This window comes from Paenibacillus liaoningensis (genome assembly GCF_059609455.1).
In genome coordinates this window covers 1-57671 of the sequence record NZ_JCAALU010000008.1, presented here as the reverse complement: position 1 = coordinate 57671, position 57671 = coordinate 1, and the positions used below count along the sequence as shown (strand labels likewise).

Here is a 57671-nt window from a genome sequence, read left to right as displayed (position 1 = left end):
TGCCATCGGCATTTGCTGTATATTCCGGCATATCAAAGCTGACATGCACATGGCTCATCGCCGCCAAATTATAAATTTCATCCGGCTGAATGTCCTGTACCAGCCGTACCAAGTTTGTCGAATCCGTCAAATCGCCATAATGCAAATGCAATCGCTGCTCTACGCGATTCGCTTGCTCCACAATACGGTCGATCCGCCCTGTATTCGCCAGCGAGCTGCGCCGTCTCAAACCGTGAACAATGTAACCTTTAGTCAGCAGCAGTTCGGTTAAATACATGCCGTCTTGTCCTGTCACACCTGTAATGAAGGCGACCTTATTCATGGCTCCCTCCGCATTCTCTCATATTTGGATAATGGCTATCCTATTCCACTATCTTATGAATAAGGGTGGAAGGTCGGCATCAGGCAAAACACCATTTTTCACAAAAAAGTATATTAACCAACAAAGGCGCGACGCCTTCGCAAAATGCGAAGGCGTCGCGCCTTGTTTACTTCTCTATATTTCGAGTTATCCTGCTTTAATTATTTGCACGCCCCACGGTGCAAGCGTAAGCTGCTCGCCACTGCCGACCGGACGGCCCTCCAGCAATTCATGTCCCGCTGCATGCGGATAAACGAAGGATACCGGCTCAGCAGAGTAGTTGAAATAGTAGCGCAGCTGCGCTCCCTGCCCATTAACCCCATGCTTCACGATGATCGGGAAGCTGACCTGCTGATCTTCACCCCATAGTCCCGCCTCTTGAACGGTGCCCTTCAGCACCTCATGGGCAGAAGCTCCATCCGTCAGGCAGCCAATGTATGTCGCCGTACCTTTGCCGTAGCGGTTGCGGGTAATGGCCGCATATTCGCCCCACTGCGGATGGTCATAATGCGCCAGCACCTCAACTTCGCCGGTAAGCGGCGTCAGCAGCTCCATCCAGCTCGTAACCGTGCCTGGCGCTGCATCCAGCCCTGCACCTTTCAGCCCGACATTTTTCGGATCGATAAACAGGCTGTAGCCGACGCCGCACGCTTTTCCAATAATGCCCGGCTGCTGCGAGGTCCGTACTTTTATCCGCTCGTCGGCAAAGCCGCTTTTGAACGAATATACGGCATGCCCGCCCTGCTCGACAAAAGCATTTAGCCGCTCAAGCGTCAGATCCGGTACGGCATACAAAGCCGGAACAATGACGACCTTGTAATCATCCAGCTTCTCGCAAGCTGGCGTAATAAAATCGCAGCCGATGTTCATTTTGTACAGCTCGTCATACAACCAGCGCACAACATCATTGTACAATTTGCCATCCGGCAGCTTGAACCACTCCATCGCTGTCAGCGCTTCGTTGCTCACCATAACGGCAACGTTGTTTTGCTTGCGCAAATGCACCAGTTCATCGCTCAGGCGGGCAAAATCCCGTCCGATCGTCCCTGCTTCGTTATAAACCGGATTAGGCAGAAAATCGTGGCTGAGCAGCCCTTTCCAATACGTCTCGAACGAATTATGGATCGAGTGCCAGTGCCAATAAGCAACCATATCAGCGCCAGATGCCACATGGCTGAACGCCTGCAGCCGCAGCTGCCCCGGATATGGCGTCCAGTGCGGGAATGCCTGCGCCTGGGTTTCCAGCACCAAATAGTTGCTGCCCTTCAGTGAACGCGTCATGTCGCCGCCAAATGAAATTTCAATGCCCGTCAGCTCATCCTGTGACGGATGATAGATGTCTACACCAGCAATATCGAATGGCACCGCCGCTTCGAAATGGTTGACCGACGGCTGAACGCCAAAGGAATAACCGCGCCATTCAAAATCGAAGTTTTGCGTCACGAACTGCCCTGGCTGCTTGTATTCATTGACAAGGCCTACCTGCCATGCAAGAAACTCATTAACCAGCCCGCGTTGGAATTTGGCAAATTCTGCGCCTAAGCTGCCATTGATGGTTCCGACAACGGACGGAAAGTCCTCCCAGCTGTTAATGCGGTTGCTCCAATAATCGAGGCCGAATAGCTCATTGACCTGGTCCAGCGTCTCGTAAGTATCGCGCATATATTTGACGAAGCGCAGCTGTACATTCGGCCCAGCCGTGCCGTAGTGTTTTGTCTCATTGTCCGTCTGATAGCCGATTACCGCCGGATGCTTGCTGACGCGCTCGATCAGCTTGCGAATGATCCGCTCAGCATGGAACAAATACACCGGATGCGTAATATCCATAATTTGGCGCGCGCCATATTTGCCAGGTCCGGCTGCTGTTATAGCAAGCACATCCGGGTGCTCCTTGACCATCCAGGTCGGTATCGCATAAGTTGGCGTTCCCACGATAACATGGATACCTGCTTCATGCATCGCATCCAGCACGCGGTCTACCGAGCTGAAATCAAATACGCCATTTTGCGGCTCATGCGTGCTCCAAGTAGATTCGGCAATACGGACTACGTTAATGCCCGCTTCCTTCATCATGCGGATATCTTCACTCAGCCTCTCATAAGGCATATATTCATCGTAATAAGCAACGCCGTATAATAATTTATCCATTAGCCCTTCACTGCTCCTTCTGTAATGCCCTCCATAATAAAGCGCTGGAAGAAGGCGTAAATAATAATAACCGGAATCGCCGTCAGTACAAGCGAAGCGAGGATGAGTGTCCACTCTTTGTTGTATTCGCCAAACAATGTGTTCGTGGACAAAATAAGCGTATAATGATCCGAATCCGTCAGCATCAGCATCGGCAGCAGGAAGTCATTCCAGATCCATAGGAAATCGAGAATGGCAATCGTCACCGTAATCGGCAGCAGCAGCGGAAAAATAATCCGGAAAAACGTCTGGAACTCGCCGCAGCCGTCCATATGAGCCGCTTCCTCCAGCTCGCGCGGAATCGATTTTACGAAACCATGATAGAGAAATACGGCCATATTGACGCCTAGTCCAATGTAAATAAGTGCCAAGCCATAAGTACTGCCCTGTACGGACAAGCCGTTCGCCATGCGAGTAAGCGGAATCATAATCGAGTGAAAGGGCACGAGCATCGAAGCGACGAATAGGAAAAAGATGGCCGCGCTCGCCTTGCCTGGTGTCCTAGACAGCTTATAGCCCGCTAGAGCGGCGCAGAACACGATGCCGCCAATGCCCAGCACCGATACGATTACCGAATTTATCGTGCTGTTAAGCATATTGATTTTGTGAAAAGCCTGCACGTAGTTGTCAAAGGTTGGCGCAGACGGCAAAGCCACGAACGATTGAAACATTTCTCCTTGCGTTTTAAACGAGTTGGCAATGGCCATATAAATCGGGAAGAAGGAAATGGCGGCGCCGATCGAAAGAAACAGCGTAATAAATAACGAGCTCGCGCTTCTGTTTCTCATGCCTCCACCTCTTTTCTTTTCATGACTGCAATCTGAATGAGTGTGAAAATCAAGACGATAATGAATAAAATGACCGATTTCGCGCTGGCATAGCCGTAGCGGAAGTTGTTCGAGAAGGCCTCTTCATAAATATTCATCGTAATAACCTGCGTCGACCGGCCCGGACCTCCGCCCGTAAATCCATATACGACCTCGAACACTTTAAAAGCGCCGTTCAGCGTCAAGAAGAAGCAAATCGTAATGGCATGTGTAATCATCGGCAGCGTAACCTTCATAAAGCGCTGCAGCGGATTCGCACCATCGATAATAGCCGCTTCCATCAAGCTTTGCGGCACCCCTTGCAAGCCGGCCAAATAAATAATCATCATGTAGCCGACGCCATTCCAGAGCGAGATAACCAAAATCGCATAGAAGGAAAACTTCGGATCGCCAACCCAGGATTGATCCAGGAAGGTGAACATTGTTTTTTCCGCCAGCTGCGGCAGCACTTGTGTAAACACGAATGTCCACATAAAAGCGCTAATAATAATACTGATCATGTTTGGCATGAAAAATATCGTGCGGAAAAATCCTTTGCTTTTGCTCCGCGATTCAATGAGAACGGCAAGCAGCAGTGCGATTACATTTTGCAGCACAAGCATATACAGCACATATTTTAATGTGAACAGCAGCGAGTGGACAAAATCCGGGTCGTCCTTCAGCGCCTCCACAAAATTGTCGAGACCAATAAATTGATAGTTGGTGTTCAGTCCATTCCAGTCTGTAAAGCTGTAATACATACCGCCAATAGTCGGAATCAGCAGAAAAATGGCGTACAAAATAAATGCAGGCGCGACGAAGGCCAGCAGCGATACATATCTTTTTAAAACACCCTTCATTGGCACGGTTGCTCACCTCTCCTAAGATGATGATGGGAAGGCTCTGCAGGGTGGGAAGCCTCTCGCTCTATCCCGCCCTGCTCGCCATTCCTTCTTTATTTATTTACTTTGTTAAACGATTTCCATGCCTTGTCGAGTGCCGCTATAACACCATCCTGCGACAGTTGTCCAGCGTAATACGATTGCAGCGCTTTGCCTGACTCATCCTTAACCGCTTGCGGGATGGAAGGATCCAAATACGATTTGCCTTCTTTAACGTAAGTCATTGCATCTTCTACCCAAGGATAAGTGGTGAACGAATGATTTTTGGCAACCGGATTAAATTTGAGCTCTTCGTAAAAAGCATTAGAGTCTTTGTCATCCAGCACGTAGTTGACGAAGTCCAGTGCCACTTCCTTGTTCGCACTGTTTTTTGATACAACGAGTGAAGTAGATGTACTCAGGTTGATCATCGTTGCATTAGGATCATCATTAATCGGCAGCGGAGCTACGCCAAAATCCATATCGGCATTTGCTTTTAGAATCGATTCTGCAAACCATGGTCCTTGGATCCACATAGCCGCTTTGCCTGTAGCGAAAGCTGCTGATCCATCGTCGCCGCCTACCTCCATCGCTTTATCCGTACCATTCTGGTTGACCAGATCGATCACTTCGAACATCGCTTTCATTTCGTTGAAGGAGCCTTCGTCCTTGTTCATTCTTTCCACAAAATCTTTATCTGTCGTATTTGAGATAGCTCCTACTGCCAGCGGCAGGAACAGCTGCGGAATCCATGATTCCTTGTAGGACAGCAGGAATGGCGTTATTTTATTTTCCTTCAGCTTCGCGATAACCGCTTTCATTTCTGTCAAAGTAGTTGGCGGCGTCAAGCCGAGGTCTTTGAAAATCTTTTTGTTATAAACGTATCCCCATGACAGCGTTTCCATAGGTACGGCAACGATTTTACCGTCTGTTGTCGTAACGGAAGGCTTCACGCTGTCCAGTAGCTTGTCGACAAATGGCTGTCCGGACAAATCCTCCAAATAGCCTGCTTTGTAAAACGAAGGAATTTCATTGATCGCATGAACGGCGAACACGTCCGGGGCATCATTGGAAGCCAGTCTTGTTTTCAAAATTTGCGGAGCCGTGTCTGCTGTCGGCATTTCAAGTTGAACTTGAACATCAATGTTTTTCTCTGCTTTTTCCTTCGCTACAAATTGAGCAATGTATTTATCGTAGCTTTCTTTGAGCCTTGGCTGAGCGATAAACATTTTGAGCTTGACCGTTTTCGCGCCGCCTTCGCCTGTCTCTGTGCCATTATTGGTTGCCGTACCGCTGTTCGAGCCGCAGCCTGCCAGCAGTGTTGTAATTAATGCTGCGCTTAGCGCTGATTTCCAAAGCTTCTTTTTCATCTGTAATGACCTCCCGTAAGCTTGTTTGTTTACGCTTTCATTGTATCTGATTTATGAAAGCGTTTAATTGGACAGAATTAGACTGTTCACTTGGACATTTTTAAACCAAGTTAAAGATTGTCCAATCTGTCCAACCTGTCCACTTAATCGCATTAATTCTCGCTGCCACGACGCATTTCTCCTGGGGCAATGCCGAAATGCTTTTTAAACACGCGATAAAAATACGTTACATCTTCATAGCCTGCCATTTCCGCGACTGTTTTAATCGGCAATTTTTCATCAAGCAGCCACTCCCGCGCCTTATCCATGCGAAGCTGCAAAATATAATCGGTCATATTGCAGCCATATTCCTGCTTAAACGTTTTACTCAAGTACTCCTTGCTAACGAAAAAAGCGCGAGCTACCTGCTCCAGGGAAATCGGCTCGGCAAACCGCGCCTCCATATACTGCCTAACCTCGTCCAAATTAAGCCGTTTCTTGAATTTCCGCTGCTGAATCAGCTGCTCCAGCGCCTCCTCATAGCGGGCAGTCAGAAAAGCGGCTGCATTCGCGCTTGAGGCGAGCTCCGCCCCGTCTCTTGCGCCATCCATCGCATTTGCCTCCAATGAATTAGCCAGCAGCAGCTCCTTCAGCATGAGCAGCAGCTCTTGGATAATGCGCTCCAGCAGCTGCGGCTTGCCAGCACCACTGCTATCCATCTCTCTCTCCAGCTCCCCGAACAGCTCCTGCATGCCTTCGCGGTCCAGCTCATTGAACCGGGCACGCAGCCGCTGCTTCATCGATGTCAGCGACAGCAGCCATTCGAGATCCAGCGTCAGCATGCGCCGGCTCTCCGCCGCCGCCGCGATCCCCGCTGCACATTTTGAGAGCACTGCGTTCAGCTCTTTCGGATCAATCGGCTTCAGCAAATAATCTACAGCCTGGCAGCGAATCGCATGCTGCATGTATTTGAAGTCATCATAGCCGCTAATGACGACAATTTGAATATGAGGCAGGCGTTCATGCAGCTCATTCAGCAGCTTCACACCATCCATGCCCGGCATCCGCATATCGGTAATGATGAGCTGTGGCATATGCTTCTCAGCGAGCCGCAGCGCCTCTTCGCCATCCTCCGCCTCGGCGACAATTTCCATCTCATATTCCGGCCAGCGGCCGAATGTGCGAACGATGTCTCGTCCCCAGCTTTCATCATCGACCAGCATTACTTTAATCATGCAGTTCTCCCCCTTGCCTCTCACCAGGAATATGAATGGTTATGCGCGTGCCAACCCCGACTTCACTGTCGATCGCCAAGCCATACGCTTTGCCAAAATGCATTTGCAGCCTTGAGGCCACATTGCCCAGCCCAATCCGCTCCCCGTGTGTCCAAACCTGCCCATCCGCATAGCTGAGCCTTTGGCGAACTTCCCTCAGCCGCTCAGCGCCAATCCCTACTCCATTGTCACTGATTGTAATGGTTACTCCTGCTAATGCTAATGCCCCAACTCCGCCTTCCGCTTCTGCGATGCTGGCTTGAGCTACCTTTACGCTCAGCTCCCAGCCTCCAGCCTGCGAATCGAGTCCGTGCATAAATGCATTTTCCACGATGGGCTGCAGCGTCAGCTTCGGAATGCGGCTTTGCAGCAGCCGCTCATCCACCTCTAGGCTGTATTGCAGCCGCGACTGAAACCGCTGCTGCTGGATGACCATGTAATTGTTCATATGCTCCAGCTCCTGCTTCAGCGTAGCAAGGTCATCTGGCTCGCGAATGACATAACGGAACATTTCGCTTAGCGAGCGAATCGTTTCATAGCTTTCAGCAGGCTTTTTGGAAAAGAGCATGCTGCCGATCATTTGCAGCGTATTTTGCAAAAAATGCGGATTGATCTGCGCCTGCAGCGCCTTGAGCTCCGCTGTCTTTTTTTCCAAATTCATGCTGTATTCGCTCTTAATATGCTCCCTAATTCGATGAGACATATTGTAAAGCTTCGTCTCCAGCAAGCCAATTTCATCCATGCGTCCACTTAGCGGCTTATCTCCCTGTCTGATAAGGTTCAGCCCTTGCATGGAGCGCGCAAGCAGCACAATCGGCGTTGCTGTACGCCAGGCAAGCAGCACGGCAATTAAAATCGCGGCGGCAACCGTTATCGTGCCAATCAATATCCCATAATGCATCGTCGCTTGCGCGCTTTGGTTAATCGCGCTCAGTGGAATAATTTTAATGAGCTTTAGCTTCATCGGATCAATCGTATTGTAAAATACATATTCATCCCCCTGTCGCTCATAGCCAGGCTCTGTACCGCCCTTCACGATTTTCGCAACCTGCTCGGCCGAAAGGGCGTCGCTGCCCATTTGGTACAAAATTTCTCCATCCGGTCCTGCAATAATCACGGTTTGGTCATTGGCCGGATTAAGCAGCGACAGCGTCTGGTCGAGAATGGCCCAGCGCACCTCCAACGTAATCCCGCCAAGAATTTCACGGTTTTCAAACCGGTTAATGCTCCGTATCAGTTGAAAACGGTCGCCTTCCGGACTGTTTTGAATCATAAAATCCTTGCGCTGATTAAACAGTTCATTATAAGGCACAGGTACGCGGTCTAGCGTTTTAATTTGATTTTGAGACGCATTCATCGTGAACAGCTTGCCGCTTCTTTTCAAATAAAGCTCAATGCCCGATATATAATGATTACCCGAATAAAAAAGCGAGGCCATTGCATCCTCAATGTTGCGCTGTGCCGAAAACTGGCTGGACAGGCCCGATTCCTCCTCGCTGGCAATGTATTCATTCAGGTTCGGGTTAATGAGGACGGAATATAACACGCTGTTCATTTGCGAAAACTGCTCCCCGAGATAAATGCTCGTCCACTTCATATTGGACACATTCGTCCCAATAAGCTCGGTCTCCATCGACTGGCGGTTATTGTCCACAGCAAGCGCAGTTACCGCTATAATCGGCAGCACCGACACAACCACCATAATGAAAATCAGCTTATTGCGAATGCTGCGCCGGAACGGGTGCAAAATCGCCCGATATATTTTAGACAACAGCCTCATTGCTCTTCCCTCCCTGCTTTTTACTTTCAATAACGACAAAACAAACGCCATGCTTAAGCGCAAAGGCGTTTGTTCATTGATTTTATATTATATACTAAGACAGCACAATCGTATGGAAAGATTCCGGCTCCAGCTCGAATACATGCTCCGCTTCGCCATCGAACAGCCTAAGCTCTCTTGTATCGGTATACGGATTCGTAATTACTACGACCCGCGAGCCGTCTTCGCGCTTGAAAGCAATGGAATGGCCGCTCCACGGGCCTTCCAGCCCGATACGCTTCGAGCCCGGTGCCACAAAATGGCTGAAATGCTTCATCACGTAATATTCCGGATTGTTCATAGCCCGCTTCGTATCCGGCTCTATTGTAATCATGGCATTTTGCTCCCAGCCCCATGTGCTGCGCCCTTTCGGCTCCAGCGCCATATTCCAATAAATGTAGCTGTTCACGCCGTTGCTGAAATAATGCTGGTACAGATGAAACACATATTTGGCATACGCCCACGTGTTTTTGCCATCCCCGCATTCATTCTCCGTCTGCATATAACGCAGCTCCGGATAGCTCTGCGACGTCCGGGCTATCGCATATTTGCCTGCCCACTGATAGCCGACGCCTTTAATATATTTATAAGCTTCGGGGTCGCTCAGCACAAGACCCGCATAAGCGTCATAATCGTTCGTTGTCCCTTTCATCAGCTCCAGCCATGGATCGGGCGCATTGATCGTTCCAAGCCAAATTTCCGTATCCAGCCCATGCTGTTCAAAAGTAGGTCCTAAATAATCGCGGATGAACTCCTTAAGCTGCTCGCCCGTCCATACGCAGGAAGGAAACTTCTGATCGGCTACGACTTCATTTTGCACATGGACCTGATGAATCGTAATGCCTTCCTCTTGGTAGGCCTGAACGAATTTGACGAAATACAGCGCATAGGCTTCGAGAATTTCCTTCTCCCAGCGCAGCGTTCCGTAATTATAAGCCTTCGGCGTCTTCATCCACGTCGGCGGGCTCCATGGCGAAGCGAACAGCTTCAGCTCCGGATTAAGCGCCAATGCTTCTTTTATATAAGGAATCAAATACTTGCGGTCGCGTTCAATGGAAAAATGCGCCATCGCCACGTCGCCTTCCGTTTCGTTCAAGCTGTACCACTCCAGCGCATAGTCGCTGGCGCCGATAGGCAGGCGGCAAATGCTGAAGCGCTGCTCGCCTTCCGGGTGGAACAGCTCGTGCATGACTGCCGCGCGTTCTTCCTCCGTTAAGTGGCTCAGTGCAGTAAAGCCCAGCTCATTGAAGCAGCCGCCAAAGCCCTCTACTGTTTGGTATGCGCTTTCAGTTATTGCCAAGTTAGATAGAGCAGGTGAAAAGGTGCGTGTTTGTGTGCTTTTCTCCGTCCAGCTCGCTGTTTGTGTGCTTGAAAACCATTTTGCCGTTTGTCCCATATCGACACACCCCTATCGTTTCATCACTTTTGCTTATTGCTTTAGCTTGCCCTCTTAGTATAAATTAAATAGAATAAATCGCCGATTGTCCAAACAACGTGAAATTTACCCAAATCAAAGGTGGTTCTGCCTAATGGATCATGAAGTGACACTTTCGCCGTGGATTCAAAATGTGCGCTTTCTGCCCGCTATCGACTGGAACATTAAGTTTTTTGGCGCGCATGAACAGCGTGTAGACAAGCATTGGCAGATGCCGCTGGAATCCCATATCGGCTTTGAAATGATTTTTATTCAGGAGGGCGCGCAGGAGACGGTCATTGGCGAAAGCAAATATCAGCTGGGCGCCGGCGACTTTCTGCTTATTCCGCCCGGCTTTAAGCATAAGAGCCGCTGCATTTCGGAGGAAGGCATGGCTTATTTTTGCGCCCACTTTAATGTGGACGATCCGGCTTTTCGCCAAGAAATGATTCGGAGTGGCCGCCTGCTGTTCCCTGCCGGAAGCGCGGATCATGAGCGGCTGCTGCCTATTTTGAAGCAATGGATTGCGATGCTTAGGCGGGGAGGCGGCTATACGACGGCGGATCGCTTTCGGCTGCAGGCGGATTTGTTTGAGTTGTTTGGGCTATTAGTGGGCACGATCTGTTTGCCGGAGGAGGAGATGGCAGCTATGCCGCCAGCGTCGGTGCAATATGCCAAAGCGATTGCCGAGGCGATCAAGGGGAATTTTGACCCGCATAAGCTTCCAGGCGAGCCTGCGGCGGAGAGCGCTTTTTCTATTGAAGAGATTATGCGCTCACTCGGCATCAGCCCGGGCTATGGGCTTGAGGTGTTTCGCAAAGTGTATGGCCTGTCGCCACGTCAGTTTTTATCTGAGCTCAAGCTGCAGGAGGCTAAGGTGCTCATTCGCCAGCCGGAGCTGTCGCTGAAGGAAATCGCTGTGCGTCTGGGCTACTCCCAGCTGTCGCATTTCAGCAGGCAATTCAAACGCTGGACCGGGATGAGCCCGCTCCATTACCGCCAGCAGCATTTTCAGCTGTAAAGGTTCACCCTCGAAAATGCGATTAGCCTACGTGTTTTGCCAGCGCGGATAGGCTCTCTAATAGGACCTCTCCTTTTTGGAGGACTGAGGTTCCGCTATTTTAGCTTTTTTTGTGATTTAAGTATGTAGGCGGACAGGAGATCCTTTATTGGTCTCATTATCTCGGCAAAATAGTGATTGGGGGACCATTAGCGGCTTCTGTGTCCGCGAGGCATCTCCATGACCGTTTACTTGAGTAAATAGCGGATTTGGTGTCCGCCAAAATAGGGGCCATCGAATCAACGCTCGAAGAGCCTAGAATATGAAATAAGGCGCAAAATTTTCGCTGCTGCGAAAATCCTGCGCCTTATTTATTTTTCTTAATTGATTACAATTGTACAAAGCTCCTTAGATGTATTCTTGCAGCTCTTGCAGCTTTTGCAGTTCTTGCAGTTCTTGCAGCTCTTGCAGCTCTTGCAGTTCTTGCAGCTCTTGCAGCTCTTGCAGCTCTTGCAGCTCTTGCAGCTCTTGCAGCTCTTGCAGCTCTTGCAGCTCTTGCAGCTCTTGCAGCTCTTGCAGCTCTTGCAGCTCTTTCAGCTCTTGCAGTTCTTGCAGCTCTTGCAGCTCTTGCACTTGCAAGCTCTACCCGTTCTACCCTAGCAGTCCTTCCTGAAAGGCAACAACCTGATTATTCTTTGCCGACTCGTACGCGCCATCCAGCAATGAAACCGTATGCAAATTGTCAAACGCGCTATTTTCGGCTTCTACTCCCGTTTCCAGCCAGACGAGCAGCTGATTGAGGCCGTCAAATATCGCCTCCTCTATCGGCAGCGCATGCTCCCATGTCTGCACAGGCTGCGGGTTCCAGTTCGGCTCCCCGCTCGGTTCGCGGCGATACAGCCCGATCGTATTGGACGTCGTGCTGAGCACGCCTTCACTGCCAAGCACAACGAGATCATTTTTATGAAACGGACTGGAGAAGCTTTGGGTAAAATGGGCGCGCACGCCGTTCTCAAACGTCATCAGCACGGTCGCATCCGTCTCCCCTAAACAATCGACCGCCTCCGAGGAGTAGGCGCTGCAGTAAATGGAAGCCGCCTTGGCACCCGCGATTCGGCGCATACCGTCAAACCAATGAATCGCCATGACGGACAAGGCGTGACGCTCCGTGTGTACTCGCCAGCCTGCATCCTGCCGATAAAACAAGGAATCAAATTGAATCGACTCCAGCTTGCCGATTGCGCCTGACTTGACCAAATCGCGAATAAAATCAAATTGATGATGCTTGCGAAAATTTTGATTAATGCATACCGGAACGTTCAGCTGCTTTGCAAGCTCCGCTATTTGCTGGGCCTCGGCAAACGTGTCGGCGAAAGGCTTTTCCAGAAATACCGGAATGCCTGCTTCCAGCAGCGGACGCATAATGCTTCCGCGTATCGTCGAAGGTGTACAGACTACTGCGGCATCTAGCCCGCTATGCGCCAGCATTTCCGCAAGGTCCGTGTATCTCCCCGCAATGCCGAACTCATCCGCCCGCTCCTGAGCGGCCGCTTCGCTTGGGTCGCAAATCGCAACGACTTCCACGCTATCCTGATGGTTGGCATAGCCTCTCAAATGCAGCCGTGTGACAGCCCCCGCGCCGACAAATCCAATTTTATATTTTTTCATTCCGCCACTCTCCCAACACCTGATTTCATGAACGGCAAGCATTGCTGCATGCCCGTCACTATCTCACCGCCGCTTTCCTCATCCGCCGACATCCAGCCCGCATAGCCTATCCGCTTCACTTCCGCCATAATCGGCTGAAAATCAATCGAGCCCTCTCCTAATATCCGATATTCGCCAGCCGCAAAATCCTTCATATGAAAATTATTGATAAATGGCGCAAAGCTGCGAATGACCTCCGCCACATCGGAAATGCCCGACTTCACCAGATGCGCCGTATCGACCGTCAGTCCAACCCCGTCCTCCGGCCGCAGCTCGCTGAAAAATATATCAAAGTCCGCCCGGTGCATCACCGGCTGATCATAATGATGATGCAGCGACAGCTTGAGTCCGCTGTCTTGCGCCTCCTTGCCCAGCTCCGCGAACAGACGCGCAAAGCCAGCAATAGCTTCCTTTTCCAGCCCCGTCCTTGGGACGCTGTGGCAGTAGACAATTAGCTCCGTGCCCACCTGCTTCCCAAAGCGGAAAATACGGCGCAGCTCCTCCTTGCTATCGTCGCTAAGCAGCGTACCTCCCGTAATAAGCGCGGATGCGAGGCCCGGCGGCTGTCCCCAGCGTTCCATAAACCGCTCCGGCTCCTGCACGTGAGGCATATATTGATTCCATTTGAGCTGCAAACCCTCGTAGCCTGCCGCCTGATAGCCATGAATTAATGCCTTCTCTTCCTCTGCCCCTGCCGTTGGCCGGGAAAAAGCATACCGGATTCCCACTTATCGTCCTCCCTGCTTATACTAGGTCGCCCAACGCTCGAATGGCCGCCCTATTCGCCCACCGTCTGCCGATCGACTGCGGAATACGCAATGATCATCCGGCACGGCTCCCAGCCGGTTACCTTGGCATGATGCAACACATTTTGCGGAATGCGCAGTGCCATGCCTGGCTTCAGATGATACGTTTCATCCCCCAGCGAATGCTCGCATTCGCCCGACAGCACAAAAATAATTTCCTCGCAGTTCGGGTGCCGATGGCGTCCATTTTCCTGGCCTGCATTAATGTAAACCTGCCCAAATGTCATTTGGCCCGCAGGATCAATTTCTTGGCCGTACAACCACGATATTTTGCCCCAGCCCATATCCAGCACATGCTGCTCCTCATTCAAATCCGCCGCCTTGACCATTTTGTCCCTCCCTGTTTCGTCTATCCTTCAATGCTTCAAGCACTTAGCTTAAGATGATTGCAGGTTTATTTTAATTCAACTAAGTTGAATTATCAACAACTTTATTGAATCGTTTTCAACTCGGTCCTTTTATGATACGATAGAAAACAAGTATGACAAATAAAGGTGTGTGACTGATGAGCCTCGGCAAAAGAATCCGGCTGATCCGCATGGAACAGAAGCGGACGCAGGAAGAAATCGCAAAACAGTGCGGCTTTACGAAGAGTCTCCTGTCCAAAATTGAAAACGATCTATCCGCTCCTCCGGTTGCGACACTGATGAAAATTGCCGGAGCTTTAGGCGTCCGCGTGTCCGACCTGATTGAAGAGCAGAGCGCCAATGCGACCGTGTTCAATTCTAGCCTGCAGTACAGCGATAAAGACAGCTGGCTCCGGACAGACAGAGGGTATTCCTTCTACGCGTTTGCCAGCGAGCGCAGAGACAAGCTCGTCCAGCCTTATTTGATTACGGCCCGCAAAGGCGAGGTCAAGCCGCACGGCTTCTCCCATGAGGGCGAGGAATTTATTTATATGATCAGCGGCGAGATGACGTATAAGGTTGGTGCGACTGAATATTCGCTGCATCCGGGGGATACGCTTTATTTCAATTCGCTGGAGGAGCATCTCCTCTGCCCCGTATCGGACGAAGTGACGTACATGGCTATCTTTACGCAAAAATCACTGGAGCAATAACGGCTGCGGCCAGAGATGAGCATTTACTTTTTCAACGAAAGCGGAGGAATCAGGGTATGAAATACAGACGCATCGGTTCAAGCGGCATTAAAGTAAGCGAAATCGGTCTTGGAAGCTGGCTCACTTATGGAACAGCTACCGAGCAGCAAGCGGCTGACGCTTGCATTCAGCAAGCCTTTGAAAGCGGAATCAATTTCTTCGACACTTCCAATGCCTATAACCGCGGCGAAGGCGAGCGGGCGCTTGGTTCTGCCCTGCGGCCATTCGAGCGCGCAAGCTACGTGCTTTCGACGAAGGTCTTTTTCAATATGGGTGACGGCCCCAATGACGGCGGCTTATCGCGCAAGCATATTATGGAGCAGTGCGATGCCAGCTTGAAACGTCTGGGCACAGACTATATTGATATTTATTTTTGCCATCGCTATGATCAAAATGCTCCGCTGGAAGAGACGCTGCGGGCGCTGGACGATTTGACCGCGCAGGGCAAAATTTTGTATTCCGCTGTCTCCGAATGGAGCGCCGCTCAAATCGCCGATGCGACTGGCATTGCGAAGCGGCTGAATTTGCGCCCACTTATTTCCAACCAGCCGATCTACAATATGTTTGAGCGATATATTGAGCAAGAGGTCATCCCTGTCAGCGAGCGGGAAGGCATCGGCCAGATCGTCTTTTCGCCGCTGGCGCAAGGCATCCTGACCGGAAAATATAGAAAAGGCCAGCAACTGCCTACAGATAGCCGCGCTGCCAATGATTCGATCAACCATGTGCTGAAAAGCTATTTGCGCGACGATGTGCTTGACTGCGTAGAACAGCTTGACGGGCTGGCTAGCCAGCTTGGCGTCTCCATTTCCCAGCTGGCGCTGGCTTGGGTACTGCGCTTGCCGGGCATCAGCTCCGCGCTGATTGGCGCGAGCCGTCCGCAGCAAATCGTCGAAAACGTCAAAGCTGTCGAGCTTGAGCTTTCCGCAGATGTGATTCAGGAAATCGAAGGCATTTTGGAGCAAGTGAAGCATTTCGCGCCGCTTAGGTAGTAGCTGCGGGTGCTAAATTCTGCATCTTGCTGTCTATTTTCAATGAAAGAACCCCTCTCCTTGATCGAGCAGCGTTCGGCTTGCCGGAACTGCTATAGCTCAGGAGAGGGGCTTTTTTTCGCCTAAAAGCTAGAAAATATCGTGTTTGATCCTCATTCTAGCCCCGCCGCAAGCTTCGGCGCTTAACGGTCAGGATCGATTCCTTTTGTTTCTTTACCTAGGAAAGCAACCGCCAGCGCACCGCATACGATCGCCACAAAGAAAATGATGAACACCGTTTGAATCGATGTGCCGCCCGCCACGAGCATCCCTACCATGTAAGGGCCGATGATGCCGCCGATCCGGCCGAAGGAGGCAGCAAAACCTGCTCCCGTTGCCCGAACCGCCGTCGGATATTGCTCCGGCGTGTAAGCGTACATCGCTCCCCAAGCGCCAAGGTTGAAGAAGGACAGGCAAGCTCCGGCAGCAAGCAGCATGCCTTCTGTCGTCGCGCTGCCGAACCAGATGGCACTTACCGCCGTCAGCAGCAAATAGGTGACCAGCACAAATTTGCGTCCCAGCTTCTCGATGAAATAGGCCGCCGTAAAATAGCCCGGAAGCTGCGCAAGTGTAATGAGCAGCACATATTGAAAGCTTTTGACCAGTCCGAAGCCTTTCAGCACCATGACGGTCGGCAGCCACAGAAACATGCCGTAATATGAGAAGACGACCGTCAGCCATAGCAGCCACAGCATAATGGTCGAGCGGCGATGCTTCGGTGACCAAATCGCCGCAAGCCGCTGGCGCAGCGGCAAAACGTTCCCCTTTTGCGCCACATAACGCGGTGAATCCTCAATGGCTCTGCGCAAATACAGCGCGTACAGCGCCGGAACTGCTCCAATAATAAACGCCGCTCGCCAGCCATAGGCCGGTATAACAAAATACGAGACGAGCGCAGCGACAATCCAGCCGCCTGCCCAGAAGCTTTCCAGCAGCACGATCGCTCTGCCTCTATCCTTCACGGGAACCGACTCGGATACGAGCGTCGAAGCGACGGGCAGCTCGCCGCCAAGTCCAAAGCCGCCAGCGAAACGCAGCAGGCACAGCACGGTAAAGGTGCCCGCCAGCGCCGACAAGCCGCTTGCTGCCGAGAAAATGAGCAGCGTCCATAGCAAAATCGTCCGGCGTCCGTAGCGGTCCGCAAGCGCACCCGCCGCTGCCGCGCCCACCGCCATGCCAATGGAATTAATTGCAGTCAGCTGTCCGATCTGCTCGGTGCCAAGCCCCCATTCTACGCTTAGCGCAGCCACGATAAAGGACAGCATGCCGACGTCCATCGCGTCAAACATCCAGCTGAGCCCAGCGCTGAACAGCAATTTGCGTTGTTTTTTGTCTTGCAGCAGTGATGCCTGTTTCATTTTGTTCTAACTCCTTATGTAAGCATGTGATTTATTTATCATCGCATCTTCTGACCTTTTGGACAAGCTTCATTAATTATAACCGCCCCCGCAAAACGCTAGCCTCCTGCCCCTTTCCGAAGCAAAGCCTAAGCTGGTCGAAATTACCTGTTCAAGAAACCTTGCATAGAGAACATACATTCGGTATATAATACAGAATACGAATAAACGTTCGCGTCATGGTGGTGTAGCTATGAGTGTCCATTCAATCATCGAAACGGAAGAGGATCTGCAAATTATTAAAAAGTTTACCTTGCTGCCGATTCTTCTCGATATGCTAGCTAGAGACATCAACGAATTAAAAATGCATCGAAATAAAATCATTTATAACCATATCCTTTTTTATCTCAATGAAATGGAGCAAAGCATCTATCTTGAACTGCAAAGCATTAAGAAAAAGATGAGACAGCGGAACATTAAAGCGTTAAACACCGAGATGAATGCACGGGGGGTCCATGTTGAATATAAAGTTCGCGGTTATATCCACCATTTCACCATGCTGAGAAGCTTAGTGAAAGCCGAGCTAATGACCATGCTGATGAATATGCGGAGGCGGTTGGAATGAGGGAAACAGCTGAAAGAGTTATATTGCTCGCAGATTGTCAAAGTTTTTACGCAAGTATTGAAAAAGCCAGTCATCCGGAGTGTAAAAATAAACCCGTTGTTGTAGCCGGCTCTGTTGAGCGCCGCTCAGGCATTATTTTAGCGGCTTGCCCCATTGCCAAGCAATACGGCATCACGACAGCCGAACGGCTTGGAATCGCGTTAAATAAATGCCCGGAGCTCGTCGTCCTGCGTCCCCGCATGCAGCATTATATCGATGCCTCCCTGATGATTACGGGCATTTATGAGGAGTTTACGAATCTGGTTGAAATCTTTAGCATTGATGAGCAGTTTCTGGACATTACGGCAAGCCTCCCTCTTTTCGGAGACCCTGTTACGATAGCTAAAGCCCTTCAACAGAAGGTTCTCCTGCAAACAGGCGTATGGATAAGGGTAGGCATAAGCTCCAATAAAATGCTCGCTAAAATGGCGACTGACATCTGGGCAAAAAAGAATGAGGACGGCATCTTTACGCTGCCTAAAGCAGAACTCGAAGCTTTGCTGTGGCCGCAGCCGGTCCATAAAATGTTTGGGGTCGGCTCACGCATGACCACCCATTTCACCCGTCTTGGCATGCATACAATAGGCGATATTGCCAAAACGCCTCTGCCGCGTCTTAAGGACCAGTTTCGCTTTCGCTTTGGCAAGCAATCCGATATTCATGCCGAGGTGCTGTGGCGAACGGCCAACGGCATCGATGATAGCCCGGTTACGCCTGGAACATTCAACAACCCGCCAAAATCGGTTGGCCATATGATGACTTTGCCAAGAGATTATATGGAGCCATGGGAGGTAGATACCGTTTTATTAGAGCTGACCGAGGAGGTTTGCCGCGATTGCCGCCGCAAAAAATATATGGGCCATGTCGTTACGGTCAACTGCATGTGCAGCCCCTACGAAGCGCCCACCGGATTTTCGCGCCAAATGAAGCTGCTGGACCCCACTAACCATACCAAAACGGTTTTTGAAGCGGTGAAGCAGCTGTTTTATAAATTTTGGGATGGCATGCCTGTGCGCCGGGTCGGTGTGACCATCAGCCAGCTCATGGACGATCAAAACTATCAGCTCACCCTCTTTGAAGATCAGATTAAGCTTAGAGCGCTGGAGAAAGTGACAGACGGCATCAAAAATCGATACGGAAGCACCGCAATTGTAAGAGCTTCATCCCTTACTGCCGCAGGGCAAGCAGCAGATAGGTCTATAAAAATCGGGGGGCACTACAAATGAGTAAAAAACTTGAAAAGAACGGGCTCTGGGAATCTAGCCGAATGATGCTTCCGCAGCATAAGGAGGCTTTTCAGAACAGGTTCCAAAAGCAAGCACTTCAGCCTGTTCGTCCAACAGCGGAAGAAATCCATATGATGAAAGATTATGTGCTGCTGCCGATCATGCATGCGATCATCGTCAAAAAAGCCCGCGAGGCTGAGCAATCCTCAGAAACGCTAAGACTGCTCTATTCTAAAGCGGCCCAATTGCTGGCTAGAAATGTTCATGACGACTTAACCCAATTAAAGAAAAGATTGACGGAGAAAAGCATCCGCGTTTTTGAAGAGGAGATAAATCATCAAGAGGCCCGTTACCGCTATATTTGCCGGGAATATGAAGATCATTTCACCATCACCAGAGACTACATGCGTGCCGAGATAAGCATTCGAATAGGACGTTATGTGGACGGTCTTGTGGCAACCGTGACCGGTGTTGAAAGGACGAATTGATTTATCACACTTCAATACACGAAGTGAAATAAAAGGAAGAATCCAAAATCAAAGTGGATTCTTCTTGAATTCCATATAAATATCTCACATTACAAAGATGAAAAAGACCGCAGCAAGCGCAAAACGATAAAACGCAAACCACTCCAATCTCAGACGTTTGATCAGGTTCAGGAATGTGACCACGGCAATCATCGCTACTACAAAGGCGGTAATGAAACCAATAAGGAATAATAGAAGGGTATCCCCGTTTAATAGCTCACGACTATCGTACATGTCCAATATCGTTGCACCAAGCATAACCGGGACGGCGATGATGAAAGTAAAGTCTGCAGCGGCTTTCTGGCTAGTACCCAGCAGCAGCCCGCCGGATATTGTCGATCCTGATCTCGAGAACCCGGGCCATAGGGCTAGACATTGGAATAATCCAATACCAAATGCTTGCTTGTAAGTAATGTCGTCCGTATTCTCGGCGGTTACCTTTCGTTTGACCCTTGCGGCTATAATCATCAGGATGCCGCCGATGATCAAACCGATCAGGACGGGGGCCGGTCCGAACAAATGCGATTTGATATCATCTTTAAAAATCAAATAAACTATTAAAGCGGGAATCATGGCAATCAGCATGTGAATGGCATTCAATTTGTTTTTAGCCGAAAAATTAAAAGTTAGCAAATCCTTTAGAATATCCATATACCTTTTCCAATAAAGCATAAGTACAGCCATCACGGCTCCCAACTGAATCACGATCTTGAACGTTGTCGCCTTATCCCCTTCAAAGCCTAATAAATTACCGGCCAAGATCAAGTGACCTGTAGATGAGACAGGCAGAAATTCCGTCAATCCTTCAAGAATGCCGAGTATTATGGCGCAAATGATTTCATACATTAGTGAATATCCGCCTTCCTAAAGTAAACTAGAGTAGCGATGAATCCAACAATCGAGGTAGCCCCAATAGCAATATAAGAATATTCCGGTGGATAAGCTGGCAAAAGCGTGCCGTTGGCAATGTCAAATGCGGCTGTCCAGGGTACCAGCCCTTTATATTCGGAATTGGAGCTCATGACATTGACCAGTGTGATGACGATCGTCAAAACGATGGTCGGTACAAAGTTTTTCAGCACGATGGTGATCAGGATGATGGGGGTTGATAAAATAAATAGAAACGCTCCGGCGATTATAAATTTCCGCAAGGATTCCACGAGCAGCAAAGTGCTCAGCCCTTCGAACTGGCCAAGTATGCCGAGCAGCAGCGTTAGCCCCCATGCAAGTATGGTCAGCAGCATAATCCACAAGAACAAGAGGAGCATCTTGCTCAACATAAGGCTAGTTCGGGATACTGGGATCGTTAACAAGTTTTTGAGAGTATCTTCCGCATATTCCCGGTTAAAAAGATATGCCGTAACTACACCATACAAAGGAACTCCAACTAATAAAACCGTATACAAATTGGAATCGAAAAATAGCTCCTCAAAAGGAACAAACAACGTGGGGTCCTTCGTCTTGATATGGATGTAAGTGGAGACCACTACCAAAAAAGGTGCTACCGCAGCGCCAATCATGCTTAATAGAAACATTTTGGAGCGTTTAAGCTTCAAAATTTCCGTATATAGCAAATCAACCAATTGTGCCGCCTCCTACCAAATTCGTAAAATAATCTTCCAGTCTATCCTCGCTAAGCATGATCTTGGATACTTCAATTTCATGCTGCACAAATACTTTATTGATCTGCCCCTGCTGCCCCAAATGAGAATATACGCGGATGAGGCCTTCATCATGTACTTCATAATCATAAATATGGAAGTGCTTCTCCAGCAGCATAGCTGCTTTTTTGTCATTCGACACCTGTAATTCCATGTATTTTCGATTGATTTTCCGCAGCTGATCAAACGAAATCTCTTCCAGAAGCTTCCCCTCGTGAATAATTCCGATATGATCCGCCACCTGCTCAATTTCCGATAAAATGTGGCTAGAGACCAGGATGGTGATCTTTCTCTCTTCGGCCAGCGCTTTAATTAGCTTTCGCATTTCTTTAATGCCGATCGGGTCCAGCCCATTCATAGGCTCATCCAAAATCAGCAGCTCAGGATAATGGAGAAGCGCTCTGGCAATACCAAGACGCTGCTTCATACCCAAGGAATATTTCCCCACCAGCTTCCTTGTTTCATCCTGCAGCCCTACCATTTCAAGGGTTTCCTCGATGACATTTTTCTTATGAATACCCATGATTTTGGCGTTAATCAGCAGATTTTCCTTGCCCGTAAGGTTTTCGTAAAAACCCGGAACCTCAACGATAGATCCGATCCGACGTAATATTTCCTTTTGATTGTTCAACAAATTTTCGCCAAAAATTTCGATTAGTCCATGGGCAGGTTTAATTAACCCGACCAGCATGCGGATTGTGGTTGTCTTGCCTGCGCCATTACGACCAAGAAAACCATAAATCTCGCCTTGCTTCACTGTCATATTCATATGATCCACCGATTTCTGATTACCATAAATCTTCGTCAAATCAGTGGTTTTAATAACAACACTCAAAATGCGGCCCTCCTTCTATAAGCTATAAACCATTATAAAAAGAAAGATTTAACTGCTTCTTACCTATTCTTTAACTGTTTCTTAAATGATGTCCCGAAAACCGTCTTTTGCCACGGTTCACTCTCCACCCATATTGCACCGCCGTTTTTCTCTATAAGAGCTTTGGCAATGGCAAGGCCCAAGCCGCTGCCTCCTTTAATCAGTGTTCTGGCTTGATCGGCCCGGTACATTCTCTCGAACACATTAGCAATATCCCCTTTTGAGATACCAGGTCCCTGATCCCAAATGCGCAGCTGGTGTTCTTGAGCGGTTTGAGAAAGCTCAACCCCTATCACTTTCCCTTCTCCCCCATAGTAAATAGCGTTCTTGATGATATTGCCTATGATTCGCATAACGCTTAGACGATCTGCGTGGATCAGACATTTTTCATCCGGAATACTGACATGCAGCTCTATTTCATTTTTGTTCAATTCAGGCAAAAATGCGATTAGCGACTCTCTAATCATTTCTGCCAAATCAAGAGAAATCGGCTTATGAGGCATTTCGTCCGCATCCAGCTTCGCCATCATAAATATTTCATCGATTAATTCCTTCAGTCCGTTAGATTTTGTGGATATAATCTCAAGGAATTCCTGTCTCTCCTCTTCCGAAATTGCGATATCATCTTTAAGGGCATTCACATAGCCAATAATAGACGTAAGAGGAGTCCTGATATCATGCGAAATATTGGAGAGCAGGCTTCTTCTTGCTGCTTGGGATTTGATCGTCTCGATCTGAATGTTTTCCAATTGCTCCAATAATTCATTAATCGAAAAAATCATTTCATTCCACACGTCATCATCTTTTGCAAATAATCTCATCTTCAAATTCCCGCTCGTTGCTCGTCTTAGCTCCGCCGTCATTTGCTTTAGTCTGGTGCGAGTACGAAATCTAGTGAAGAAAAGAAATGCGCTTGTCAAGCAAAGTGCTGTGAATAAAATCCATCTGAGTACCCCGGACGCATCGTCATTGAATTCCAGAATCAAAAGCCCGGCGATGATGACTGATTGAATGATAAGAACAAAGAAAAACTGATTATGATTCATCTTTTTCACCTGTAAATTTGTATCCAATTCCCCAAATCGTTTGAATAAATTGCGGATTAGAAGGATCCGCTTCTATTTTTTTACGAAGCTTTCTGATATGTACCATCACTGTATTATCGTCTTCTATGTAGTTGCTGTCCCACACATTGCGAAAAAGCTGCGTCTTCGTAAAAACCTGTTCAGGATGAGAAACGAAAAACTTTAACAATTCAAACTCTTTCGCAGTTAGAGATATCTCTTCACCGGCAATATTGACCGTATATTTTTTAAGATCAATCGAGATGCCCTTAAATCGGATCATTGTTTTCTCATAGCTGTGTCCATCACTGCCCAGAATTAAAAATCTCCTTATGAGCGCCTTCACTCTAGCGACAACCTCGTTGATGCTGAACGGCTTGGTGATATAATCATCCGCACCTATACTAAGGCCCAAAATCTTTTCAACCTCATTGTCCTTGGCCGTGAGCATCAGAATGGGGACATTGGTTTTGTTACGGAGTCTTCTGCATACTTCTATACCGTCCACCTTAGGCATCATGAGATCCAGTATGACAAGGTTATAACTGTTTTTATCGAACATGCAAAGAGCCTCTTCTCCATTTTCAGCAACATCCACCTTGTATAATTCTCGATCTAAATATTTTTTTAATAAATCACTAATTTCCCGTTCATCCTCAGCGATGAGCACTCGAACGTCTTCCATACTTCACCTTCCTTTAGTCCAGATCTTTAGCAAAATGCGGGCATTCAAAAGAGACCGGAGAATGGCGTCTTTATGCAGCGCCAAATACGATCCTCAAAGAGCTATACGAATTGTTCGAGGGACAGCATCTTACCTTACTAATTGGTCAAAAGTCCACAAATTCCTTTTTAAAATTCAAATTATTTTGCAAACGACTGCGAAGCCAGCAATGCTAGCTCGCTTTTATTCAGCAGCAAGCTATATAGAATCGTTCCATTAGAAAGGACCACCGGGCAGCAGCCTGCCGCAGTGGTCCCCCATTTTACCCTTTAATCGAACCGATCATAACACCCTTCTCAAAATACTTCTGCAAAAACGGATACAGCACTAAAATCGGCAGCGTAGACACGATAATGACGCCATATTTAATCTGATCTGCATATTTCTGCGCGTAGCCGCCGGAGTCGCCGCCTGTCCCCGCCCCGCTGGAAAACACCTGGTTCGACAATAAAATGTCGCGGAGAATAATTTGCAGCGGCTTCAACTCGTTGTCGCGAATGTAAATAAGCGCAGTGAAAAAATCATTCCAGTGCCCGACCAAATAATACAGGCCGATGACGGAGATCAAGGCTTTGGACAGCGGCAGCGCCACCTTGACGAAATAGACAAAATGCGAGCAGCCGTCAATTGCAGCCGCCTCATAAAGCTCCGAAGGAAGCGTCGATTCAAAAAAAGTACGGGCGATAATTAAATAAAATACGTTAACGCTAAACGGTACGATAAATACCCACGGCGTATTCGTTAGATGCAGATCCTTTATCAGCAAATAAGTCGGAATGAGCCCGCCATTGAAAAACATCGTAAACACAAACGCAAACATAATGTATTTTCTCGCCTTAAACTCCTTGCGTGACAGCACGTAGGCAGCAGGCAGCGTGAACAGCAAATTGACTAATGTGCCCACGGATGTGTAAAAAAGCGTATTGCGGTAGCCGGTCCATATGCGTTCATCCTTAAAGATCTCTCCGTAGCCGAAGAAGCTCGTTCCTTTGGGGAACAGCAGCACTTTACCGGTTGATACGAGTGTCGAGTCGCTTACCGACGCGATAATAATAAAATAAAGCGGGTAAGCAATCGTCAGGAAAATAACGGCACAGACGATGACTAGCACGATTCTAAACAAAATTTCACCGCCGCCAAGGCGCGGGCGTATTCTTTCCATTGCAGTGCCTCCTTCCGCTGTAGGCTAGAACAGACTCGTGTCGGACACCCGTCTAGAGATAGCGTTCATCGTATACAGGAATATAAAATTAATGAGCGTATTAAACAAGCCTATAGCTGAAGCATAGCTGAATTGGTTGGACACGATCCCCATTTTGTAGACATAGGTCGCAATCACTTCGGATACGGGCAAGTTCAATGCATTTTGCATCAAAAATATTTTTTCGAAGCCCGTACTCAAAATGCCTCCCATGCTTAAAATGAACAAAATGACGATCGTTGGCATCAGCGCCGGAAAATCGATATAACGTATCGTCTGCCAGCGGTTTGCTCCGTCTATTTTGGACGAATCATAGAGCTGGGGATCGACACTTGACAGCGCTGCCAAATAAATAATGCTGTTCCAGCCGCAATGCTGCCAAATATCCGAAATCACATAGGTAGGTATAAAGGTATTGCTTGAGGCCAGCAAATTGATATGTCCCAGCCCAATCGCCTTCATCAAATGACCGACGATGCCAGTCTCAGGGGAAAGCAGCACGTTCAACATGCCAACCAGCACGATGACCGAAATAAAATGCGGCAAATAGACGGTCGTCTGCATCATATTTTTGAACGATTTCCGGCGAATCTGGTTCAGCACCAGCGCGAGAATAATTGGAGCGGGAAACCCGATAATAATGGTCGCCAGACTGATCAAAAACGTATTTCGCATCAGATCGCTGAACAGATAGCTTTCGATAAACTGCTGAAAGTAGAATAATCCCTTCCACTCCCCGCCAGTCAGCCCTTTGCTGAAATCGTAATCGCGAAAGGCCAGCTGTACGCCATACATCGGAATATAGTTGAAGATAAAAATAGTGGCAAGCGCCGGCAAAATCATCAGCCATAGCTGATAGTCACGCTTGACGGTGCCGAGCTTCGCTGCTGTACGCATCGCCGCGCCTCCTTTCATGAGTAAACCTGCACTACAGCCTCCGCTACAGCTTGCTTACAAATTCATCGTAGTACTTCTGCATAATCTCCACATTTTTATCAAGGCCGGCTTTCTGGCTTTCCTTCACATAAGCATCCCATTCCGCCTCGATTCCGCCTTTCGTAACCCATTTGGCGAACGTCGTATTGGCCAGATTCATAATGTTCGTATTGTTTAAGCTCATCGCATTGTTATCTTCATTCGTATATTTAACAAAGGTGCCCGGATAAATATCGATCTGGGAATCTACTTGCGCAAGTGCCTCTTTAAGCGGCTCCGACTGGGTCAGCACCTCCTGCATATCCTTGCCGAGTGTCAAGTCGATCGAATCCGAAATGTAGAAAGCGCCATTATCTGCCCAAGTGGACGTCCATTTCCAGGTGCCGGGGTCCATCTTCGCATCCTTTGGTGGAAGCACCGCATAGGAGCCATTGCCCTTGTCCTCAATGTTAGGGCCAATCGAGCCGAACAGCACTTGAATGCCAATTTCCGGCTTATACAGCTCATTAATGAAGCGCATAGCTGCTTCCTTGTTTTTCGTTTTGGCGGACATCACAATATTATTGGCGCCATAATTTAGCGTGTAGCTGTCATAGCTCCAGGATACTGGGCCCGAATAGCTGGAAGAGGATTTAAGCGGCGACATCGACGCATACTGCGGAGCAAGCTGCTCCCCAAACCGATCCGATGCTACCCAGCCCCACGTAAAGCCAACTTTGGCTATATCCCCTTCCCCGCGGGCAACAGCCTGCAGCTTCGTATAATCGTGAGTAAACACCTCAGGGTTAATGAGCCCTGCCTTGTATAGCTTGTTCAGGAACATAACGAGCTCCTTGTAGCGAGCATCAGTCAGGAAATTTTTCACCTTGCCGTCCTCAACAAAGTAGCCTTGCCCGCTTACATCGGAGGACAGCTTAATGCCCATGCCGCCTAGAAGCACAGCTGGATTGAAGAAGCCGCCGATTCCGCCCGACCAGTCCATCGGAATTTCATCATTAGGATCTCCGTTGCCGTTCGCATCCTTCTCCTTGAAGGCTAACAGCACTTCATACAGCTCATCCCATGTAGTAGGCATCTCTAGGCCAAGATTGTCCAGCCAAGTCTGATTAATATATTGTCTGTTAACCGTATCCGGCCAAAATCGCTGATACTTCGCAAGTCCATAAATTTGACCATCGCGCTGCGTGGAAATTTGTTTGGTTTCCGGCTTCTCTTCGAACATTTTCTGAACATTGGGAGCGCCTTCAATTAACTCGCTCATGTCCTGAAATAATCCCTTGAATTGGGCAAAATCAGCGTCTGTAATCACATTCGGGCCAACGAATAAATCTGGAACATCACCGCTGGCGAGCATCGTTCCTTTCTTTTGCCCCCAATCCGCGGTTATTTCTTGCCACTGGATGTCTACGCCAGCCGCTTCCTCAATCTGCTGAAGCCATTCCATCTCGGCAAGCGGCTTCGTTAATGGATGCTTGACGATAACGCCAGTCAGCTTAACCTTCGAGCCGCTTTGCCCGGCACTTCCGCTCGGGTCGCTTGCGCTGCCTTCATTAGAGCCGGAACATGCCGCCAAGAGTGTCGTCCCGACCACCAACAACGACAACATCGTAATGATCTGCTTCTTCATGTGCATTCTCCCCCGATATACATTTAGTCTGCCGATCTGTTGTTTCTGCTTGCTCGCTGCTAAAGGGAGCAAGCCTGCTGCCTGTATCTGCTCGGCTCCCTTACTCTAACCGTTCTGACACAAAGCTGTATACAAACAGTTTTTGACTGATCAGCACTTTTTGAAAACGCTTTATATTTGGTTTTGCAAGCGATTTCATTCAAGGAATAGCCTCTCTTTGAAATATTGCATATGCTCAAAAAGTGTACGTTCTGCATAAAACAAGCGACTGCTCCAGGCTGCTTGACCCGGAATTGCAGTTTAAAAAAAGCTGCCACCATGCCCGAACGGCATAGCAGCAGCTTGATCACGCTTACTTGCAAGAGTCCCGGTATTGGCCGGGAGTTGTTCCAACCATTTTCTTAAAGGATCGAATAAAGCTCGATGTGTTGGAATAGCCTGTCTGCTGCGCGATAGAGTCCAGCGTCCCTCCTGTGCTCCGCAGCAATTGGATCGACTTCTGAATGCGCAGCCTGTCGATATACTCTTTAAAATTATGTCCGATTGTTTTTTTAAAATGATAGCTGAAGCCTGACTGCGACATGCTGAAATGGTCGGCGAACATTTGCAATGAAAAATTAGAGTCAAAGCCCTTTTGCTCAATGACCGCCAAAATTTCCTCTTGGGTTGCGGTACGGGCGGCAGGCAGCGTCCCGCGAATAATATCGCATAGCTTGCTGCAGCTTTCTCGCATAATGCCCACCATCTGCTCAATCGTATAACGGTGCGAAAAGGCAGCATCCGTAAGCCTGAGCAAATTGCCATCATCCTGATGGAACCTTTGCAGCCCTCTCAAAATAACGCTGATCGTATTCGAATAGACCGTTCTGATCATATGTGGCGGCATGCCGCTGCTTGCCAGATAGTCAATGATTTTCTCAAGCACGGATTGTACAATGTTAGGCTCGTTTTTGAGAATCGCCATTTCCAGAGATTGCAGCAGCTCGGCAAAATAAGATACCATCCCATTTGGCGAAATTTCGATTTCGCCAAACTCCAGCAGCTCATCATGCTGGCGAATACGCAAATATTCAGCAGCACGCACCGCCTGCAAATAGGACAAATGCACGCCTTCCGGCGACAACCCGCTCTTAGCCAAGCCGATGCCGACTAGCACCTCCCGCCCCAACTGCTCCTTCAGCTTGCTCTGCACGCTGGACAAATACGTCTTGACGTCGATGCCCTCATGATGCGAGCAGACAAATATCCATTCCTGGTTGTAAATGCTTGCGAAGAAATGACCATCTAACGTTTCAGGCAGCTGCTGCTCCTCCTGCCGCAAAAAATCGGATACTTCCTCCCTATCCTCCTTGCTCGCATCGAAAGAGAGAACAGCAGCCGTTACCGCATCGCGGTTTTTAAATACGCCGTAATCCGCCCCTTGCGAATGAAAAGCCTCCCAAGTCGCATAATGGCCGCTGACGAGCTCAAACAACATATTGTCGCGCAAAATCGGCAGCGATCTCTGAACCCGTTCATCCAGCTTCGTATTCGTTAAGGAAAGCCCATCCAAGGCGTAACGAATCGTATCGATTTCATTCATCCGGCCTGGGCCGCTATCCTTATGCTTGAACACCTCTGTGGCAAAGCCCACAAGCCGCTTGATCGGATGATAGTTTTTGCGAATGGAAATATAAATAACGATGCCCTCTACCAGCAGGATCAGCAGAAGAATAAGTATCGTATTCCACTGGATGGTGCGTATATCCTGCAAAGATTCGGTAACGGGCAGCATGCTGACATATTGCCAGCCGTTTTTGTCCGATACATTATGCGAGACAATATAGGCTTTGCCGTCAATCGTCTGAACGGTTGATCCTGCTTCGCTTGCGCCGAGCTGCTTAACCATCTGGCGGAAATCATCCGTCTCGCTATATGCCGCTTCTTTAGACGCAACAAGCCTGTTGCCCTTCTGGTCAAAAATATAAAACTCGCCATTATACGATTCGGATACCGAATTCATCATGCGAATAATCGTTTCTTCTTTCACAAGAATGAGCACCGATGCCGGGGAATGCTCCCCTCCTAGCGGCATTGGCAGTATAAAGGTCAGCATCCTGATGCCATTATTGCCCGGAACAATGACATTTTCGGCTGGCCTTACGGAAGGCAGGGTGAGCTTGTTCAGCTCCTGAAACATTTCATCATGAGGCCATGCTTCATAATAATAGCCTACGCCACGATCCGCAAAATCCTGCACGCTGTAGACACTGCCCGTCTTGGCGAACAAGTAGCCGATGTTTTTGACATACAGCAGCGTATTGTAGATAAAAGCATCGGTTGCATTATATTTGCGCATTTCATTGGCAATGATGATACGCCGATAATCGTCCTCCATCGCCATGTACATCCTCATGTCCCCATTGAGCATTAATTCCGAGGGCAAGTCATAAACATAGCGGGTAAAAATATCGAGAGAGGTCATGAACTGCTCCGTCACATGGGCATTCCATTCCATTTCCTTCTCCTTGGCCGCTTTGGTCGAGTGAGGATAATAGTAGAGCAAAATGCTGACAATCGGCAGCAGCAGCACCAGCACATATGAAATTAGAAATTTGGCCAATAAGTTCACTTTTATTTTTTTCAAGCAGACCCGCCCTTCCTTACCTTTCCTATGAACTGTGCCTCGTCGGCTTTTTGAGCGTACGGATAACTTTAGAAAACGCTTACATTTCAATGCAGCAAACTAGTCGCTTCTTGCTATGGGCTTGCCCTTGCCTGTATGTTCCCATTGTCCCATAGTCCATTGTCCCGTTATAGCATTCACGGCCCCTCTTTCCCATTTTATAGGATCAGCCTAGCCCTTTCAACCATTTGCTCACACATCCAAGCCGCAAATCTATTTATTTAGCCAAATCATGGCTTCCACTGCTGTGAAGCCAGCACAGCCAGTTCAATTTTATTCAGCAGCAGACTGTATTCATTAGTCATTTCAAAGGAATGCGGCAGCGGCAGTTTTTGAAAATAAGGAAGCACCTGCGCTGCCCCCCGGAACCAATCGCCAGGCTCAGGCGCCTCAACCGCTCGATCCGGCCAGACGCTGCTCAGCTCCGGACTGAATAATGGAGCCGCACCCGGCGCCAGCCGTCTCCCCGATAGCCGCTCCCTGTAAGGCTTCTTTGGCGGATCACGCCTGACTACTGCAAACAAATGAGGGGCATAATCCGCACGTGAACCCGTATGACGAATGGCCCGCGCGAAAGCAATGGCGCCGCCATGCACCTCCGGCACACTGAACAGCAGCGCATACAGCCGTTTGCCGAACTCAATTCGTTCTTTCAGATTGTCGAAGTTTTCCAAAATAAGCCCCGCCAGCTTCATTTCTTCACCCCCGGAGCGATAACAAAACACAACCGCATTAAGCTGCAATAACGACTGCAAGCCAAAAAACACCGTATCCAGCACCTCCTTGCGGAAAAAGGGATGCTGTACAATTCGCTTTTCAATGTAATTTTGCTCATTCACGATCAGCGCAACTGTCAAAATAGCGGAATCGCCGCTCTCCCAAAACGTTTGCCAGACCGGTATCATAAAGCGGGAAACACCAAGCTGCGGCAGCAAATGAAACAACGGACGCCCAGCTCTGCAGCTCGCCTCATACAGCAGCAGCTGCGGAAAAGCATCCTGAAAAATCAACGCATTCGCGCGCTCTAAAAAGCGGAATACGGCCTCGCGGGCGGAACGGCCGAGCAAATACGGCAGCCACTCTCCTTGTAAATCGGTCATATTCCAGCCGCCATTACGCGATACCAAATGCGCCAGCAGCGCCCAGTGCAGCTCGGGCCTGCGTTCATAGATCGCCAAATAAGCTTCCGTTCTCGTCACATTGTTGCGATTCAAATGAACGGCGTCTGCTCGAATTGCTGCAAGCAGCTCATGCTCAGCTTGGCTGGCAGCGGCAGTGCTGTTCACAGGAAGGTTGGCATTAGAGTTAGCATTGGGACTGGCATTTGGGCTGGCATTGGAGCCGCCCGCTTCCTGCTCCCGCTCAAGCAGCGTCCATGAGGCCGCAAGCTTGGCAACGATTGCGGGCTGCATCACAAGCGGGCGCGCCGCAGCAGCCATTTTTTGCGACTCGCCAAAGCTATGCCATTTGCCAACCGCATACAGAAAGGCGTCTGCCGGCAGTTGGATACAACGCCGCAGCCATGCCCTAAAACCGCTCCCAAGCTTTTCAACTGCGCCTCCCATGAGCTCTCCTCCATCCTTTTTCACAAACGCCATATCCCAAAAGCCACATTGATGCTAAAAAGATAGTATAGCCGGAAAAGAAGCGCACTAGCAGTGCAGCTGCAAGAAAATCAAAATATCCGCTTATATTAAAAAAAGCTGACCGCAGACGGTCAGCGAAACATGCCCCAAAGCTTGAGCAAGTGAAACGTATTGTTGGGGTCGATCTTCTGGGCGAGAACGAACGCGACGATCTGCTCCTCCTGCGTATCCGTAAGCGGCTCCTGCAAGATGCTAGCGGTTGATTTCACCAGCTTTTTAACTTTGACGCGATCCTGTAGGTCGAATTTAGTGACATTAGCGAGCAGCAGGCGCACGCGATCCTTCAAAAGCGGATTTTTCAGCTTTCCTTTAATACGTTCGACCAATTGCGGGCGAATACCGTACTTTTGGTAGCTCAATGTTCCAGACACCTCCATCTTGGCATACCGTTTTCACGTTTAACTATATGCCAGAGCTTCCCGGAAATTGCCTAATCGAGCTGTTCTCCTTGAAAAAGTTGATCCCGATTCAGCTTAGCCTGTATTCTTGCATAAGCCGGATTATCCCAAAAATCATCGCGGGCGCACAGCTCAGCCGCATCATCCCGCGCCATTTCCAGCACCTCAAAGTCCGCCGCCATGTCCGCAACACGAAATTCCGGCAAGCCGCTCTGCTTCGTTCCGAAAAAATCGCCCGGCCCCCGGATTTCCAAATCCCGGCGCGCTACCTCGAAGCCGTCATCCGTTTCCGTCATGACCTTCATGCGCTCGCGCCCTGTCTCCGACTTTGGATCGGCGACCAGCACGCAATAAGATTGATGGGCGCCACGGCCAACCCGGCCCCGCAGCTGATGCAGCTGCGACAAGCCGAACCGCTCGGCATCCATGATGATCATCAGCGTCGCATTCGGAACATCGACGCCAACCTCAACTACGGTCGTAGCCACGAGTACATGCAGCTCGTTCGCACCGAAAGAGCTCATGACCTGTTCTTTCTCAGCCGCGCTTAGGCGCCCATGCAGCAGGCCGATTTTCAGATCGGGAAAAGCTTGCTGAACCTGCATATACTGGTCAATGGCATTTTGCACATCCAGCTTCTCCGACTCCTCAATAAGCGGGCATATCATATAGGCTTGTCTGCCCTCTCCTACCTCGCGGCGGATAAAACCAAGCACGCGGTCCATCATGCTATGCTTGACCCAATATGACTTAATCGGCTTGCGCCCATGCGGACGCTCACGAATCGTCGATACATCCATATCCCCGAAAGCAGTAATCGCCAATGTTCGGGGAATCGGCGTCGCCGTCATCGTCAGCACATCGGGATTCATTCCTTTGCGACGCAAAACGCTGCGCTGATTTACGCCAAAGCGATGCTGCTCGTCCACTACAACCAGACCGAGACTGCGGAAAAAGACCGTCTCCTGAATAAGCGCATGCGTACCGACGACAATATCGATCAGGCCCATCTGAAGGCCAGCGAATACATCGCGGCGGCGGCGCTCCGTCATGCTTCCCGTCAGCAGTCCAACCTCTATATCCATGCCCTCGAACAGCTTCGTCAAGGAACGCATATGCTGCTCCGCCAATATTTCCGTCGGAACCATCAGTGCGCCTTGATGGCCGGACTTCACTGCTCCATACAGCGCAATGGCGGCAACGACCGTTTTACCCGAGCCGACGTCTCCTTGGAGCAGCCGATTCATGCTCGCAGGCTGGCGCATGTCGACCAACAGCTCATTTACAACCTTCTTCTGCCCATCCGTCAACTCGAATGGCAGCGTAGCCGCGAATTGCCTAATCGTCTCCGCTTCAATCGAATGAGCGATGCCATCGCCCCGCTTGCGGCTGAGCATTCGGTACGCCTGCAATTTCAGCTGAAATAGAAACAGCTCCTCATAAACCATCCGCCGCCGCGCTTCGAGACCTTCGCGTATATCACCCGGCTCGTGAATGTGCAGCACCGCATCACGGCGAGGAATGAGCCGGTGCCGCTCCATAAGCTCAAACGGCAGCACCTCTTCGATCATCGCGCCATATTGCTGCAAAGCCTGCTTAATCGTCTTGCGCATCCATGGCTGCGTAATCGCCCCGCCGACGGAATACACAGGCTGCAGCGTCCCTGATTTGGCAGAGCCGGCCCCTTCCGGAAACTCGGACTCCGAGACGGTCATCTGCTGGCGATGCTGCTCCCACTTGCCCGTCAAAATAATCGTACGGCCAGGCGTCAGCTGATCCCTTAGAAAATGGCGGTTAAACCATACCGCCGTAACGAGCAAAAAATCGATCTCAATTTTACAAGTGAGCCGCGATTTATTTTTCCCGTAACGCTGCAGCACGGGCATGCCCCGCACAACTCCTTGCACGGTAGCTTTGTCTCCATCCTTGACATCCGCTAGCGCGCGAACGCGATAATCCTCATAACGAAATGGAAAATAGTCCAGCAAATCGGCAACGGTATGAACGCCAAAGGCGTGAAGCTCTTGCTCCTTCGGAGCGCTCACGCCTTTAATTTGCCGGACGGAATATTGCTCCAGCGTCATCATAATCATTCCTCACACTTTATACATAAATACGGCCGATGTACCAGGTCCCACATGAGTGCCAATCGTCGCACCAATCGTTATAAAATCAATGAATGCCACATTAGGCTTGTCTCTCAGCAGCGCCGCAAGCTCCTGCGCCGTCTGCTCGCCGTGCGTCCAGCCAATCGCAACCCCAACGCGATCACTGCCAAAATCCTTGTCGAGCATTTCCATGATGCGCTGCATCGCTTTTTTCGTACCGCGCACCTTATCGACAGACTGAACCGTACCTTCCTGGTCCAGCGAAAGAATCGGCTTAATATTTAAAATCGAGCCAAACAACGCCGCAGCCTTGCCGATTCGGCCGCCCTTCTGAAGAAATTCCAGCGATCCAACCAGAAAATAAAGGCTGAGCTCTTGTTGAAGACGAGCTACTTCTGCCAAAATCGCCTCTTTAGAGGCGCCTTCGCGAGCCATCCGTGCTGCCGTAACCACCTGAATGCCATAGCCATACGAAGCCGACTTGGAGTCAATGACCGTTACGTCCGCCTGCTCATCCAGCATCGACTTAGCTATGACACCGGACTGATAAGTGCCGCTGAGTACAGAAGCCAAATGAATAGAAATAATAATCGCTTGCGGATCATCGTGCAAAATCCGTTCATATACTTCAAGAAACTCCGCCGGAGACGGCTGTGAGGTTGTCGGAAGAACAGGAGAAGCTATCAGCTTTTCATAAAACTGCTCTTTCCCAATTGTCACGCCATCCAAATAGGTTTCTTCACCGAACAGCACCTTCAGTGGAATAACCTGAATGCCAAGCTCTGCACATCGTTCAGCCGGAATATCGGAAGTGCTGTCGGTAATAATATGAATGTTCCCCATCTTCGCCACCCCTTTCATACCCTATAAACGATTGCTATTTCACTAGTTCTCCATCCTTATTCCACTGCGAACAAATAGGGATAAAGCGGCTGTCCGCCCTCTTGAACTTCAAGCTCTGCATCCGGATAAGCCTCTGCCACCCATGCTTTCAGCGCTTCCGTATCTTCAGCCTTCGCCTCTGCTCCAGTCAGCACCGTAATGAGCTCGCCGCCGTCAGCCATAAGCTCAGCTATGAGCAGACGGCAAGTCTCGGCCAAATCTGCATGTGCCGCAACAATGGCCTTCTCCTTAATGCCGATAAAATCGCCTTCGCGAATGCTCACGCCATCGATCGTCGTGTCGCGAACCGCGTGCGTCACTTGGCCGGAAACAACTTGCCCGGCAGCATTTTTCATCCAATCCGTATTGCGCGAGACGGTCTCATCCTCTTTGAAAGCCAGTACCGCTGCAAGCCCCTGAGGAATCGTTTTTGTCGGGATAACCGTCACGTTGCGCTCACTAAGCTCCGCCGCCTGTTCAGCAGCAAGAATGATATTGCCGTTATTCGGCAGCAAATAAATATGATCCGCGACGAGCGATTCAATCGCCTTGACGAAATCCTCCGTGCTTGGGTTCATCGTCTGCCCGCCGGACAGCACAATATCCACTTCATTATCCAGAAAAATGTTCGAAATGCCTTCGCCCAGCGCTACAGCAATAATGCCGAATGGCGCCAGCTCATGAACTTGTCCAGGCGGCACAACCGCCCCCGACGTTCCCGCCAGCAGCTCTGGCGAGGAAATGCTTCCCGTCAGCGCATAATCAGGCAGTACCGCGTAGGATGGAATCGCTGCTTCCTCCTCTAGAAGCTCGCGGTGCTGATCACGCATATTCAAAATATGCAGGTTCGTCAGCTCGCCATACGGCAGCGCCAAATTCAGCACATCACCCGGCCTGCGGGAATGCACATGAACTTTAATGATATCGTCCTCGGCGATGACGAGAATGGAATCTCCATCTTTGCCAAGCGCTTTCTTGAAAGCGTATTCATCAAAAAACGGCGCAGCTTTGCCCCTAGGCTTGCGATTTATAAAAAACTCCATGTCATAGAAAAATTCAATATCCGCCGTCTCCAGACGGGATTGTGCAGCAAAATTCGTCGTCTTAAGCGGAGCGGGAGCTGGTTGTGCCCTCGGAATGCTTACTTCTTCAGGCGGCGCTGCTTCAGATAACAGCGAATAGCTTTCATACGACCCTTCGCCTTCAACTAAATAGCGCACAAACCCTTCATAAATAAGCACTAGTCCTTGACCGCCAGAATCAACAACGCCAACCTGCTTAAGCACAGGGAGCATATCCGGCGTACGCTGAAGCGTTTCATTCGCTTTATCGTAAACCTCTTTCATCAGCTCAGTGACATCATTCGTACGGCGTGCAAAAGCAACGGCATGCTTTGCAGCTTCCTTCGCTACCGTCAATATCGTTCCTTCCACAGGCTTTACAACAGCTTTATAAGCAAGATCAACACCGTGCTGCAAAGCCGCTGCAATCTGCTGGGGGCCTGCTTGCTCAGCGTTTACAAGCCCCTTGGAAAAACCACGGAACAGCTGTGACAAAATAACGCCGGAATTGCCTCTAGCTCCCATCAGAAGCCCTTTAGACAATACTTCCGTCGCTTTGCCCAAGTGGTCGGACGGCTTGCTGCGCAGCTCACGAATGCCCGAGGCAATCGTCAAATTCATATTCGTTCCCGTATCGCCATCAGGCACAGGGAAAACATTCAACGCATTTACCTTGTCGACATTTTGATTTAACAACTCAGCGCCCAGCACGGCCATGGCGGTAAAATCGGAACCGTTAATGAAGCCCTTACTCAATGAAAATTCCCCTTCCTGCTATGTAGATACCCTAACATCCTGCACAAATATATGGACCTGGTCCACGTTAAGACCAATAACATCGCTCATCACATATTTTACTTTCGTCTGAATATTATGCGCTACTTCTGAAATTTTCGTGCCGTAGCTCACAATAATATACAAGTCAATATAAAGTTTATCCTGTTCTCTGCGAACTTCAACGCCGCGGGCCAGATTGTCTCTGCCCAAAAGCTCAGCAATGCCGTCCTTTAATTGTTTGCGAGAAGCCATCCCGACAAGGCCATAACAATCCAGCGCAGCGGAACCTGCCATGACGGCAATGCATTCCTCTGTTATGAAAATTTGGCCAAGTTCAGTGCTGAGCGCAAGTGGCATGGAAATTCACTCCTTTATCGTGTAGATCTCACAGCTATTTCCCGTCTAGCATGAATTACCCCGTTTAAAGTCAAATGCTACTGAAGAAGCAAGCTAATTCCTTGACTATTTATTATTGTACTATAAACTGTTACGTTATAGAAGGGCAGACGGTGCCAACCTTGGGCAAAGCGCCATAAAAAACAACAGTTTTAGTTGCTCAGACATCACAACTATGATACGATATCAAAGTATGTTTTTGTGCAGGCTTCTTCGACGCTTTTTCAAGCCAATGAAGCGGTTTTGCTCACGCAGAACCGGGAGCTTATGCTACGATGCGGTTTTGCTTATGCAATAACTGACAGCTTATGCTAACAATGCGCTTTTAGCTCAGCACTACTTGAAGGAGGTGTACTCATGTCCCGCAAATGTTTTCTAACAGGCAAAAGCCCTGGTACAGGCAATAACGTTTCCCACGCTAACAACAAAAACCGTCGTTCTTGGGGAGTAAACGTTCAGAAAGTTCGCATTCTAGTTGACGGTAAACCGAAACGTGTTTATGTCAGCGCGCGCGCTCTGAAATCCGGCAAAGTAACTCGCGTATAATTCATCTCCTGCAGCTTTATGCTGTATGGTAGACAAAAAGCACCTGGGCTCAGGTGCTTTTTATTGTTCACATAAACCACGATCATTCGAAGGCGGCTGCAAAGGAACTAACTTTTTTGGAAGGTATTCAAAATCGCCTTTACGAACCCGCCCAAAAATTTCGGCAGCTTGATCGTGTAAAATTTCATGCCCATCCCTCCTCAGACACGCTCATCGAAATGGTGACTTACATGCTTTTTCTTCCCGCATACACATGCTATGTTTCACGCAAAAAAATGGCTACACGAACCTTCGTTCATGTAACCATCCTATGCGCTTAACCTTAGTCCTATTCCATTTCAACGAGTGTGGAAAACCCCTCTACGCAATGCTTACGCCATTGGTGGCGGATTTTCACTGACGAATTGGATTGCCGTATAAACCAATACGGCCAAGAAATAAAACAGCAGCCCCAGCACAATAACCGTTATACGTGCCCATAGCTTCTCAACCCTTTTGAAAAACTGAAAAATCAAATACAAAGCAAGCAAAGAAAAAACGTATTTGATTACCCCAGTCAAAATAGAGAAGGCTGCCAGCAGCAGGCCTATCCCGAGCGCAAATAGCAGCACCCACAGCCATGTCTTCCCTCGAGATGTCTCGTATTCTTCCATTACAGCCTCCCAAGTGCAACCAGCTGTGCCACTAGAGCCAGAGACATCAGCGTTCCACATCGAAATACAAGCCTATTCACTCGCAACCCTAGCAGCCATTATGTAACATCATAATAAGATATGCCACCTAGCGTAAAACGGATATAGCTGCCGCGCGATCGGCTTGAGCAAATACCGCATTGCCGGCAACGAGTACATTCGCGCCCGCCTCCGTCACAAGCTTAGCCGTTTCTTCATTGATGCCGCCATCCACCTGCACATGCACATGCTGCAGCTCGCGCTCCATAAGCATGCTGCGAATTTGACGCAGCTTGTTAAGAGAATAAGGGATAAACTTTTGTCCGCCAAAGCCCGGATTTACCGTCATGACCAATATGAGATCCAAATCGCCCAGCACAGATTCCAGCACAGATACAGGAGTCCCTGGATTAATAGCTACCCCTGCCGGAAGGCCAAGCTCCTTAATTTGATAAATCGTACGGTGCAAATGCACACATGCTTCTGCATGTATGGTAATCCGATCAGCACCAGCAGCTGCGTAATTCGCGATTGACAGCTCCGGACGCTCGATCATCAGATGCACATCAAAAGGCAGCTTCGTTGCCGACCTTACAGCCGCAATGACAGGAGGACCGAAGGTTAAGTTCGGGACGAACTGTCCATCCATGACATCTACATGAATCCAGTCCGCTCCTGCCTGCTCAATACCTGAAATTTCTGCTCCGAGGCGGCTGAAATCAGCCGATAAAATAGAGGGTGCTATTATAGTCATGGGTTTGTCAGTACCTCCGTTTTTTATCTTTCATTTCATTTAAAAACTGCAAGTAATTTTCATGGCGGCTTGGTTCGACTTTCCCTTCTGCCAAAGCAGCAAGGACGGCGCACCCTGGCTCCTGCACATGCGTGCAGCCACGAAATTTGCAATCCGGAGACAACGCGCGAATTTCCCGAAAACAGTAGCCTAAATCTTCAATGCCAAGCTCGGTGAAATCTAGCTGGCTAAAGCCAGGCGTATCGGCTACATAACCTCCGCCAATTTCAATCAGCTCCACATGTCTCGTTGTATGCTTCCCCCGTCCAAGACGGTTGCTAATCGCATTCGTCTCAAGCTGCAGCCCCGGAACAATCGCATTAAGCAGCGAAGATTTCCCTACGCCCGATTGACCGGCAAAAACCGCCAAATGCCCTTGCAGCCGCTGCGCAAGCTCCTCAATGCCCTTGCCTTGTCTGGAACTTGTCCCATATATCTCGTAGCCAATGGCCGAATAAATGCGGTTGACAGAAGCAGCGGCTTCAGCAGCCGCTTCTGTCTCCTCGCCATCATGCTCCAAATCCTGCTTGCTGAGGCAAAGCACCGCTTCTATTTCCGCATGCTCGATATGTACAAGAAACTTATCGAGCAGCGTTAAATTGAGCGCTGGCTCCGTTACGGAAAACACCAGCATCGCCACATCAATATTGGCTACCGGAGGGCGTATAAGCTCGGATGAGCGGGGCAAAACCCGCTCTACCGTCCCCTCGCCGTTCTCCGTCAAGCTATACACAACTTCGTCGCCGACTAATGGCGTAATTCCTTTGTTTTTCAAAACGCCGCGCCCGCGGCATTGTACCGTTGCATCCTGAGATTCAGCATCATCAGGCAGTACATAATAATATCCACTGAGCGCCTTCACAATGCGTCCGCGAAGCTCAAGAGATGCGTGATTATGGCTGCTGCTCATCTTTTCCCTTGTCTTTTCCTTTCGCTTTTCCCTGGTCGCTTCCTTGGTCATTGCCGTTGTTAACCTCCGATTGGTCCGGCTCCACTGTCGGTTCAGGAGCTGGCGATTCCGATACGACCGGCTCTTCAGTAACAGGCGTTGTCACCTGTTCGTCTTCGCCCGGCACCGTGACTGTTGATGAACTGCTGCTTTGCGCCAGTTGATCATAAGTGACGGATTTCGTATCTACAAACTGGCTGTCCCGATAAATCGTAATCATGGCCTCGGTATTCGGTGCTAGGACAACAGTTACGGGAAACGTCTGGGTATCTTGAATTTGGTTTCTGCCCCATTCAATGTTTTGCCCTCTGGAGTCGGTGTAGACGATGCGGATTTCGCTCGTTTTTCCAGCCTTCGCAGGCGAAATGACAACATTGAACTGATGCTCTTTCGCTTCTGCAGAAGGACCTGAGCTGACTCGAATGGTGATTTTTGTGCCTTTCGGAACAAGGTCATTTGGCTTGTATTGATCTTGATTAAGCACAAGGCCCTTGGCCTGTACATAGCTCGGCTCATACAAAATATCATCGTCTGATAGCGTCAGCCCATTCGCCTTCACCATATCTTTAGCCTCAGCTACTGTCTTGCCAATTAAATTCGGCATTTTTATCGTTTCCATGCCTTTGCTGACCATAAACTGGAATTTCACCGTATTCGGATCAAAATCCTTTCCCGGCTCCGGCTGTTGTGTAACAACCGTATCCACTTCCTGCTCGCTGAATACTTCTTCAACATCGATTTGCGTATCCGGATCAATGCCCAGCGCAGAAAGCTCATCCTTAACCGCCTGCAGCGTCTTGCCCCGGTAATCGCCAAGCTTCTTCAGCATCGGCCCATCACTTACAGATAACTGGATGAACGAGCCCTGCTTGACGCGCATATTTCTCTTCGTCTGCTCAAATACCTGATTGACCGGTATATCATCGCGGTACTCCCGTATCGTCGGCTCCTGCACCTTCAGCCCGAGCTCCTTAAGCTCTGCCGTCGCCTGCTCCAAATCGAGGCCGACAACGTACGGCACATCCACTTCCTCAACGTCCAGCCGGTCGAGCAATGTTACGAATCCCCATATAATGAATGCCAGGACAACCAGCGTGCTAGCCACGATTATCGTCGGTCGCTTCCAGCCTTTTGCTTTCTTGTTCAGAACTTCTTTATCTCCCTGCCGGCCCGTCTGTCCCGAAGAAACCTCCGCCTTGTCATAGCTTGACTCGCTCTGGCGAATAGGGCGGATATCACTGCCGCGAATGGCTGGCATGACACGAGTCTCATCCAAATCATTCACATGGGCAAATGAAACCTTCTCCTCATTCCTGCGATTAGGCGCAAGGCAAGTTTCCAGATCGTTCAGCATTTCCTGGGCCGAATGGTATCGTTCCCCCGGATTTTTGCGCATCGCCCGTAAAATGACATTTTCCACACTTTGGGGAATATGAGGATTCACAACACGCGGCTCCTCAAATGTGTCCTGCAAATGCTTCAAAGCTACGCTGATCGGGCTTTCTCCCAGAAAAGGCAAATTGCCAGTCAGCATCTGATAGAGCACTATGCCAAGGGAATACAAGTCGGATTTCTCGCCAGTGCTTACCCCTTTCGCATGCTCAGGAGAAAAATAATGGACCGACCCTAGCACGGAGCCTGTCTGAGTAATTGTAGAAGAAGTAACCGCACGGGCAATACCGAAATCGGTTACTTTGACCCTGCCATTTTTACCAATCAAAATATTATGTGGTTTAATATCGCGATGAATAATATGATTCTGATGGGCATGACCGAGCGCATCGCAGATTTGAATGGCAATACGAACCGATTCATCCGCCTGCAGCGGGGCACGCTCCACAATAATCTCATTAAGATTGCTGCCTTCGATATATTCCATAACGATATAATGCGTATCTTCCTCTTGTCCTACATCATAGATGCTAACGACATTCGGATGGGATAACGCAGCTGCCGATTGCGCCTCACGGCGAAATCTGCGAATAAATTCTTCATCATGCACAAACTGCTGGCGCAGCACTTTAACCGCTACATTGCGGTTCAACAGGACGTCATGGGCTTTATAGACAAGCGCCATGCCGCCTCCGCCGATGCGAGTCAGAATTTCATAGCGACCGCCTAAATTATGCCCTATCATCAGCTGTACACTCCTCTCGATCTGCGCTGGAATTTACTTGCAGCAGCACGACGGTCACATTATCGTCCCCGCCGGCGCGCAGCGCCAAATGGATGAGATGCTCCGCTTTATCTTTCAGGCTCGCTCCACCCTTCGTTACTGTATGCATAATTTGATCATCGCTGACCATGTTCGTCAGCCCATCGCTGCAAAGCAGAATGAAATCATCGGCCGAGTAGGAAATCGTCTGTATATCAACCTCAACAGATGCATCGGTGCCTACCGCACGGGTGAGCACATTGCGCCGTGGATGAACGGCCGCCTCCTTCTCGCTGATCTGCCCTGATTTCAGCAGTTCATTGACAAGTGTATGATCCTCCGTCAGCTGCACAATGCAGCTTTTGGATATGACATAAGCGCGGCTGTCCCCGATATGCCCGATGACGGCTTCCCGCCCTTGAAACATGGCAGCAACTATTGTAGTGCCCATATTATAATATTGCTCATTGCGCGATGCCATATCATAAACGACATCATTCGCACCTACAATGGCCTTGCGCAAAAATGCCTTGCCTTCCTCAATAGAAAAGTCAGGTCTCGCCGTAATAGGCTCCAGCATTTCACGGAATGTATTCACTGCCAGCTGGCTCGCTACATCGCCCGCCTGATGGCCGCCCATCCCGTCAGCGACTATAGCAAACGTGATGCCATTATCCAGCTGTCCTACCCATGAATGATCTTCATTGACTTGACGAACTTTTCCGATATCGCTCAGGTTTGCCGTAATCAAACGTTATCACCTCGTCGTAGACTCCATGTGCTTCGCACGAAGCTGCCCGCAAGCGGCGGCAATGTCATGCCCTTGCTCCCTGCGAATCGTTGCATTTATTTTGTTTTTCTCCAGTATACGCTGGAACTCAAAAATATCCTCCCGCGGCGTACGCACATAATTTCGCTCCGGCACATGGTTGACCGGAATCAAATTGACGTGGCACAGCAGCCCTTTAAGGACATCCGCCAACTCCTGCGCATGCTCGGGACGGTCATTGACCCCGCCGATCAATGCGTATTCAAACGAAATCCGGCGGCCTGTCTTAGCCAAATAATAACGGCAAGCCTCCATCACATCGTCAAAAGGAAAACGGCGGTTAACCGGCATCAGCTTGGAGCGCAGCGTATCATTCGGCGCATGAATGGAGAGCGCCAGATTGATTTGCGTATTTTCGTCGGCAAATTTGTACATGCTCGGCACGATTCCGCTCGTCGAAACGGTAATGTGGCGCTGGCCGATGTTCAGACCTTTCTCGTGAATCATCGTGCGCAAAAACATCATCGTCGCATCATAGTTCTCGAACGGCTCTCCGGAACCCATAATAACGATGCTTGATACGCGCTCATTCGTTACGTCCAGCATTTGCTGTGCTACAACGACTTGGGCAATAATTTCTCCAGCCGTTAAGTTCCGCTTCAAACCGCCGAGCGTCGACGCACAAAAAGTACAGCCAATCCGGCAGCCGACCTGCGTAGTCACGCAAATGCTGTTGCCATAGTTATGGCGCATAATAACGGTCTCGATCGCATGGTTGTCATGCAGCCCGAACAGAAACTTGACAGTTCCGTCCTTGGATTCGAATTTCGTTATTTCGGAGAGCGTTACAAATTGAAATTGGTCAAACAGCTTCGATCTGAGCGATTTGGACAAATTGCTCATTTCTTCAAAGCTGGTTACACGCTTAACGTACAGCCAATCGTACAGCTGGCCGGCGCGAAACGCTGGCTCGCCATTCTCTTTCATCCAATCTTGCAGCTGTTCGAGCGTATAGTCGTAAATAAAAGGTTTCATTAAATTATCACACCTGACTGTATAATAGCGCGGCAAAAGCTCTCTACCTGCGCCGCTGATGATTTATTTTACCACAAACGTCCATCATGAACCACAGGCAACGATTAGGCGCGCCTCAACAGGCGGGCAATGAAGAAACCATCGCTGCCGTAATGCTGCGGAAGCAGCTGCGCATAACCTTTAAACGCCTCATCGATCGCTCCCGCCTCCTGCAAAGCATGGACAATAGCTTCCGGCCAGTTGCGGTCCAGTTCAAATTCAGGATGCGCCTGCAGAAAACGCTCCACCTGCTCCTCATTTTCGGACCGTTCAATGGTACATGTGCTGTAGACAAGCACACCACCAGGCTTAACAAGATCGCTCACCGCTTCAAGCAGCTCGCGCTGAATGTCCGCAATAGCTGCTACATCAGCTGCCGTCTTCGTCCACTTGATTTCTGGCTTTCTCCGGATGACGCCAAAGCCTGAGCAAGGCGCATCCAGCAGCACAGCATCCATTGAACCGCTGGCAAAACGCTCAGACAGCTGCGCTGCATCACTTGTTATGGCCTCCACGTTCGTCAAACCGAGCCGCGAAGACTGGTCAATAATAAGCTGCCGTTTATGCGGGTGCAAATCGTTCGCCCACACTTTGCCTTTATTACCCATGAGCTCAGCCAAATGCGTCGTTTTGCCTCCCGGGGCGGCACAGCAATCCAGCACCTGCATGCCGGCTGCTGGTGCGACGACCTCGGCTACGAGCATGGAGCTTTCATCCTGCATCGTCCACAGCCCTTCGCGGAAACCGGCCGTCTCCACCAAGTTGCCGCCGCGGCGAATCGTAATGCCTGCGGAAGCAAGCGGCGATGCTTCGGCGTCAAGTCCAAGCTCAGCAAGCTGCTCAATCGCTTCTGCCCTTGTTCCTCGGACGGGATTGACCCGTACGCTTCCATGCGGAGAATCATTGCCCGCTGCGCAAATGGCTTCAGTTGTTTGCTCGCCGTAAGCGAGCACCCAGCGCTTAACGAGCCAGTCGGGATAGGAATGAAGGATCGCGAGTTTTTCCGCCGGTGATCCAGCTTTAATTGCAGACGGTACAAGCTCTGCACGGCTGCGATCCATACTGCGCAGCACCCCATTGACCATGCCGGAAATACCTTGATGTCCCCGCTTCTTGGCAATGGCAACCGCTTCGTTAACTGCGGCATGCACCGGAATCCGGTCCAAATACAGCAGCTGGTAAGCACTCATCCGCAGCAGCTGATGAACCCATGGCTGCAGCTTATTAAAGCCCTTCGCCACGAATCGCGCCAGCCAATAATCGAGTGTGCGCTGATGCTGAATCGTCCCGTATACGAGCTCTGTAGCAAGACCCGCATCCGCACGAGATAAATTAGCATCCTGCAGCGACTGGTTGAGCTTGAGATTGCTGTAGGCACCGGCCCCAGCAACACTTACCAAAATATCCAGCGCCAGCTCCCTTGGCGTACGAGGTACACGCGTCGAGCTGCTTTTGCGCGCTCCCGCCTGACCTGCCGCTTGGTTGCTCCGGCTGGACGCTTGTCCTTTAGCAGCCCCAGCAGTGCGGGACTTGCTGCCTGTTTTGCCCCCGGCCTGCGGGCGGCGTCCTTGCGCAGGCTTAGCCTGCTTCTGCTCACTCATTGCTCTGCACCGTTTGCCATGCTTGCTTCGCCGAAGACAGTCCCTTCAGCCAGCCGTGAGCCTTTCAGCCAGTCAGCCGCCGACATTGCTTTTTTGCCTGCTGGCTGAATTTGCGCAAGCACGAGCACGCCATCACCCGTCTGTACGGTGATTCCCGCTCCACTTGCTTCGCGCACCGTTCCCGGCAGCGCTGCAGCAGCACTACCCGCGCCAGACGTCTCCGCTGGCTTGGCGCAAGCCCATACTTTGAACAGCTCGCCGTTCAAATAAGTGAATGCACCGGCCATAGGCGACAGGCCGCGCACTTGATTATAGATTTGGCGGGCGGACTTCGCCCAATCGATCCGTTCGTCCTCACGCGTCAAGTTAGGCGCGTAAGTAGCAAGCTCGTGCTGCTGCTCCGTAGCCGTCGCTTCGCCTGAAATAATGCCCGGCAGCGTCTGCTCCAGCAGCTCCGCTCCAGCCGCGCTCAGCTTCTCAAACAGCGAGCCCGATGTATCCTCATCCGTAATCGCAACTTCGACCTTGCTGATCATATCGCCAGTGTCCAGCCCTTCAGCCATATACATAATTGTAACGCCAGTTACCTTCTCGCCGTTAATAATCGCGCGTTGAATCGGCGCCCCCCCGCGATAGCGTGGCAGCAGCGAGCCATGAACGTTAATGCAGCCAAGACGCGGCAGCTCCAGCACACCTTTGGGCAAAATCTGCCCATAGGCTGCGGTCACAATTAAATCAGGGCGATACTGCGCCAGCGCCTCTACCGCTTCGCTGCTGCGCATACGCTCAGGCTGCAATACCGGCAAGCCTAAGGCTAGTGCCGCTTCTTTCACAGGCGGAGGCGTAAGCGTCCGCTTACGCCCCTTTGGACGGTCCGGCTGCGTGACAACTGCCACGACCTCATAGCCGTTATTAATTAACAACTGCAAAGAAGGGACGGCGAACTCCGGCGTCCCCATAAATACAATACGCATGGCCTTATTCGCCGCCTTTTTTCTGTCTTTCGGAAATATCGTACACGCTCTCTGCGAGATCCGTGAACAAGATGCCGTTCAAATGGTCAACCTCATGCTGGAACGCACGCGAGAGGAAGCCTTGTGCTTCAACCGTAAACGTCTCTCCATCGGAGTTTTGACCTTTTACGACAATGCGGTCTGAACGCATCACATCTCCGTTTAAGTTCGGAATACTTAGGCAGCCCTCAGGTCCGAGCTGCTCGCCTTCTTCTTCTACGATGACCGGATTGACCATTTCGATCAGTCCATTCTCATCGCCGATATCTACCACGATGACACGCTTGGAAATGCCGACCTGCGGAGCCGCTAGACCGACGCCATCAGCGTCATACATCGTTTCCGCCATATCTTTAAGCAGCTTTTTCAAGTTGGAATTAAATTTAGTAACTTCCATAGCTGGCTCCCTCAAAACGGGATCAGGATCTTTTACAATAATACGAATGGCCATTGCCGTTCCCTTCCTTTACGACGAAATCTATAATATGACTTGCGGATCTACATCAATGCTGAACTGCACAAGCTTCTGAGGCGAGCCTGCAACGAATGGCGCAAGCGCACCGCGCAGAAGCGCAGGCACATCAATGTTCCCCCGATATTTTATCACACATTGAAAACGGTAGCGATCTTTCATTCTCGATATAGGCGATGCGACTGGCCCAAGCACCTCAAGCGCACGCGGCAAACCCGCTCCAAGCGGTCCTAATACGCCTTCGTCAGCTGCCAGCTCGCGCAGCCGCTCCGCAAACTGCTCTGACACCGAGGACAGCAGCGCAAGCTGCTCATGCGACATCGTGACCAGTACAAGCCGGCAATAAGGCGGATAGCCCATGACGCCGCGATGCTTGAGCTCCTCTTCGACAAACCGAATGTAATCATGCTTTTGCGCGGTTGTAACCGCATAATGCTCGGGTGAATAAGTCTGGACAACGACCTCCCCTGGCAGCTGATGGCGGCCAGCACGGCCTGCCACCTGTGTAAGCAGCTGAAACGTCCGTTCCGCTGAGCGAAAATCCGGCAAATTCAGCGACGTATCCGCTGCAATAACGCCCACTAGCGTTACGTATGGAAAATCAAGCCCCTTCGCTACCATCTGCGTGCCAAGCAGCACATCCGCTTCACGGTCGCCGAAGCGCTTCAGCAGCTTCTCATGCGCGTTTTTCTCCGTCGTCGTGTCCACATCCATCCGAATAACCCGAATGCCGGGAAACAGCTTGGCAAGCTCCTCTTCTACGCGCTGCGTCCCCGTACCAAAAAAACGGATATGCTCGCTTTCGCAGGACGGGCAGGTTTGCGGCGCCTGCTCCGCATGACCGCAATAATGGCAGCGCAGCAGCCGCGACTTCTGATGATACGTCAGCGAAATATCGCAGTGCGGACAAAGCGCCGTGTAGCCGCAGGAACGGCACATGACGAAGGTGGAATAACCGCGCCGATTGAGCAGCAGCACAGTCTGCTCGCCGCGCTCCAGCCGCTGTACAAGCCCTTCATGCAGCTTGCGGCTGAACATCGAGCGGTTGCCTGCCGCAAGCTCCGCACGCATGTCAATGACCGTTACGGGCGGCAGCGGCCTGCCACCAACGCGATCCGGCATCGGCAGCAGCGATGATTCGCGCCCTTCTGCAGGACGCCGGCTCGCCGCCGCATACGATTCAAGCGATGGCGTCGCCGAGCCTAATACGACAGCTGCGCCATGCTGCCTTGCACGCTGCACAGATACATCTCTTGCATGATACTTCGGGCTTTCCTCCTGCTTGTAGGAAGACTCATGCTCCTCATCAATAATGACGAGGCCAATGCGCTCAAAGGGGGCAAAAATCGCCGAACGGGCGCCAATGGCTACCTGTACTTTGCGGCTTCTAATTTTGCGCCATTCATCATAGCGCTCCCCATTGGACAAGCGGCTGTGCAGCACTGCTACCGCATCGCCAAAACGTCCTTTAAACCGTTCGACCATTTGCGGAGTTAGCGCAATTTCCGGGACAAGCACAATCGCCTGCTTGCCTTGCTTTAGACAATGCTGGATCGCTTGCAAATAGACCTCGGTTTTGCCGCTGCCCGTCACGCCATGCAGCAGCAATACTTGCGGCTCGCCGCGCGTGACCGCCTCTGCTATGCGGGTGTAAACGCTCTGCTGCCCCTCGGTGAGCAGCAGCGGAACCGTCCGCTCGAACTCGCGGCTCGCATAGGGATCGCGCTGCTGCTCTATTTCCCGCAGCTCCAGCAAGCCTTTGCCTGCAATCGCGCGCACGCTTGCTGGTGATCCGCCTGCTTCTGCAAGCAGCGCTTGCAGCGCAATGGGCTCGCCTCGCTCCAGCATGAAGGCGAGCAGGTCGCGCTGCTTGCCCGCCTTTGCCGGCCATGCTGCCAATGCTTCCGCAGCCGCTTCCTTATCTGCTGGCGGAAACACCGTCAGCACCTTGCGAATGGCCAGACGGTCGCGAATCGCTGTCTGCTCAAGCAGTACACCTTCCTCCAGCGCCGCTTTAATATCCGGCGCATATTGCGGAAACCGTTCCTTCAGTGCTTCCAGCTTCGTCTGCCGCTGCCGCGAGAGCATATCCAGCAGCTCCTGCGGCAAGCGGCTTGCAAGCTGCTCCTGCTCCTCGTCTGGCGATTCGTTCAACGACACATAGCGCTCGGCCTTGCCTTTAAGCGCAGCGGGAATCATCGCTTGCAGCGCGCTTGTCCAGGAGCAGCAATATTTGTCGCTCATCCATTTGGCCAGCCCAATCAAGTCAGGAAGCAGCGGCGGCAACGGATCAAGCAGCTCGGCAACCGCCTTGAGACGGCGACTGTCAACTTCAGCCTCTTCTGCCAGCTCCACAACGAAGCCTTGCAGCACACGGCCACCGAAGGGCACGCCAACCCGGCTTCCCACCTCAATCCAGCTGGACATTTTCGCCGAAACCTCGTAATCGAATGGCCGATCCGTCTGGCGGCTCGGCACATCTACTATCACTCTGGCAATCATTCGCCAAAGCTCCTTTGAATAGGAAGCTGTGAAAGCAGCTGCACCGCAACTTCCAAAATGCGCCTTGCCGTCTCGCGCTTGGACAATAAAGGAAGCGCCTCTATCAAGCCTTCCTTGCCAAACAGCTGCACAACGTTCGTATCGCCGTTGAAGCCTGCCCCTTCCGCGCTCACATCGTTGGCTACGATGAGATCGCAGTTTTTGCGCGTCAGCTTATCCATCGCATAATGCGCGATCTGCTGGGTTTCGGCGGCGAAGCCAACGAGCAGCTGATGCGTCTTGCGCTCCCCAAGCAGCTGCAAAATATCCATCGTGCGCTCCAGCTCAAGCGTGAGCGTCTCGCCCGTCTTTTTCAGCTTCTGCTCCTGCTGCTGGGTCGGGCGGTAATCGGCAACAGCCGCCGCTTTAACGACGATGTCAGCCGTTTCAAAATGCGCGGTGACCGCATCCAGCATTTGCTGAGCGGATTCAACCCGCACCAGCTTTACGCCTGCAGGCGGTTCTACAGTCGTCCGCCCCGCGACAACGGTAACCTCAGCGCCCATCAGCCGCGCAGCCTCCGCGATGGCAAAGCCCATTTTGCCCGATGAATCATTAGTCAAATATCGTACTGGATCAAGCCGCTCCACCGTGCCGCCAGCGGTAACGAGCACCTGCTTGCCTGCAAGCTTGCGGCTGCGGCTGAACCACTCTTCAATCGCATGTACGATTTCCTCTGGCTCGGCAAGCCTTCCTTTGGCCACATAACCACAGGCAAGCTGTCCCTCGCCTGGGTCCACGAACATGACGCCACGATCCGCTAATGTCTGTAAATTTTGCGCCACGGCCGGATGCTCATACATATGCACATTCATAGCTGGAGCCACAAGCACCGGGCTCGTTGCTGCAAGCAGCGTCGTGCTGAGCATATCATCGGCAAGCCCATTTGCCATTTTGCCAATGACATTTGCAGTGGCGGGAGCAACAACGATGAGATCGGCATGATCCGCCAAATGAATATGCGACACGACCGCCGGATCCCTCTCGTCAAAGGTGTCGATATGCACCGGGTTGCGCGACAGCGTCTGGAGCGTCAGCGGCGTAATGAAACGGGCGGCGGATTCGGTCATTATGACATGCACCTTAGCCCCTGCCTGCACCAGCCGGCTGCAAAGCGTAGCCGCTTTATAGGCGGCGATCCCGCCAGTAATTCCTAATATAATTGTTTTATTAGTAAGCAAGGTCCATCCCCCATTACAACAATGCTCTTAATCTATGGTATTGACTGATTTGTGCCAACCCATCCCTGTCTATTAGCTTAAAGCGCAAGGCAGCAGCACGTTTTTTCTCGTTTGAGAGCGCTTTGATGCACCCATGGCGCTAGTTTTGAAGCTAGCTTTTTCCTATCATACCATATGATCACTGAATCCGCAGTCTGTTCGATGCCCGGTCCATCTCGCCCAGCTAACACGCACGAATCTGCGGACAACCGCGAAAATTGGCATTTGTCCGCTTAAATCCGTATACTAGAGGGTAGGATTTATACTGATATTTTTAAATAATAGCCGAGGTGACCCCATGGAAGATGTAAAACAAGCCTACGCAAAGCTGGGCCTTCCCGAAAACGCTTCAAAAGAAGAGGTCGAGAAGCGCTATACCCTGTTGCTCCGCCAATCCCGCTCCCGCGCACAAACCGCAGACAATGAGGAGACAACGGCAAATGAATTCAGCCAAGTGACCGCCGCTTATAAACGGATACTTGAAGCGGAGGACCAGAAGTTCAAGCAAGCGTTCAATGAGAAGGAATATGGAAAGTTTAAAAATATGGCGTCTGCCGCAGAAAAAACCGACCATTTCTGGCGCTACTATAAATACCATGTTTTCGGTGGCATTGTGGCGATTGCTCTCATTATTTATGGCGTTATAGCTTATATGGACCATCGCGAGGAGCAGCGCTACCTGGCAAGCCTGCCGCCGGTGGATTTATCGATCATGTATTTTGGCGAGTATTTTACAGAGGACAATAAGCAGGATATGGCTGTTCTTGAGCAATCGCTGCTGGACAAGTTTCCCGAATGGAAACGGTTTAAAGTTAACCTGACCTATGTGCCGCTTGATGCTAAAGATGCCGTCGATATGGCTTCCCAGCAAAAAGCGATGGTTGTCCTGGCGACGGAAAAGCCCGATATCTACATTCTCGATACAGCCAGCTTCGACTGGATTAGCCCGCAGGGCGTTCTGCAAAACCTCGATGATGCAGTGAGCGGTGAGCTGAAGTCCTCCGTTACTGAGAGCGAGCTGGTCAAAAAAACGACGAAGGATGAACCAGACGAGCATGTCTACGGCATCGATATCAGCAGCAGCCCGCTGGTGAAAGATCTTTCCGTGCTCACACCGAAAAATTATATCGTCGGCGTCCGAGTGAACAGCGAGAATACAGATAAAGCGATTCAATTTATCGATAAGTTTTTGCAAGCGAAGTAACTGCCCGTCCTTAAATAAACGTTTGAAAAATAACTAATCAAAAAACGAGCCTATAGAATCTCTTCTATGGCTCGTTTTTTGTATATGATTCTGAATGATTCGCTCATTCCACTTCTTTTAGTAATATGATTTTGGTTTTGGCGCTACAGTTGGCGCTGGTGTTGTCGGCGCCGGAACTGTAGTTGGCGCTGGCGTTACAATTGGAGCAGGGTTAGTAGTAGGAGCTTGTCCGCCGCCGATACCTTGACCACCGCCTTGACCGGCACCGCCGCCATTTCCTTGGCCTCCACCTTGGCCTGCTCCGCCACCAATGCCTTTGCCTCCGCCTTGGCCGGCTCCGCCACCGATGCCTTGGCCTCCACCTTGGCCTGCTCCGCCACCAATGCCTTTGCCTCCGCCTTGGCCGGCTCCGCCACCAATGCCTTTGCCTCCGCCTTGGCCTGCTCCGCCGCCGATACCTTGGCCTCCGCCTTGGCCAGCTCCGCCGCCGATCCCTTGGCCTCCGCCTTGACCTGCTCCGCCGCCGATACCTTGGCCTCCGCCTTGGCCAGCTCCGCCACCGATACCTTGGCCTCCGCCTTCTCCTTTAATGCGGAGGTTGCCCTTCGCTCCGCTTTTAGCCTTTGCTCCCGAAGGAAACTTTACTTGGCTGTAAGCATAAGTAATGGATTGGAACGTCCGGCTGTCGACTGCACCGGTTACTGGAAGCCCATGCATTTTCTGAAAATACTTAACCCCCTTTACGGTCAAACTGTCGAATTTTCCGTTGATTGGGCCAGCATAGCTTCCCATTGATTTCAGCATCCCTTGAACGACATATACATCCGGCCCATGATCACCTTTTCCAAAAGCCATGCTCGTGCTCGGCATGCTCATCATCAAGGCGAGAGCCAGAAATAAGGCCCCAATCGTTTTCCCCAATTTCCTGCGAGAGGAAATGCTCCAGTCCCATTTCATGCAGTAGACACCATCCTTATTTATTTTTGATATTGTTTTGCTACACGCCTTACTATTCCCAACTTTTAAAATTCATTCCGCGATTTGCGAAAATCGGTCATGTAAGGAGGCAACGAGGCTCTATCTTCAATCATTAATTGCATGTTAAACACAAGAAAACCGCTTACTAAATAAGCGGCTAATCCAAACTATCGTTTATCGTTACATTTCATTTCAAACAAACCTCTGCCTATAAAATGGGATGATATTGGCTCAATCCCATGCCCATCAAGCTAAGAACCTTCAGTTTGGATTCAAGTGAGGCATTCTCCTATTTTTATAAGTAGTCGTATTGTTTCCTTAAAAATAAACATGCCAAATTAAGCCTAAACGACGAGGCTGTTTTTAAAACGTTAACTATGCAACCTTCTTGGTAGACGTGGCATACTCGTAAACAACACCTAAGATATCAAAGACTGTTTTTTTCTCATAGCGGTGGGACTTTCGCCCGTTTTTTTCTAACAGAAGAAACAGACGAGACAGGATTTTCGATATGGCTTGGGCATTCTTTTGTATGGCTTGATGCAGGATGGCATGTAATCCTTGATCATATAAAAGGCTTTGTATTCACTGAGCTCTCTTTTCTTCCGCCATAGAAGTTGCCGCATCTGAAACATCGTTGAGGAACAAAGCAAGATACCGATCAACTGACCATAAAGATGACATTGCAAGCGTTCAAGTTTGATCTCTTTACAGTGGTGGATCTGGAAGAATGATTTCCATGTTTTAAAGAGAATCTCAATTTGCCAGCGTAAGGAATACAGGTCATGCAGGTGTATCCCAGGTACCCATTCCATTGGAATATTTGTTATATAAAAGTTCAACGCACTGAGTTTCTTGCTGCGTTCGGAGTACGTAATCCCTTTCTTTTTCTCCCGAATTTCCTGGTCTTTGTCTCTTTTTTTGATCTGGGTTTCCGTTAAGCGATAGACGACAAGCCGCGCAGGTAATTTTTCATACATGCCGATGTAGACATCAGGAATTTCTAACGTTTCCCCTGCTTGTAGACCTTCCATGATGTCTTCCATCGACAAGGGGAGGTATTCCGATTTCTTCTTGAGCGTGCCGTCCCGAAAATACTCTGGATTCTCGTTCTTTTGATATACCCGTGTGTTGAGTTTTAAGCGTGATATGTAATAGGCCTCTTTCTCATGGATGGTATGTAAATCTTCTAAGCAGAAATATCCTAAGTCCCGAATGAATACATCCTTTTGTTGAATGTCCTGTAAACATGCGGAACCGTAGGTTTTGTCATTTTCCTTTCCGTGACTCGTATGCAGATGAATGAACTGCCCACTCTGCAGATCATATTCCAGTTGGATTTTAACACCAGCGGTATGACTACATCCGCCTGTACCCTTATAAGACGCAGCGAAGCTGTCCGGGAGCTGAAAGGTCGTAGAATCGAGAATTCGAATGCGGGAAAAATAGCCAGAATACTCGCTTGGTATCGTTCCGGACGTATAGCGTGTTTGCTTGAGTAAAAGCGAAACGATCCGCTGCAGTAAACGCACAGCAGCTGCGTTAAAACGCTGATTCAGTCCTTCGGGACTCATGAGAATCCCTGTTGTTGCTTCTAACGTACTGCAAAGCTGATTGAGAGAAGTCGTAGCTATTCGTTGACTTACCCATACACACAAGGCGACTAAATCTTATGCACGATATTTACTGGTTCGTGTGACGAATCCTGCTTCTTTGGCTAGTTGGGTGAGTGCAAGAGGAGATAAATGTCGTTCCAGTTCCTGTGAAAACAAATGAAGATCATCTGAAATACCAAGATGTATCATAAATGCTATCCTTTCATTAGTTGGTCTACTGAAAGAATAACGTTTTTTGTTTCGGGGAGGTAGTATTTTCCTCCACTTGATAGGCATGGGGCACGGCCACATGCCCATCAAGTGGAGGATTTTCATGTTGGAATCAAGTGAGGAATTCTTCTATTTTCATGGCTTTGTTAAATTCTAATATTGATATTTTACCATAAGAAAACCGCCTTAACTGAACAGGCGGTTTATTGAACTCCCGTCTTAAAACACCTTTCTATTCATCAACTTCAAATATTGAGTCAATTATGATTGGAAGATTGTCTCTAACGGAAACAGCTCCAAACACTGAACGTGCATGAATGCCCTTATCTCCGAACACGTCCAGCATAAGATCAGTACAACCATTTAACACTTTATGATGTTCTTCAAACTTAGCGTCGGCATTAACAAAACCCTGAATTTTAACCACCCTTTTCACATGCTCCAGCGAGTTTAAAGCTGATTTCAGTACAGCTAAAATTTCAATCCCAGTTTGTCGTGCAAACTGATAACCTTCTTCTGTAGTATAGTCCTGACCTAACTTACCTTTCGGGTTTCCAGTGGGCCCTTTACCTGATACGAACAATAACCCGTTTACTTTTACGAAGTTTGCATACTTAGCCGCTGGTTCGCTTGCACTTGGTAAAACGATTCCTAACACTTCTAATCTGCTTGCTATTGTTTGTTCAGTCATTCAAATACCTCCCCTCTTCGGAATGGAAAAATTATACAATAACGTGAGCGGCGGGACTAAGAATAGGCTGCATGCCGGTTTTAACCATGATTGTCTCACTTTATATTCAATCTACAACTTAATTTTCTTCGAACAGGAGCAGCTGCCACGAAGTCTGCTCTCTGGTTATTCAACTCGCTTTATCCTTCCTATTCATGCGAATGCTTTTTGCCGAATGCAGTCCAGTTCACAAGAAATATTCCGATGCCAATGCAAAATCCCCCTAAATAAACATACGTATGTATAGTCTCGTTATGGATGATGAACCCCGAGAGTACACCAAAGAACGGGGCTAAGAACAGATAGGCGCTTGTTTTCCCAGGATCGCCATGACTTAGCAAGTAATACCATGCTGCAAATTGCACAATGGAACCCATAATGGCCAAGTACAATACAACCGACACAGAAGTTAGATTGATCGTAAGCTGCGGCGTTTCCATAACGGCACTCAGCAATAACAGAAGGAGACCGCCGAATAACATTTGATAAGCCGACATCACCCATGTATTGAATTGCGTCCCCCATTTTTTCACCAAAATAGTGGCTACAGCCCACGAAAGCGCAGCTCCCAGCCCCAACCAGGTACCCGTTGTTAATTGCAAATGGGATCCTAGGGATAAGAATACCCCTGCAAATCCTATACATACCCCAAGCCACTGGGATATTCGGTATTTCAAGCCGAGGAACCATGTCCCCAAAATTACGACCAGGAGCGGATTAACAAAGGTCAGTATAGAGGTCTCCCCCGACGGAAGGGTACGCATGCTCAGGAAGATACATCCCATAACTCCCGTCGTCTGAAATAGTCCTATTACGAACAATTTAGATCCATCCTGATAGGATATAGGCAGCCGTTTCATCCTGACAAATAAGGCCATGATGAATCCCGCAAACGTAAATCGGATCCCCACAAGCAGCAAGGGCGAGATATAGGATAAACCGATCTTTCCAACCGCAAATGAAGTGCCCATGAGCGAGGTGGCAAGCACAACTAGCAGTCCAAATACATAACGGTTCATGATATTCTCCTCTTTCTACATTTTGTAAGGTTATGGTAGCATGAGAATACTTCGGTGGTCATCGAACCATACATGTAAGGAGATGACTGACATGAGTACAAAATTGAGGCCGAATATCGTACAGGCAGCTAATCTAATTGGTGATCCGTCACGTCTTGCGATGCTAATTGCTTTGTTTGGATGAAAGGCTATCCCCGCTTCTGATTTAGCGCATGCTGCCCGAATTTCTCCACAGACTGCCTCTTCACATCTATCCAAAATGGTAGAAGGAGGCCTGCTGATTCATGATTCTTACGGTCGGCATAAGTACTTTCGGCTTGTCAGCCCTGAGGTAGCACATGCCCTCGAATCCCTTCTGGCTATTTCACCACCCAAATCCGTAAGTTCACTCCGCGAATCCGATGAACTTAAAACTTTGCGTCATGCTCGGACTTGCTATGATCACTTGGCTGGTAGGATTGGTGTAGACCTAACGGATCGGTTACTTGATATGGATTGTCAACAGAAAATTAGACAGCTTTTTTAAGGGCTGTAAGGCGATATTGAACAGGTGTCAGGTATCCCAGCGTTCCGTGAATTCGATGCTTGTTAAACCAGTTAAC

52 protein-coding genes and 1 pseudogene (1 of these 53 running past the window's edge) are annotated in these 57671 nt (G+C 49.8%); 8 read left to right on the top strand and 45 right to left on the bottom strand.

What is annotated here, in order from left to right:
- The 8 genes from gmd to AC6B99_RS13120 form a co-directional block, all read right to left on the bottom strand.
- Positions 1–322: the beginning of a GDP-mannose 4,6-dehydratase gene (gene gmd / locus AC6B99_RS13155; RefSeq protein ID WP_496663511.1), read on the bottom strand. The gene continues 794 nt to the left of window position 1, outside the view; 322 of the gene's 1116 nt are visible here — the first part of the coding sequence; it begins with the start codon at positions 320–322; its stop codon lies off the left edge, out of view.
- A 186-nt stretch (positions 323–508) separates the two neighbouring features.
- Positions 509–2509 carry a beta-galactosidase gene (locus AC6B99_RS13150; RefSeq protein WP_496663510.1) on the bottom strand — a complete coding sequence of 667 codons (2001 nt, stop codon included), beginning with the start codon at positions 2507–2509 and terminating at the stop codon, positions 509–511.
- Positions 2509–3336: a carbohydrate ABC transporter permease gene (locus AC6B99_RS13145; RefSeq protein ID WP_056038436.1), complete on the bottom strand. Its 828-nt coding sequence runs from the start codon at positions 3334–3336 to the stop codon at positions 2509–2511. The genes AC6B99_RS13150 and AC6B99_RS13145 overlap by 1 nt, the downstream gene beginning before the upstream one ends.
- Positions 3333–4214, bottom strand: coding sequence for a carbohydrate ABC transporter permease (locus AC6B99_RS13140; RefSeq protein WP_430154609.1), 882 nt, complete (start codon positions 4212–4214; stop codon positions 3333–3335). The genes AC6B99_RS13145 and AC6B99_RS13140 overlap by 4 nt, the downstream gene beginning before the upstream one ends.
- A gap of 95 nt (positions 4215–4309) precedes the next feature.
- Complete coding sequence (locus tag AC6B99_RS13135; RefSeq protein ID WP_494863994.1) at positions 4310–5605, bottom strand: extracellular solute-binding protein; 1296 nt, start codon at positions 5603–5605, stop codon at positions 4310–4312.
- Between the two features lie 152 nt (positions 5606–5757).
- Positions 5758–6819: a response regulator transcription factor gene (locus AC6B99_RS13130; protein WP_056038444.1), complete on the bottom strand. Its 1062-nt coding sequence runs from the start codon at positions 6817–6819 to the stop codon at positions 5758–5760.
- Entirely contained in the window at positions 6812–8638 is a 1827-nt protein-coding gene (locus AC6B99_RS13125; protein ID WP_494863995.1) for a histidine kinase, read from the bottom strand. Before AC6B99_RS13125 ends, AC6B99_RS13130 begins: the two co-directional genes overlap by 8 nt.
- Before the next feature lie 94 nt (positions 8639–8732).
- The gene (locus AC6B99_RS13120) at positions 8733–10073 is read right to left on the bottom strand and encodes a glycoside hydrolase family 30 protein (RefSeq protein ID WP_496663509.1); all 1341 of its coding nucleotides are present in this window, start codon (positions 10071–10073) and stop codon (positions 8733–8735) included.
- Between the two features lie 133 nt (positions 10074–10206).
- On the opposite strand from AC6B99_RS13120, the gene AC6B99_RS13115 reads away from it, so the two are divergent.
- Entirely contained in the window at positions 10207–11112 is a 906-nt protein-coding gene (locus tag AC6B99_RS13115; protein ID WP_494863997.1) for a helix-turn-helix domain-containing protein, read from the top strand.
- Between the two features lie 387 nt (positions 11113–11499).
- Here the strand turns inward: AC6B99_RS13115 and AC6B99_RS13110 are convergent, their stop codons facing one another.
- From AC6B99_RS13110 to AC6B99_RS13095, 4 genes are read right to left on the bottom strand one after another with little or no spacing between them, the layout of a single operon-like run.
- Positions 11500–11724 (bottom strand): hypothetical protein, encoded by a 225-nt coding sequence (locus AC6B99_RS13110; RefSeq protein WP_496663508.1) that lies wholly within the window; start codon positions 11722–11724, stop codon positions 11500–11502.
- Positions 11725–11742: 18 nt separating this feature from the next.
- The gene (locus tag AC6B99_RS13105) at positions 11743–12759 is read right to left on the bottom strand and encodes a Gfo/Idh/MocA family oxidoreductase (protein ID WP_494881181.1); all 1017 of its coding nucleotides are present in this window, start codon (positions 12757–12759) and stop codon (positions 11743–11745) included.
- Positions 12756–13526 carry a TIM barrel protein gene (locus AC6B99_RS13100; protein WP_494863999.1) on the bottom strand — a complete coding sequence of 257 codons (771 nt, stop codon included), beginning with the start codon at positions 13524–13526 and terminating at the stop codon, positions 12756–12758. Before AC6B99_RS13100 ends, AC6B99_RS13105 begins: the two co-directional genes overlap by 4 nt.
- A 50-nt stretch (positions 13527–13576) precedes the next feature.
- Positions 13577–13933 (bottom strand): cupin domain-containing protein, encoded by a 357-nt coding sequence (locus tag AC6B99_RS13095; RefSeq protein WP_056038461.1) that lies wholly within the window; start codon positions 13931–13933, stop codon positions 13577–13579.
- A 176-nt stretch (positions 13934–14109) separates the two neighbouring features.
- Between AC6B99_RS13095 and AC6B99_RS13090 the strand changes: the two genes are divergently transcribed.
- Together AC6B99_RS13090 and AC6B99_RS13085 are read left to right on the top strand one after the other, a co-directional pair.
- Complete coding sequence (locus AC6B99_RS13090; RefSeq protein WP_056038465.1) at positions 14110–14664, top strand: helix-turn-helix domain-containing protein; 555 nt, start codon at positions 14110–14112, stop codon at positions 14662–14664.
- A 56-nt stretch (positions 14665–14720) separates the two neighbouring features.
- Positions 14721–15695 (top strand): aldo/keto reductase, encoded by a 975-nt coding sequence (locus AC6B99_RS13085; protein WP_494864000.1) that lies wholly within the window; start codon positions 14721–14723, stop codon positions 15693–15695.
- A gap of 182 nt (positions 15696–15877) precedes the next feature.
- On the opposite strand, the gene AC6B99_RS13080 is transcribed toward AC6B99_RS13085, so the two are convergent.
- The gene (locus tag AC6B99_RS13080) at positions 15878–17092 is read right to left on the bottom strand and encodes an MFS transporter (RefSeq protein ID WP_056038469.1); all 1215 of its coding nucleotides are present in this window, start codon (positions 17090–17092) and stop codon (positions 15878–15880) included.
- A gap of 232 nt (positions 17093–17324) precedes the next feature.
- On the opposite strand from AC6B99_RS13080, the gene AC6B99_RS13075 reads away from it, so the two are divergent.
- Genes AC6B99_RS13075 through AC6B99_RS13065 form a run of 3 tightly spaced genes read left to right on the top strand, consistent with a single transcriptional unit; the run spans position 17325 to position 19449 of the window.
- Positions 17325–17696: a YhjD family protein gene (locus AC6B99_RS13075; protein ID WP_056038472.1), complete on the top strand. Its 372-nt coding sequence runs from the start codon at positions 17325–17327 to the stop codon at positions 17694–17696.
- Positions 17693–18961, top strand: coding sequence for a DNA polymerase IV (locus AC6B99_RS13070; protein WP_056038476.1), 1269 nt, complete (start codon positions 17693–17695; stop codon positions 18959–18961). Before AC6B99_RS13075 ends, AC6B99_RS13070 begins: the two co-directional genes overlap by 4 nt.
- Positions 18958–19449: a YhjD family protein gene (locus AC6B99_RS13065; protein WP_496663507.1), complete on the top strand. Its 492-nt coding sequence runs from the start codon at positions 18958–18960 to the stop codon at positions 19447–19449. The genes AC6B99_RS13070 and AC6B99_RS13065 overlap by 4 nt, the downstream gene beginning before the upstream one ends.
- Before the next feature lie 84 nt (positions 19450–19533).
- On the opposite strand, the gene AC6B99_RS13060 is transcribed toward AC6B99_RS13065, so the two are convergent.
- From AC6B99_RS13060 to AC6B99_RS12990, 15 genes are all read right to left on the bottom strand, one after another.
- Positions 19534–20334 carry an undecaprenyl-diphosphate phosphatase gene (locus AC6B99_RS13060; protein WP_496663506.1) on the bottom strand — a complete coding sequence of 267 codons (801 nt, stop codon included), beginning with the start codon at positions 20332–20334 and terminating at the stop codon, positions 19534–19536.
- The gene (locus AC6B99_RS13055; protein WP_496663505.1) at positions 20334–21071 is read right to left on the bottom strand and encodes an ABC transporter permease; all 738 of its coding nucleotides are present in this window, start codon (positions 21069–21071) and stop codon (positions 20334–20336) included. The genes AC6B99_RS13060 and AC6B99_RS13055 overlap by 1 nt, the downstream gene beginning before the upstream one ends.
- On the bottom strand, positions 21064–21984 hold the full coding sequence (locus AC6B99_RS13050) for an ABC transporter ATP-binding protein (protein ID WP_496663504.1): 921 nt from the start codon (positions 21982–21984) through the stop codon (positions 21064–21066). Before AC6B99_RS13050 ends, AC6B99_RS13055 begins: the two co-directional genes overlap by 8 nt.
- A gap of 59 nt (positions 21985–22043) precedes the next feature.
- Positions 22044–23069, bottom strand: coding sequence for a sensor histidine kinase (locus AC6B99_RS13045; RefSeq protein ID WP_496663503.1), 1026 nt, complete (start codon positions 23067–23069; stop codon positions 22044–22046).
- Positions 23059–23772, bottom strand: a complete 714-nt coding sequence (locus AC6B99_RS13040) for a response regulator transcription factor (protein ID WP_496663502.1) — start codon at positions 23770–23772, stop codon at positions 23059–23061. The genes AC6B99_RS13045 and AC6B99_RS13040 overlap by 11 nt, the downstream gene beginning before the upstream one ends.
- Before the next feature lie 301 nt (positions 23773–24073).
- Complete coding sequence (locus AC6B99_RS13035; protein WP_494881166.1) at positions 24074–24973, bottom strand: ABC transporter permease subunit; 900 nt, start codon at positions 24971–24973, stop codon at positions 24074–24076.
- 24 nt (positions 24974–24997) lie between these two features.
- A complete protein-coding gene (locus tag AC6B99_RS13030; RefSeq protein WP_056038494.1) occupies positions 24998–25909 on the bottom strand; it encodes an ABC transporter permease in 912 nt (303 codons plus the stop codon).
- A 43-nt stretch (positions 25910–25952) separates the two neighbouring features.
- On the bottom strand, positions 25953–27575 hold the full coding sequence (locus AC6B99_RS13025; protein WP_496663501.1) for an extracellular solute-binding protein: 1623 nt from the start codon (positions 27573–27575) through the stop codon (positions 25953–25955).
- A gap of 352 nt (positions 27576–27927) precedes the next feature.
- Positions 27928–30201, bottom strand: coding sequence for a helix-turn-helix domain-containing protein (locus AC6B99_RS13020; protein ID WP_496663500.1), 2274 nt, complete (start codon positions 30199–30201; stop codon positions 27928–27930).
- Between the two features lie 269 nt (positions 30202–30470).
- Positions 30471–31805, bottom strand: coding sequence for a DUF2515 domain-containing protein (locus tag AC6B99_RS13015; RefSeq protein ID WP_496663499.1), 1335 nt, complete (start codon positions 31803–31805; stop codon positions 30471–30473).
- Positions 31806–31957: 152 nt separating this feature from the next.
- A complete protein-coding gene (locus AC6B99_RS13010) occupies positions 31958–32245 on the bottom strand; it encodes a stage VI sporulation protein F (protein WP_494864007.1) in 288 nt (95 codons plus the stop codon).
- A gap of 71 nt (positions 32246–32316) precedes the next feature.
- Complete coding sequence (gene recG / locus AC6B99_RS13005; protein WP_496663586.1) at positions 32317–34368, bottom strand: ATP-dependent DNA helicase RecG; 2052 nt, start codon at positions 34366–34368, stop codon at positions 32317–32319.
- A 12-nt stretch (positions 34369–34380) separates the two neighbouring features.
- Positions 34381–35235 (bottom strand): DegV family protein, encoded by an 855-nt coding sequence (locus AC6B99_RS13000; RefSeq protein WP_056038505.1) that lies wholly within the window; start codon positions 35233–35235, stop codon positions 34381–34383.
- Between the two features lie 56 nt (positions 35236–35291).
- On the bottom strand, positions 35292–37091 hold the full coding sequence (locus AC6B99_RS12995) for a DAK2 domain-containing protein (protein ID WP_494881161.1): 1800 nt from the start codon (positions 37089–37091) through the stop codon (positions 35292–35294).
- A gap of 18 nt (positions 37092–37109) precedes the next feature.
- Positions 37110–37469 carry an Asp23/Gls24 family envelope stress response protein gene (locus AC6B99_RS12990; protein WP_046230618.1) on the bottom strand — a complete coding sequence of 120 codons (360 nt, stop codon included), beginning with the start codon at positions 37467–37469 and terminating at the stop codon, positions 37110–37112.
- Positions 37470–37865: 396 nt separating this feature from the next.
- Here AC6B99_RS12990 and rpmB point away from each other — a divergent pair, with 396 nt between their 5' ends.
- Positions 37866–38054 (top strand): 50S ribosomal protein L28, encoded by a 189-nt coding sequence (gene rpmB / locus AC6B99_RS12985; RefSeq protein WP_046230617.1) that lies wholly within the window; start codon positions 37866–37868, stop codon positions 38052–38054.
- Between the two features lie 107 nt (positions 38055–38161).
- On the opposite strand, the gene spoVM is transcribed toward rpmB, so the two are convergent.
- The 12 genes from spoVM to coaBC form a co-directional block, all read right to left on the bottom strand.
- The gene (gene spoVM, locus AC6B99_RS12980) at positions 38162–38242 is read right to left on the bottom strand and encodes a stage V sporulation protein SpoVM (RefSeq protein WP_040711006.1); all 81 of its coding nucleotides are present in this window, start codon (positions 38240–38242) and stop codon (positions 38162–38164) included.
- Between the two features lie 183 nt (positions 38243–38425).
- Positions 38426–38707, bottom strand: coding sequence for a hypothetical protein (locus AC6B99_RS12975; RefSeq protein WP_056038513.1), 282 nt, complete (start codon positions 38705–38707; stop codon positions 38426–38428).
- 127 nt (positions 38708–38834) lie between these two features.
- A complete protein-coding gene (gene rpe / locus AC6B99_RS12970; protein ID WP_494881159.1) occupies positions 38835–39479 on the bottom strand; it encodes a ribulose-phosphate 3-epimerase in 645 nt (214 codons plus the stop codon).
- A gap of 7 nt (positions 39480–39486) precedes the next feature.
- Positions 39487–40428: a ribosome small subunit-dependent GTPase A gene (gene rsgA / locus AC6B99_RS12965; protein ID WP_494881154.1), complete on the bottom strand. Its 942-nt coding sequence runs from the start codon at positions 40426–40428 to the stop codon at positions 39487–39489.
- Positions 40412–42604, bottom strand: coding sequence for a Stk1 family PASTA domain-containing Ser/Thr kinase (pknB, locus tag AC6B99_RS12960; RefSeq protein WP_056038522.1), 2193 nt, complete (start codon positions 42602–42604; stop codon positions 40412–40414). The genes rsgA and pknB overlap by 17 nt, the downstream gene beginning before the upstream one ends.
- On the bottom strand, positions 42591–43373 hold the full coding sequence (locus tag AC6B99_RS12955) for a Stp1/IreP family PP2C-type Ser/Thr phosphatase (protein WP_056038525.1): 783 nt from the start codon (positions 43371–43373) through the stop codon (positions 42591–42593). Before AC6B99_RS12955 ends, pknB begins: the two co-directional genes overlap by 14 nt.
- A 6-nt stretch (positions 43374–43379) precedes the next feature.
- The gene (rlmN, locus tag AC6B99_RS12950) at positions 43380–44426 is read right to left on the bottom strand and encodes a dual-specificity RNA methyltransferase RlmN (protein WP_056038530.1); all 1047 of its coding nucleotides are present in this window, start codon (positions 44424–44426) and stop codon (positions 43380–43382) included.
- A gap of 104 nt (positions 44427–44530) precedes the next feature.
- Entirely contained in the window at positions 44531–46066 is a 1536-nt protein-coding gene (gene rsmB / locus AC6B99_RS12945) for a 16S rRNA (cytosine(967)-C(5))-methyltransferase RsmB (RefSeq protein WP_494864009.1), read from the bottom strand.
- Positions 46063–47040 (bottom strand): methionyl-tRNA formyltransferase, encoded by a 978-nt coding sequence (fmt, locus tag AC6B99_RS12940; RefSeq protein WP_056038536.1) that lies wholly within the window; start codon positions 47038–47040, stop codon positions 46063–46065. The genes rsmB and fmt overlap by 4 nt, the downstream gene beginning before the upstream one ends.
- A gap of 4 nt (positions 47041–47044) precedes the next feature.
- On the bottom strand, positions 47045–47530 hold the full coding sequence (def, locus tag AC6B99_RS12935) for a peptide deformylase (RefSeq protein WP_046230610.1): 486 nt from the start codon (positions 47528–47530) through the stop codon (positions 47045–47047).
- A 27-nt stretch (positions 47531–47557) separates the two neighbouring features.
- Positions 47558–50053 (bottom strand): primosomal protein N', encoded by a 2496-nt coding sequence (priA, locus tag AC6B99_RS12930; protein ID WP_496663498.1) that lies wholly within the window; start codon positions 50051–50053, stop codon positions 47558–47560.
- On the bottom strand, positions 50050–51273 hold the full coding sequence (gene coaBC, locus AC6B99_RS12925) for a bifunctional phosphopantothenoylcysteine decarboxylase/phosphopantothenate--cysteine ligase CoaBC (protein WP_494864011.1): 1224 nt from the start codon (positions 51271–51273) through the stop codon (positions 50050–50052). The genes priA and coaBC overlap by 4 nt, the downstream gene beginning before the upstream one ends.
- A gap of 337 nt (positions 51274–51610) precedes the next feature.
- Between coaBC and AC6B99_RS12920 the strand changes: the two genes are divergently transcribed.
- A complete protein-coding gene (locus tag AC6B99_RS12920) occupies positions 51611–52516 on the top strand; it encodes a J domain-containing protein (protein WP_496663497.1) in 906 nt (301 codons plus the stop codon).
- Between the two features lie 117 nt (positions 52517–52633).
- On the opposite strand, the gene AC6B99_RS12915 is transcribed toward AC6B99_RS12920, so the two are convergent.
- The 5 genes and pseudogenes from AC6B99_RS12915 to AC6B99_RS12895 all read right to left on the bottom strand — a co-directional run.
- Positions 52634–53473, bottom strand: a complete 840-nt coding sequence (locus AC6B99_RS12915) for a peptidoglycan-binding domain-containing protein (protein WP_496663496.1) — start codon at positions 53471–53473, stop codon at positions 52634–52636.
- A 396-nt stretch (positions 53474–53869) separates the two neighbouring features.
- A pseudogene (locus AC6B99_RS12910) lies at positions 53870–55296 on the bottom strand (IS4 family transposase).
- A gap of 256 nt (positions 55297–55552) precedes the next feature.
- Complete coding sequence (locus AC6B99_RS12905; protein ID WP_056038557.1) at positions 55553–56011, bottom strand: RidA family protein; 459 nt, start codon at positions 56009–56011, stop codon at positions 55553–55555.
- A gap of 188 nt (positions 56012–56199) precedes the next feature.
- Positions 56200–57069, bottom strand: a complete 870-nt coding sequence (locus AC6B99_RS12900; protein ID WP_494865051.1) for an EamA family transporter — start codon at positions 57067–57069, stop codon at positions 56200–56202.
- A gap of 509 nt (positions 57070–57578) precedes the next feature.
- Positions 57579–57671, bottom strand: a 93-nt coding sequence (locus AC6B99_RS12895) for an IS3 family transposase (RefSeq protein WP_496663585.1), incomplete at its 5' end; no start/stop codon positions are given.

What these genes read in the sequence shown, in the direction of transcription:
- AC6B99_RS13150 (WP_496663510.1), bottom strand. Translation starts at nt 2,509, where the DNA reads ATGGATAAATTATTATACGGCGTTGCTTATTACGATGAATATATGCCT.
- AC6B99_RS13145 (WP_056038436.1), bottom strand. Translation starts at nt 3,336, where the DNA reads ATGAGAAACAGAAGCGCGAGCTCGTTATTTATTACGCTGTTTCTTTCG.
- AC6B99_RS13140 (WP_430154609.1), bottom strand. Translation starts at nt 4,214, where the DNA reads ATGAAGGGTGTTTTAAAAAGATATGTATCGCTGCTGGCCTTCGTCGCG.
- AC6B99_RS13135 (WP_494863994.1), bottom strand. Translation starts at nt 5,605, where the DNA reads ATGAAAAAGAAGCTTTGGAAATCAGCGCTAAGCGCAGCATTAATTACA.
- AC6B99_RS13130 (WP_056038444.1), bottom strand. Translation starts at nt 6,819, where the DNA reads ATGATTAAAGTAATGCTGGTCGATGATGAAAGCTGGGGACGAGACATC.
- AC6B99_RS13125 (WP_494863995.1), bottom strand. Translation starts at nt 8,638, where the DNA reads ATGAGGCTGTTGTCTAAAATATATCGGGCGATTTTGCACCCGTTCCGG.
- AC6B99_RS13120 (WP_496663509.1), bottom strand. Translation starts at nt 10,073, where the DNA reads ATGGGACAAACGGCAAAATGGTTTTCAAGCACACAAACAGCGAGCTGG.
- AC6B99_RS13115 (WP_494863997.1), top strand. Translation starts at nt 10,207, where the DNA reads ATGGATCATGAAGTGACACTTTCGCCGTGGATTCAAAATGTGCGCTTT.
- AC6B99_RS13105 (WP_494881181.1), bottom strand. Translation starts at nt 12,759, where the DNA reads ATGAAAAAATATAAAATTGGATTTGTCGGCGCGGGGGCTGTCACACGG.
- AC6B99_RS13095 (WP_056038461.1), bottom strand. Translation starts at nt 13,933, where the DNA reads ATGGTCAAGGCGGCGGATTTGAATGAGGAGCAGCATGTGCTGGATATG.
- AC6B99_RS13090 (WP_056038465.1), top strand. Translation starts at nt 14,110, where the DNA reads ATGAGCCTCGGCAAAAGAATCCGGCTGATCCGCATGGAACAGAAGCGG.
- AC6B99_RS13085 (WP_494864000.1), top strand. Translation starts at nt 14,721, where the DNA reads ATGAAATACAGACGCATCGGTTCAAGCGGCATTAAAGTAAGCGAAATC.
- AC6B99_RS13080 (WP_056038469.1), bottom strand. Translation starts at nt 17,092, where the DNA reads ATGAAACAGGCATCACTGCTGCAAGACAAAAAACAACGCAAATTGCTG.
- AC6B99_RS13075 (WP_056038472.1), top strand. Translation starts at nt 17,325, where the DNA reads ATGAGTGTCCATTCAATCATCGAAACGGAAGAGGATCTGCAAATTATT.
- AC6B99_RS13070 (WP_056038476.1), top strand. Translation starts at nt 17,693, where the DNA reads ATGAGGGAAACAGCTGAAAGAGTTATATTGCTCGCAGATTGTCAAAGT.
- AC6B99_RS13065 (WP_496663507.1), top strand. Translation starts at nt 18,958, where the DNA reads ATGAGTAAAAAACTTGAAAAGAACGGGCTCTGGGAATCTAGCCGAATG.
- AC6B99_RS13060 (WP_496663506.1), bottom strand. Translation starts at nt 20,334, where the DNA reads ATGTATGAAATCATTTGCGCCATAATACTCGGCATTCTTGAAGGATTG.
- AC6B99_RS13045 (WP_496663503.1), bottom strand. Translation starts at nt 23,069, where the DNA reads ATGAATCATAATCAGTTTTTCTTTGTTCTTATCATTCAATCAGTCATC.
- AC6B99_RS13040 (WP_496663502.1), bottom strand. Translation starts at nt 23,772, where the DNA reads ATGGAAGACGTTCGAGTGCTCATCGCTGAGGATGAACGGGAAATTAGT.
- AC6B99_RS13035 (WP_494881166.1), bottom strand. Translation starts at nt 24,973, where the DNA reads ATGGAAAGAATACGCCCGCGCCTTGGCGGCGGTGAAATTTTGTTTAGA.
- AC6B99_RS13030 (WP_056038494.1), bottom strand. Translation starts at nt 25,909, where the DNA reads ATGCGTACAGCAGCGAAGCTCGGCACCGTCAAGCGTGACTATCAGCTA.
- AC6B99_RS13025 (WP_496663501.1), bottom strand. Translation starts at nt 27,575, where the DNA reads ATGAAGAAGCAGATCATTACGATGTTGTCGTTGTTGGTGGTCGGGACG.
- AC6B99_RS13015 (WP_496663499.1), bottom strand. Translation starts at nt 31,805, where the DNA reads ATGGGAGGCGCAGTTGAAAAGCTTGGGAGCGGTTTTAGGGCATGGCTG.
- recG (WP_496663586.1), bottom strand. Translation starts at nt 34,368, where the DNA reads ATGACGCTGGAGCAATATTCCGTCCGGCAAATTAAAGGCGTGAGCGCT.
- AC6B99_RS13000 (WP_056038505.1), bottom strand. Translation starts at nt 35,235, where the DNA reads ATGGGGAACATTCATATTATTACCGACAGCACTTCCGATATTCCGGCT.
- AC6B99_RS12990 (WP_046230618.1), bottom strand. Translation starts at nt 37,469, where the DNA reads ATGCCACTTGCGCTCAGCACTGAACTTGGCCAAATTTTCATAACAGAG.
- rpmB (WP_046230617.1), top strand. Translation starts at nt 37,866, where the DNA reads ATGTCCCGCAAATGTTTTCTAACAGGCAAAAGCCCTGGTACAGGCAAT.
- spoVM (WP_040711006.1), bottom strand. Translation starts at nt 38,242, where the DNA reads ATGAAATTTTACACGATCAAGCTGCCGAAATTTTTGGGCGGGTTCGTA.
- AC6B99_RS12975 (WP_056038513.1), bottom strand. Translation starts at nt 38,707, where the DNA reads ATGGAAGAATACGAGACATCTCGAGGGAAGACATGGCTGTGGGTGCTG.
- rpe (WP_494881159.1), bottom strand. Translation starts at nt 39,479, where the DNA reads ATGACTATAATAGCACCCTCTATTTTATCGGCTGATTTCAGCCGCCTC.
- rsgA (WP_494881154.1), bottom strand. Translation starts at nt 40,428, where the DNA reads ATGAGCAGCAGCCATAATCACGCATCTCTTGAGCTTCGCGGACGCATT.
- pknB (WP_056038522.1), bottom strand. Translation starts at nt 42,604, where the DNA reads ATGATAGGGCATAATTTAGGCGGTCGCTATGAAATTCTGACTCGCATC.
- rlmN (WP_056038530.1), bottom strand. Translation starts at nt 44,426, where the DNA reads ATGAAACCTTTTATTTACGACTATACGCTCGAACAGCTGCAAGATTGG.
- rsmB (WP_494864009.1), bottom strand. Translation starts at nt 46,066, where the DNA reads ATGAGTGAGCAGAAGCAGGCTAAGCCTGCGCAAGGACGCCGCCCGCAG.
- fmt (WP_056038536.1), bottom strand. Translation starts at nt 47,040, where the DNA reads ATGCGTATTGTATTTATGGGGACGCCGGAGTTCGCCGTCCCTTCTTTG.
- def (WP_046230610.1), bottom strand. Translation starts at nt 47,530, where the DNA reads ATGGCCATTCGTATTATTGTAAAAGATCCTGATCCCGTTTTGAGGGAG.
- priA (WP_496663498.1), bottom strand. Translation starts at nt 50,053, where the DNA reads ATGATTGCCAGAGTGATAGTAGATGTGCCGAGCCGCCAGACGGATCGG.
- AC6B99_RS12920 (WP_496663497.1), top strand. Translation starts at nt 51,611, where the DNA reads ATGGAAGATGTAAAACAAGCCTACGCAAAGCTGGGCCTTCCCGAAAAC.
- AC6B99_RS12915 (WP_496663496.1), bottom strand. Translation starts at nt 53,473, where the DNA reads ATGAAATGGGACTGGAGCATTTCCTCTCGCAGGAAATTGGGGAAAACG.
- AC6B99_RS12905 (WP_056038557.1), bottom strand. Translation starts at nt 56,011, where the DNA reads ATGACTGAACAAACAATAGCAAGCAGATTAGAAGTGTTAGGAATCGTT.
- AC6B99_RS12900 (WP_494865051.1), bottom strand. Translation starts at nt 57,069, where the DNA reads ATGAACCGTTATGTATTTGGACTGCTAGTTGTGCTTGCCACCTCGCTC.